The organism is Parafrankia sp. FMc2, assembly GCF_041008525.1.
Lineage (GTDB): Bacteria > Actinomycetota > Actinomycetes > Frankiales > Frankiaceae > Parafrankia.
Map to the genome: position 1 here is coordinate 1 of NZ_JBFLUG010000043.1, position 57,671 is coordinate 57,671.

The following is a 57,671-nucleotide window of genomic DNA, read 5'->3' on the forward strand; positions in this document are numbered from 1 at the left end:
GTCTGTGGGCTCGGAGGTGGGGGAAGGGGTAGAAATAAGAGACAGGGTCCGCACCGCCCGCCCGACCTGGGTGAGGATGTCGAACGAGAAGCCGTCCCCGGGATGGCGCAGCGAGCCGTAACGGGCCGGGTCGATGGTGACGAGCCCCCGGCCGGCGAGCGACGCCCCCTCCGTCACCGGAACGAGCACCGGACCACCCACGACGCCGATCCGCTGGGCGGACACACCGACCCAGGCATGGCCCTGGCGGATGATCTCCTCCCGGAGCGCGCCCCATTCGACGTCGGCGTCCACGCCGCCACTCACGTTGAGCCATTCGACGACCACGCTCCCGCTGAAGTCCGCGGCCTTCGCCGGGCGGCGGACGAGCACCCTGGTCCGGTAGGGCGCCGGTGAGCCCGGGGCGAACTCCCAGCGGCCGTCAGCTCCGAGTGCACCGGCGGCCTGATAGGACGTCGCCGTTCCGGCCGCGGCGAACTCCTGCTGGACGTAGCCGGCGGCAGCCAGGTCCGTCGGGGAGCCCGCCGCCGTGAACGGGCCGTTGCCACCGGTCAGCTCGGTGGACAGGTCGGCCGCCGGCCCGGGGGGCGGCGCCGGCCGGGCCGGACGGTCCACGCCCGGAGAGGGCGTCGCGCCTTCGGGGCGGCCCGCGTTCGTCCCGCCGTCGGAGCAGGAGACGCCCAGCACCAGCGCGGCACCGACGAGCAGCGCCACCGCCAGCCGCCACCACGTGACCGGGTGCGGACGTGCCGTCGTGCCGAGCCGCTCCACCGGTCGGTACCTCCGTCCGCAGTGGCGGTACGGCGAGGGTCGCACCTGCTGCCGCCACCTGAGTGAGCGTTCGGAGAACGCCCGGGATGTGATGGTGCGGCAGCATAACGCCCCCCGCCGGCAGGCGGCGGGCCCAAAAGTGCTACCAGGGCGGGGAAGCGGGGCCGCGGCGGGGCCGTGGCAGGGCCCTCCACAGGGGCGCTGCGGTGCCCACGGGCCAGCTCACGGCCGGCTGCGGGTGGGGGGTGGCCCGGACTGCGGGCCACCCCCCACCGTGGGCCCCTCCGCCGCGGGGCCTCAGCCCTTCACGCAGAGGACGGCGTGCAGCTCGGCGGCGACATCCACCAGGTCGTCCTGGTAGGCGATGACGGCCTCGATGTCCTTGTAGGCGGCCGGGATCTCGTCGAGCACGCCGGGGTCCTTGCGGCACTCGACCCCGATGGTCTGGGCGGCCAGGTCGTCGGTGGTGAACTCCTTGCGGGCGCGGGTCCGGCTCATCCGCCGTCCCGCGCCGTGGGACGCGGAGTGGAACGACTCGGGGTTGCCCAGGCCGCGCACGATGTAGGAGCGGGTGCCCATCGAGCCCGGGATGATGCCGTACTCGCCGGCCCGGGCGGAGATGGCGCCCTTGCGGGTGACGAGGACGTCCGCGCCGTAGTGGTGCTCCTCGGCCACGTAGTTGTGGTGGCAGTTGACAGCGGCGAACGCCGCGTCGCCGGCGTGCGGCCCGTCCGCCGGTGGTGTGGGGACCCGCAGCCGGGGCAGCTGCGTCCGCAGCGCCTCGACGTACAGCCCGAGCATGGTCTCGCGGTTGTACCGGGCGTAGGCCTGGGCCCAGTCGAGGTCGCGCCGGTACGCGGCCATCTCCGGCGTGCCGGCGAGGAACACCGCCAGGTCACGGTCGGGCAGGCCGGCGTTGTGCGGCAGCTTCTTCGCCGCGGCGATGTGGGCCTCCGCCAGGGTCTTGCCCACGTTGCGCGAGCCGGAGTGCAGCATCAGCCAGACCGCGTCCGTCGTGTCCAGGCACAGCTCGACGAAGTGGTTGCCCGAGCCGAGGCTGCCCATCTGCGCCATCACCCGGTCCAGGCCGCCACTGCGCCCGCTGACCGACGGGTGCAGGTCGTCGAAGCCCGCCCACAGGTCGTCGTAGCCGCGGACCCGGCGGGAGATCTCCGCGTGCCCGCGGTACCCGACGGGGATGGCCGCCTCGACCGCGGCGCGCAGCGGGCCGAGGTCGTCGGGCAGGTCGGCCGCGGTCAGGCTGGTGCGCACGGCCGCCATCCCGCAGCCGATGTCGACGCCGACCGCGGCGGGGGAGACGGCGTCGCGCAGCGCGATCACCGAGCCGACCGTCGCCCCCTTCCCGAGGTGGACGTCCGGCATGACGGCGACGTGGTGGTGGACGTAGGGCAGGTCGGCGATGGTGCGGAGCTGGTCGAGGGCGGCGCTCTCGACCTCGTGCGGACGGGTCCACATCCAGATCGGCGCCGCGGCGCCGGACAGCTCGTCCACGGGGGACACGGTGAGGTCACTCCTTGCGGGTGGTGGGGGTGGATCGGGCCCGATCCGCCGGGGTCCGGCCTGATTCACGATGGCGGCTTCCTTCGCCGTTGGCCAACGAATTGTTGCGGGGTGCGACGGCGCCGGTGCGGTGCCGCCGCCGACGCAGCCGACCTGGGCGTCTGTCGGCAGCGATGCACCTGTCGCCGCCGCCTGCAAGACTGCTGCCCCAGCGATCTGCCGGCGTAGCAGTCCGATGCCCGGCGATCTGCTGCCCCGGAGATCTGCTCCGACCCGGGTGGCGCCGCACGGCGCGGGCCCGGGACGTCACGCCGACAGTGGGAGGAGCCCATCATGTCCGCTGCCCAGGAACGGGTCGCGATCGTCACGGGGGCCGCGCGTGGTCTCGGTGCCGCCACCGCGCGCCGGCTCGCGGCCGACGGGCTGGCCGTCGCCGCCCTCGACCTGGAGGAGAGCGCCTCGAAGGAGACGGTCGACGCGATCGTCGCGGCCGGGGGGAAGGCGATCGCCGTCGGCGTGAACGTCAGCGACTCCGACCAGGTCAGCGCCGCGGTCGCCCGGGTCGCCGCCGAGCTCGGGCCGCCCACCGTGCTGGTGAACAACGCCGGCATCACCCGCGACAACCTGCTGTTCAAGATGGCCGAGGCCGAGTGGGACCTGGTCATGGAGGTGCACCTGCGCGGCACCTTCCTGATGACCCGCGCGGTGCAGAAGTACATGGTGGACGCCGGTTTCGGCCGGGTGGTGAACCTGTCGAGCACCTCGGCGCTCGGCAACCGCGGGCAGGCCAACTACTCGGCGGCGAAGGCCGGCCTGCAGGGCTTCACCAAGACCGTGGCGATCGAGCTCGGGAAGTTCGGCGTCACCTGCAACGCGGTGGCGCCCGGCCTGATCGAGACCGAGATGACGCGGGCGACCGCCGAGCGCCTCGGCCGGCCGTGGGACGAGTACGCGGCCGCCCGCGCGACCGACATCCCGGTGGGCCGGGTCGGTGTTCCCGACGACATCGCCCACACCGTGTCGTTCCTGGTCAGCGAGGGCGCCGGCTTCGTCTCCGGCCAGGTCGTCTACGTGGCCGGCGGCCCGAAGGCCTGAGCGGCGGCGGGCCGGTACGGCCGGGTCAGGCCTTGCGCCCCAGGCCGCCGGCGACCAGCCGCTCGGTCAGCGTCATGGTCTCGGTCAGCGGCTCCTCCGGGCGCCACAGCGGGTTGTAGACCACGCCGGGCTCCTGGAGGTCGAACCCGTCGAAGAAGGCGGTGATCTCGTCCAGCGTGCGGAACCGGCCCCGCCCGAGATCGGCCAGCATGACCTTCTCCAGCTCCCTGGTCTCCTCGCCATGGGTCACGAAGTGGCTCAGGAAGAGGTAGCTGCCGGAGGCCAGGCGCTCCCGGTAGGCGGCGAGGATCCCCGCCGGGTCCTCGTCGTCCTCAATGTGGTGGACGACGGCGAAGAGCAGCAGCCCGACGGGCTCGTCAAAGTTGATCAGGGCCGTCAGATCGGGGTGATCCAGCACGCTGCCGGGCTCGCGGAAGTCCGCGGTCACCACGGTCGTGTGCTCGTTCTCGGCCAGCAGCGCCCGGCCGTGGGCGAGCACGATCGGGTCAGAGATTCGCTGCGCACGTAGGGTGGCATACCTGTCGGGCCGTGCGGGCGCGGGCCGAAAGGCGTCTGCGGGCGCGCCTCGGGTGCTCACCAAAGCGGGCATTGGCAAGCGTGCCTGCATCCGGCCCCCGTCAACGCTGACGGCACATCAAGGGCCGCACCGGGCTGTCACGGCCCGAAAGCCGGAGAGGAGCTAAGGCGCGATCGTAGGACGTCGACGAACGCCTTGGCGAGTGGTGATGCCCGCGGGACGCGGGGGCGTATGACGGCGATGGATCGTGTGACGGCGGGGTCGCCGATCGGCACGACAGACATGCGGGCGAAGGCGATCAGGGGTAGTACGGCGCGGGTGACGGCGGAGACTCCGAAGCCGGCGGCGACGAGGCCACCGGCGGTGGCGACGGAGGTGGTCTCGATCCAATGCGTGGGAGCCGCCCCAGCACGGGTGAACGCGTCGTCGGCGAGGCGGCGCAGGCTGGTGCCGGGTTCGATCGCGATGAAGGGGTGCTGCCCGAGCTGCCTCCAGGTGGTGCGGCCGGCGCTGTCCAATTCGTGGCCGGGCGGCACGATGGCGACCATCTCGTCGTCGCCGATCGCTTGGACGTGCAGGCCGTCCACAGCGCCGGGGTCCTCGGTGAGCGCGAGGTCGGCGCGGCCGTCCTGGACCTGCCTGAGTACCTGGGAGGCGTTGCCTTCGAGTACTCGGACGCGCGCCAGAGGCCGGTCGGCGGCGAAGGCGGCGGCGATGTCGGGGAGCACGGTCGCGGCGAGCGAGGGCAGCGCGGTGACCCGCAGGACTCCGGCGTGGCCGTGGAGGTAGGAGGCGAACCGTCCGAGGCCGTCGTCGAAGCCGCCGACGATGTCGCGAGCGAGGGCGATGAACTCGCGTCCCTCGGCCGTCGAGGTCAGTGAACGCGTCGTCCGGTCGAAGAGGCGGACTCCGACGATGCGTTCGACTTCCTGCACGGTCCTGCTGAGGGCGGGTTGGCTGAGGCGCATTCGATTCGCGGCCGCGGTGAAGGACCCGGTCTCCGCGACGACGAGCACCGATCGAAGCTGCGTGATGGTCAGATCCATGTGTGCGATGCATAAAAGCATACGTTTTTGGCCTTTGTGCCGCATACGTGGGCCAGGTCAGGATCGACCGCGGAGGTGGTGCCGTGCGGATGATCCGGATCGGAGCGGGCGCAGGGTTCGCCGACGACCGGATAGAGCCGGCCGTCGACCTCGCGGAGCGCGGGGACCTGGACTACCTGGTCTTCGAGTGCCTCGCGGAGCGCAGCATCGCGCTGGCACAACTGGAGCGACGCCGTGATCCCGACGCGGGCTGGAACGAGTGGCTCGACGAGCGGATGGACGCGGTCCTCGAACCGGCGGTGCGCCATGGTACGACGATCATCACGAACATGGGTGCCGCGAACCCGTTCGGCGCGGCGCGTCAGGTCGCGCAGCGTGCGGCTGCCCTGGGACTGCGCGGTCTGCGGATCGCGGCGATCATCGGTGACGACGTCCTCGACCTCGTGCAGGGAACGGATCTGTCCCTGCTGGAGCGGTCGGGGACGCTGTCGTCCCTCGACGGGATCATCTCGGCCAACGCCTATCTGGGGATGGACGGGATCCTGGACGCCCTCGCCGCGGACGTCGACGTGATCGTCGCTGGTCGTGTCGCCGATCCGTCGTTGTTCCTCGCTCCGCTCGTGCACGAGTTCGGCTGGGCACGCGACGACTGGGCGCGGCTGGGGGCCGGGACCGCGGTCGGTCACCTGTTGGAATGCGCCGGCCAGGTAACGGGCGGGTACTACGCGGATCCCGGTGTCAAGGATGTTCCCGACCTTGCCCGCCTCGGGTTCCCGTTCGCCGAGGTGTGTGCGGACGGCTCGTTTGTGGTCACAAAGCTGCCAGGCACCGGCGGGCGGGTGACGGTCTCGACGGTCACCGAGCAGCTTCTCTACGAGGTGCACGATCCCGCGCGATACATCACCCCGGACGTCGTCGCGGATTTCTCCGCTGTCGAGCTTGCGCAGGTGGGCGAGGACCGGGTTGCCGTGTCGGGCGCCTCGGGCACGGCCCGGCCGGCCACCCTGAAGGTCTCGGTCGGCTATGTCGACAGCTTCGTGGGCGAGGGGCAGATCTCCTACGCCGGTCCGAACGCGGTGGCGCGCGGGCGGCTCGCTCTGACGGTCGTACGGGAGCGGCTGGCTCGCGGCGGCGTCCCGGTGCTGGACGCACGGTACGAGCTGATCGGGGTCGACTCCATCCATCCTGGCGGGGGCGGCGACGTCCCCCCTGGGCCGGGTGAGGTGCGGGCGCGCGTCGCCGTGCGGACCCCCGACCTGGCAAGTGCCCGCCGTGTGGGCCACGAGGTCGCGGCGTTGTGGCTGAACGGACCTGCCGGAGGTGGTGGCGTCTACCGCGCCGTGACCGAGGACGTCACGATCGTTTCCGTGTTCCTGCCGCGCGACGACGTGCTTGTTCGCACCTTCCTGATGGGAGACGTCGAGTGAAGCTGTACGACCTCGCCCACGCCCGCGCCGGCGACAAGGGGAACATCTGCGACATCTCCTTGATCGCCTACAGACCGGCGGACTTCGACCATCTCCGCCGGCAGGTGACCGCCGAGCGGGTACGCGGGCATTTCGTCGGGATCACGTGTGGCGACGTCGTGCGCTACGAGCTACCCCGGCTGGCGGCGCTGAAGTTCGTCCTACGAGACACGCTGAGCGGCGGGGTCACGCGGTCACTCGCCCTCGACAGCCACGGCAAGAGCCTCAGCTTCTGGCTGCTCGAACTCGACCTGCCCGAGCCCGCTCGAGTGACGACGTGACCGACGCCGTCACCTTCGACGCTCCCCCAGCCCGCCTACGGCCAGTGCGGATCAACGTCGCCGACTTACCCGATCTCCCAACGGACCTGGAGTACTCACGTGACGACCGATCCGGCCCCAGCCCCCGTCGTCCATACCTGCGGCGGAGACCTTCGGGGCATACCGGCCGACGGAGGGGGCGCAGTCTTCGCCGGGATCCCCTTCGCCGCCCCCCCTCTCGGCGACCGGCGTTTCCGTCCGCCCCTGCCGCTGGAACCCTGGACCGGGGTACGGGACGCGACGGTCTTCCGGGGCGGCCCGGCGCAGCGCAACCTGACGCCCGCGGTCAGGGCGTCCGCTCCGGGCACGGGGGACGGCTCCGGAACCGATGGGTACCGGCGGGAGAAGGACGTCCGAACTCTCGACCCGAGGCTCGCGGCCATGGCAGCGGTGTCTCGCCACCTGGACGAGACGTCGTCCGAGGACTGCCTGTACCTGAACGTCTGGTCGCCGTCCCTCAGCAAGCGGCACCCGGTGCTGGTATGGATCTTCGGGGGCGGGTTCGAGTCCGGCACCGCGTCTCCGCCCGCGTTCGACGGGGCCGCGCTGTCGCGGCTGACCGGTGCCGTCGTCGTCGCCGCGAACTACCGCGTCGGCGCGCTGGGCTGGCTGCTGCCCACCGGGCCAGGCAGGGAACGCTGGGCCGACAGCGCCAACCTCGGGCTGCAGGACCAGGCGGCCACGCTGCGCTGGGTCCACGACAACATCGCCGGTTTCGGAGGCGACGTGGACAACGTCACCCTCGCGGGCGCGTCGGCGGGGGCATTCATAGTCGGCGCGCTCCTGGCACTGCCCGCCGCCGCGGGTACGTTCCACAAAGCCATCCTGCACAGCGGCAGCACCGGCCGGATCTACCCGTCCGACACCGCCGCCGCCATCGCGGACGACCTAATGGCGGTGGTCGGAGCCAAGGACATGGACGCGCTGGCTGGTGTCCCGCTCGACCACATACTCGACGCGCAACGCACGGTGATCGACCGTGAGATGGGCAGGCGCAACCTACCGGGCGGGCGCGCCTGGGGCCTGGTATTGGACGGCACCGTGCTCACCGAGCACCCCCTGCACGCCGTCGCCGCGGGCGCGGCGACCGGCATCCCCCTCCTGGTCGGCGCGAACCGAGACGAGTTCCGCGGCTTCGCCGCCATCGGCGGCCACACATACCAGCCGCCCCACAGCGAACAGGAACTGCTCGCCGAGATGGCAAGCGCGGGAATCCGCGAGCCCACCGCGCTGCTGGCGGTCTACCGCGCCCGCCTGGCGAACACTCCCACCGAACGTGCCCAGGACCGCTCCGAACTCGGCGACCTGCGCACGCTATTCCTGACCGACGCCGTCTACCGCATCCCCGCGATCCGACTCGCCCGCGCCCAGACCGAGGCCGGCGGCACCGCACACGCCTATCTGTTCGCCGGCGAACCGAACGGTCCGCGTGGCGGATCGCACCACGGCGCCGAGGCCATGTACCTGTTCGACAAACTCGCCGCAGCGGGCATCGACACCCCCGAACACCGCACCATCCGCGACAGCCTGACCTGCGCCTGGGCCGACTTCATCGCCGATGGCAACCCCGGCTGGCCAACCTACAACCCGTTCAGCACGGACAACGCACGCCAATTCGGCGACGCCAGAGCAACCGTCACCGAGCCGCCACTCGACACCAGCCCATTCTGGAACGACGGAGCCTGATAGGACCTATACATCCTGCGCGCCGATCACTTCGGCCAGTCTCCCGGCGCACACCACCCGGCACTCACCGGCGACCGGCTCACGGCGTAGCAGCGACTCGACGGCCACCGGGACCGGCCTGCTCCCGGCCCACGCCGTGGCGGCGCCGTCGTCGTCAGGGCGGGTCGTCGGCCGCAGCGCGGGAAGTGGGCAACCACGTGATCTCACCGAACCTCATGACCCGATGCGCATGGGTCCGCGCCGAGTAAGCGTGGTTCAGACCCTTATGAGGCGTGTGTACAACCCGGCTTGTAACGGTCGTTGTCGACGTAGACCACCCGGGCGTCGGGCGAGACCGCCTGCGCCATCTGATGGGTGTTGCTGGCCGTCGGCAGGCCGGACCCGAGGTCGATGAACTGGCGGACACCCTGCTCCGCCATGAACCGCACCCCGCGCCCGAGCAGCGCCCGGTTGTACAGGGCGGACTGCCGGCCCCGGGGGGCGAGCTGCATCAGGTGCTCGGCGACGGCACGGTCGACCGGGAAGTTGTCCTTGCCGCCGAGGATCGCGTCGTAGACGCGGGCGATGCTGGGCACGGTGATGTCGATGCCCTGCGGGTTCCAGGCGGCCGGCGGCTCCTTGACCGCGCGTGCCAGCGGATGCTGGGCCACCTCGTCCTGGCTCATGGGACTCCCGTCGTCGGTACTGTTATCGGGCTGTCGTCACTGTCGCCGCCGCGGCCCACCGGGGGCCCCGGCCCGACGCGGATCATCCTAGAACCATTGAATGATTCGCAGTGACACGGGCATCGTCGGCGGGTGGCCGGCGGTGGTCAGGGACGCGCGGAGGCGTCGACCACCGGGTTGCGGACAGAGCCGACCCGCTCGACCCAGACGTCGACGACATCGCCGGGGCCCAGGTAACGCGGCGGGGTGCGGATGTACCCGACCCCGGCCGGAGTGCCAGTGATCAGGAGGTCACCCGGGTTCAGGGTGACGGTGCGGCTCACGAAGGACAGGATCCGGCCCACGGAGAAGATCATGTCGCTGGTGTCGCCGTCCTGCACGACCTCGCCGTTGACCCGGGTGACCAGCCGCAGCCCCGCGCCCGGGTCGCCGACCTGGTCGGCCGTGACCACGGAGCCCATCGGGCCGCTGCGGTCGGCGTTCTTGCCCAGCGTCCACTGCGCGGAGGCACCCTGGGCCCGGCGGGCGCTCAGATCGTTGAACGCCGCGTAGCCGAACACGCCGCGCAGCGCGGTGTCCTCATCGACGTCGGTCAGCCTGGTGCCGACGACCGCGGCGAGCTCACCCTCCCAGTCCAGGCCGCGCTCCCCGGGCGGCACGGGGACCGGTGTCCCGTCGACGACCAGCGAGGCCGTCCACCGCCCGAAGATCGGCGGGCGTTTCGGCAGGTCGAGGCCGGTCTCCGCGGCGTGCGCATGGTAGTTGAGGCCCATGCCGAGTACCCGGGCGCCGGCCGGTACGGGTGGCGCGAGCGTCAGGTCGTCGAGGTCATGCTCGCTGTCGGCGGCGGTGGCGGCACGGGCGACCTCCGCCCAGCGGGGGAGGTCGGCGTAGAAGTCATCCACCTCCGCGATCCGGGCCACCCGCAGGCGGCTCGGGGTGCTGCCGTCCGCCCCGGCGCCCCCTGCCCCCTCCGCTGGGGGCCCGCCGTCCGCCGCCTGGTCACCGGCGGGGGCGAACACCCGGCCGACCACCACACGTCGACCGTCCCGCACACCCACGAACCGCATCCGCCCGCCCTCTCCACCGACCGCCGGCCACGACGCCGCGGCCCGATACCGGCGCCGCCGTGCTGCCCGGCCCGCCCCATCCCCAGTCTGCCGCCTCGCCGCCACCCGAGCGTGCCGGTCCGGGTGCCACCACGGCTCGGGCGTCAGGTCCGGCGCCACGGTGCGGGCGCCGAGGTGCTGGCGGGTTATCGCACGCCGGCGTTGCGCAGAAGCTCGCGTGCGATGACGATCTGCTGGATCTGGCTGGTGCCCTCGTAGATCCGGAAGAGGCGGGCGTCGCGGTAGAACCGTTCGACGGGTACACCGCGCATGTAGCCGGCGCCGCCGTGGATCTGCACCGCCCGGTCGGCGATGCGGCCGACGGCCTCGGAGGCGAAGTACTTCGCGCAGGACGGCCCGAGCCGGGTGTCGCTGCCGTCGTCGTAGTGGGCCGCGACCTCGGTGACCAGTGCCCGCGCGGCGTACAGGTCGGTCGCGGAGTCCGCGAGCAGGCCCTGGACGAGCTGGTGTGTCCCGATCACGCCGCCGCCCTGGACCCGGCTCGCCGCGTAGCTGACGGACTCGTCGAGGAGGCGCTGGGACAGACCGACGCAGAGCGCGGCGATGTGGACCCGGCCGTGCGCCAGGCACCGCATCGCGGTCGCGTAGCCGCGGCCCACGCCCTCCGCGCCGCCGATCACGGTCGAGGCCGGGACCCGCACGTCGTCGAGGTGGACGTCGGCGGTCCAGGCGCCGGCCTGGCCCATCTTGTGGTCCTTCGGGCCGACGGTCAGGCCGGGGAGGCCGCGCTCGACCATGAACGCGGTGATGCCGCGGGCGCCGGCGGCGTCGGGGTCCGTCCGCGCGAACACCATGAAGACGTCGGCGAGGGGCGCATTGGTGATGAACCGCTTCGAGCCGCTGATCACCCAGCCGTCGCCGTCACGGCGTGCGGCGGTCGTGAGACCGGACGGGTCGGAACCGGCGTTCTCCTCCGTGAGAGCGAACGAGGCGGTCCACTCGCCGGAGGCGATCGGCGGCAGGTAGGCCTTCTTCTGTTCCTCGGTCGCGCCCTCCAGCAGGACATGACCGGCGATGCCGTTGTTGGTGCCGAACATCGACCGGAAGGCCGGGGTGGTGTAACCCAGTTCGAAGACGAGCCGGACCTCGGCGCTCATGTCGAGGCCGAGACCCCCGTACTCCTCCGGAACGGCGAATCCGAACAGCCCCATCTCGGCGGCCTCGCGGCGCAGGTCGGCGGGAATCGCGTCGGTGTCGTCGATGGCGGCTTCCGCCGGGACGACCCGTTCACGGACGAAACGCCGCGTCGCGGCGATGATCTGACGCACCTCGTCATCGAGCACGGGATCTCCCATCGGGCCCGGGCCCGCACGGCCCGCTGGACATGAGGACCAAGCGTGCCGCGCAACCGGGTACGGGTCCATCGATCGCCGGCACCAGCGCGGACAGGCACATCCGGGTCGCGACCCGGCGGGACCTCTGATAGGCAGGGTGGTGAGAGCGCGACGTTCGTGACCAACACGTGGGCAGGACGGCCGACATGGATCTTTCAGGTATCGGGGTGTGGAGCCATCAGCTGCGGTACGGCGATCCGGCCGTGGCGGCCGACGCGGCCGCGGAACTGGAGGCACTCGGCTTCCAGGCACTGTGGATACCCGACACGGGCGGCCCCGTCCTCGACGTGGTCGGCGCGCTGCTGGCCGCGACGAGCCGGGTGACCATCGCCACCGGCATCCTGAACCTCTGGATGCACGACCCGGCGCAGATCGCCGCGCGTACCGCCGACCTGGCCGCCGACCACCCGAACCGCTTCCTGATGGGCATCGGGGTCAGCCACGCACCCATCGTCGACGCCGCCGAAGCCGGCCGGTACCGGCGGCCGCTCGCGGCGATGACAGCCTTCCTGGACGGGCTGGACAAGGCCGACCCTCCGGTCCCGGTGGGGGACAGGGTGCTGGCCGCCCTCGGCCCGAAGATGCTCGACCTGGCCGCGAACCGGTCCCGCGGGATCCATCCCTACCTTGTGACACCGGAGCACACCCGGCAGGCACGGGAGCGGCTGGGCGAGGGCCCGCTGATCCTGCCCGAACAGACGGTCATCCTCACCACCGACGCCGACGAGGCACGGGCGATCGGCCGGCCGTGGCTCGCCGGCTACCTGGAGCTGCCGAACTACCAGAACAGCATGCGTCGGCTCGGCTTCACCGAGGACGACATCACCGGGGTGAGCGACCGGCTGTTCGACGCCATGATCGCCTGGGGGGACGAGGCCGCGATCGGCCGGCGCGTCGAGGAACACCGGGCCGCCGGCGCCGACCACGTGTGCCTGCAGGTACTTCTGGCCGACCAGCGGGCCGTCCCGCGTGCGCAGTGGCGCCGCCTGGCCGCCGCCCTGCTCTGAGCGGCCCGCGCCGCGCTGCCGCGCCGCGCTGCCGGCCGCGTCAGGCGAGGGTGTCGGCGGCCCAGGCCGAGAGCGCGGGGGCCAGCAGCGGCCAGCGGACGAACAGGCTCCCGGCCGTCGCCATCTCCGCCTGCCGTTCCAGGTACTCGCGGTCGCCCCAGGGCGGCTCGACCAGCCGGGCGCCCGGCAGCAGCGCGGCGAGCGCCTCGGATGTCGCCCGCGGGTGGAACGGGTCGCTCGCCCCGCTGCGGAACACCACGGCCGGCACCCGGATCGACCGTGCGCCCTCGTCGGAGAGCCCGGGGACGACCTCGCCGGGCCGCGGGCTGAACGCGGCCATCCACCGCTGCACGGTGGCGAGGAACTCGTCGCGGTCCTGGGCCAGCAGCCGCTGGCGGTTCTGCGGGTTGCGCTCGAGCGAGGGCGCCCATTCCGGCAGCGCCGCCACCGCCGCCATGTCGCGCGTCCAGGCGGTCGTGACGGTGGCGGAGTAGTAGGCGTTCGCCAGGATCATCAGGCCCGGGGCACCGCCGCTGACCCACCACAGCGCCAGCCCGGCGGCGACCTCGGGGTGGTGCGCGGCGGTGAGCAGCGAGACATGGGAACCCACGGTCCCGCCGGCGAGCACGGCCGGCCCGAGGCCGAGGGCGGTGAGCAGGCCGGCGAGAGCGTCCGCCTGCATCCGCGGCTCGCTCGGCCCGGCGAAGTGCAGGTCGGACTCGCCGCTGTTCGGCCTGTCCCACAGCAGTACCTGGTTGCCGGGCCCGGCGATGGCCCGCGCCAGGTCCGCGACCCCCGCCGTGTCCCTGGTGAACCGGCCGCCGAGGGTCAGGACCCAGGTGCGTTCGCCCTCGCCGACGAGGTCGTAACCGATGCGCAGCCCGTTGACGTTCGCGTATGCCATCCGACGCACAGTATCGGCAGCAGCGGGCCGGCGGCACCTGGTACCCCGCCCGGACAGCCGTCCCGCGGCGGCGGGGAATCGCGGAACGGGGCGTCGCGGCCCGAACCAACGGCCGGGCATCCGGGCTTCGTCGCTCCCGCGGAAAAGGGATGGGACGGGGCCGTGCCCGCTATTCCTGCACCGTGATTTCCGCAGGTCCCGCCCGTACAGTGCCCGAGCTGCATAATCCTGCTTACCGATCGAGCAGCCGCGTCGCGGCCCGGCGGCGAGTGCCATCACGGACGCGCTCTCGAGCGCCCGAGGTCAAAGGAACGTGCATCGATGAGGCGTCGTCGCACCCGCGGCTTTCGTTTATCGGGTCTCCTGGTTTTACTGTGCCTGGTGGTCGCGGCCTGTTCGAACTCCACCGGTGAGGAGCGCGGCACGAACGCACCTCCCGCGAGTACGCCGAACACGGGCAACCCCGGAGTCAGCGCCACCGAGATCCGGTTCTCGCTGCTGGCCACCAGGAGCAACAATCCCATCGGAACGTGCATCCTCGACTGCTTCAACGACGGTGTCGAGGCCTACTTCGCCTTCCGCAACAGCGAGGGCGGGGTGCATGGCCGCAGGCTGGTGGTCGCCGAGCAGATCGACGACGAGCTCGGCAGGAACAGGGAAGGCGCCCTGCAGATCATCACCGGGAACAACACGTTCGCGACGTTCGGCGCCGCGCAGCTCCCGCTCGGCTGGGCCGAACTGGCGAGGGCCGGCGTCCCCCAGTACGTCTGGGCCATTCAGCCCGCCGCCATGGTGAACCAGAAGTCGATCTTCGGTAACGCCGCTCCCGTCTGCCTCGACTGCACGCTGCGGACCTACCCGTACGTGGCCGGGCTGGCGAACGCGACGAAGATCGCGGCGCTCGGTTACGGAGTCTCGGACGTCTCCAAGGAGTGCACGTCGACGATCACCCGGACGATCGACCGTTACCACGGTGACACCGGGCAGGAGATCGTCTACAAGAACGACGGCCTCGGCTTCGGTCTGCCCAACGGCATCGGCCCCGATGTCTCGGAGATGAAGCGCGTCGGCACGCAGATGATCATGACCTGTATGGACCTCAACGGGATGAGGACCCTGGCCCAGGAGCTGGAGCGCCAGGGTATGCGGGACGTCGTGCTCTACCATTCGAACACCTACGACCAGGATTTCGTCGCCGCTGCCGGTGACCTGTTCGAGGGCGACTACGTCGGGGTGTCGTTCCGCCCGTTCGAGGCGGACCCGGCCGGGACCGGCCTCGCCGACTACTTCAGGTGGATGCGGGAGACCGGCGCCGGGATCACCGAGGCGGCCATGGCCGGCTGGATCAACGCGGACCTCGCCTATCAGGGGATCCTCGCCGGCGGGCCGAACTTCACCCGCGCCAGCGTCGTCGAGGCGACGAACAGGATGACGGACTACAGCGCGGACGGCCTCATCAACCCGATCGACTGGTCGCGCCAGCACGAGTACCCGACCGAGCAGGATCCGACCACGCACGGGTACAAAGAGGAGTGCCAGGCGCTGGTCCAGGTGAAGGGCGGGAAGTTCGAGGTCGTCGGCGGGACGAGGGCGGAGCCGTTCGTCTGCTGGTCGAACGAGAACCGAGACTGGTCCGAGCCGAGGCCGGCGGCGATCACCTGACCTGCCTGCGAGGGAAACCCGCACCGGCGGTGCGTTCGGTGGCCGCAGGGGGACCGGTGTGCGCGGAGAGGGGGCCCCGCAGCAAAAGTGGACGATATTCTTCCGCTTGCGAGGGGCAGTGATCGATGACAGAAGGGTGGGAAGTCGTGACGGCGTTACCCCCGGTCCGCCTCAGGGCCGACGCCCGGCGCAACCGTGACAAGATCGTGGCCGCCGCGGTGCACGCGTTCACGGAGGACGGCCCCTATCTGCCCATGGAGGAGATCGCCCGCCTCGCCGGGGTCGGAGTGGGGACGCTGTACCGGCACTTCCCCGACCGTGACGCACTGATCATCGCGGTCGTCCAGGGCAGTCTCGCGACCATGCTCGCGCGGGCGCGGGCCGCGATGGTCGACGAGCCCTGCGCGTGGGACGCGCTGATCCGCAGCATGAGCGGCTCGCCCGAGCTCCGCCTCGCGCTGCGCCTGCCGAACCTGTTCCAGCCCGCGACCACCGAGGTGATCCGCGCCGACCCGGAGATCCGCCGGATCCGCGGCGAGCTCATGGCCCAGATCGACACACTCGTGCAGGCCGCGCAGCAGGAGGGCACGCTGCGCGCGGATGTCGGGACGGGCGACGTCGTGCACCTGTTCTCGCTGCTCCTGCAGGGCATGCAGAAGATGCCGCGCGAGCTGGGGGAGGTTGTCTACGAGCGGTCGTGCGCCATCGTGCTCGACGGCCTGCGTACCCGCCGGGGGCCGCTGCTGCCCGGCGGCCCACTGACTCTCCGCGACATCACGGAGTAGTGCCTGCGGCGCTCACCCGGGGTGGGATGGCGCCTGACGCCACCCGCACCCGCCCCGCGAACGACACCCGCCCCGCGAACGACCGCGTACCGCCCGGGCGAGGCCCAGGGCGGCTGTGCGGACTGTTCGCGGGGCGACGCGGCGTGTGGGCAGGCGCCGCGCGGCGGTCAGAGCTCGGAGATGGCGCGCTCGGGGCAGTTGCTCACGGCCTCGTGCACGACCCGCTCGAACTCGGCGGGCACCTCGTCGACCGTCACGACGGCGAAGCCGTCGTCGGAGAGCGTGAACACCTCAGGGCACAGCGTGGCGCAGGTGGAGTGCCCGCAGCACCGGTCCTCATCGACGACGACCTTCATCAGATGGCCTTCGGCGCGACGGTGAACTCGAGGGAGAGGTGGGTCAGACCCCGCAGGATGAACGTCGGCAGGTAGCTGAAGCGGCGGTCGCCAGCCGGGCCGTGCACACTGTCGGCGATCCGGATCTCGGTGGTGCGCTCCAGGATCCGCTCGATGGCCGCGCGGGCCTCCGCGCGGGCGAGCGGCGCACCGGGGCAGGTGTGGATGCCACGCCCGAAGGCGAGGTGGTGACGGGCGTTCGGGCGAGCCACGTCGAACACGTTCGGGTTCTCGAAGCGCCGCGGGTCACGGTTCGCCGCGCCGTTGCTGACCATGACGGTCGTTCCGGCGGGCAGGTCGACCCCACCGACGGTCGTCGGTACCCGGGACAGCCGGAAGTCGCCCTTGACCGGGCTCTCCAGGCGCAGCGTCTCCTCGATGAAGTTGCCGACCCGGTCCGGCTCGCGGCGCAGCAGCGCCTGCAGCTCCTGGTCCTCCGCGAGGATCTTCAACGCCGTGCTGAGCAGTCGGACGGTCGTCTCCTGGCCGGCGGAGAACAGGTTCGCCGCGACCCGGACGACATCGATGACCTCCGGCGTCGACCCGTCCGGGAAGGTGGCCTTGGCCAGACCGGTCAGGACGTCGTCGCGTGGCGCGGCGCGGCGGTCCTCGATGTAGGCGCTGAAGCGGGTGTAGAGGAACTCCAGCGGGTTGTGCGCCAGGTGGTCGTCGTCGGTGCTGCCGATCCCGCCGCCCTGCGTCTCGGGGTGGCGCTGCAGCTTGTCGAGGAACTCCTCGCGGTCCTCCTCGGGAACGCCGAGCAGGTCGGCGATCACCATCAGAGTGAAGGGGCCGGCGAAGCCGGTGATGAACTCACCCTCGCCCTGAGCCAGGTACGGCTCGAGCATCTGGTCGACGAGGTTCCAGATCTGGGCCTCGTTCTCCTTCAGTCGCTTCGGGGTGATCAGGCGCATCAGCAGCGCGCGGTGCGCGGTGTGCGTCGGCGGGTCCAGCGTGGGCAGCTGGTCGCTCATCGGCAGCTCGTCCCGGTGCCGCTCGATCAGCTCGGTCACGTCGTCGCCCTCGAGCGGGACGGGAAAGCCCGGGAAAGGACCGGTCACCGAGATGCAGGAGGAAAAGGTGGCTGAGTCGTGAAAGACCTCGACGGCCTCCTCGTAACCTGTCACCATTACCACGTCGTGGTGCTTCTCGCGGAGTACGGGGCACTGCCCGCGCATCTCCTCGAGGAACGGGTACGGGTCAGCGACCAGCTTCTCGTCCCGGAAGTAGTCGGGCACCTCAAGGTCACTCACAGTTTGTGTTGCTCCTTCCATGGCCTCGCGGCCAGTCTCCCATCCGGGTCAGGGCGACACAAACGACGCGTCCCTGCAGGCGGCGTGACCGAGTGTGCCCTGCCGATCGGCTGGACGCCGACGGCCCGGCCGGGTGACAGCCAGCAGCGGCCGGGCGCAGTGGCCGGTGCCCTTTTCGGGTGCCGGTCAGGGCGTGCAGGTGCCGGTCAGGGCATGTGCCGCGCCCCTGCGGGGCGCGCGCGGCCCAGGTCAGCCGACCCGGATCGGAAGTGTCGCCAGCGCCCGGTGGATCAGGCTCGGAAGGTAGACCAGGTCGGCGTCGTCCACCGCGAGCTCAAGCGTTGAGGTCCCGTGGACCAGCGCACCGATCGCCGCCGCCGCCTCGATGCGGGCCAGCGGGGCACCGAGGCAGAAATGAATACCGACGCTGAAACCCAGGTGGCGGCGGGCCGGCCGCGGGCCGTGGTAGCGGGTGATGTCGAAGCGGTCCGGGTCCGGGTACGCCGCCGGATCGCGGCCGGCCGCCGCGCTGACCAGCAGCACACCGTCCCCACGCTCGAAGGTCCGCCCGGCCAGCTCCGTCCGCCGGCACGCCGTGCGCATCGTGAACTGTGTCGGCGGGTCGTAGCGCAGCACCTCCTCGACGGCGGAGTGCAGCAGCTCCGGCCGGGCGCGCAGCAGCGCCAGCTGGTCGGGGTGGCGCAGCAGGGTCAGCACCGACGACCCGATGTAGTTGATGGACGTCTCCATCCCGGCGACGACCATCAGCGACGAGACACCGAGCAGCTCGGTCTCGCTGAGCGCGTCGTCCCGGTCCCGGGCGGCCGCGAGCATGCTGACCAGGTCGTCGGTCGGCTGGGCCCGGCGCTGCGCGATGAGCTCGGTGAAGTAGCGCTGGAAGTCGAGGGTCGCCGTCCGGCGGGCCACCAGCTCGTCCTCGGTCAGCAGGTTGTCCGGGTCGGTGCCGCGGGCGATCGCGAGTGCCCAGCCGCGCAGCGACGCACCGACGTCGTCGGGCACACCCAGCAGTGTGCCGAGGGACGCGCTGGCGAGCAGGGCCGCGTAACCGTTGATCACCTCCAGCGTGCCGGCGGTGCGGGCCTCGGCGACCAGCCGCTCGGCGTGCGCCTGGATGCGCGGCGCCATCGCGTTCACGATGCGCGGCGTGAAGGCCTTGTTCACCAGCCCGCGCAGCCGGGTGTGATCCGGCGGGTCCATCCGCAGGAAGGAACGGGGCGCGCTGGCGTTGCCCTCGCGGAAGGGGCTGATGCCCGCGTCGTAGCCGTGCACCCAGTCGTCGCTCTGCAACACGGTCTCGAGGTCCGCGTACCGGGTGAGGACGGTGACCGGGACGTCGCCGAGCATGAACGGGCAGAGCGGCCGGGTCTCCCGCACCTGCTGGTAGTTGAGGTACGGGTTGGCCTTGTGCGCGGGGTGGAAGGCGGTGAACTCCACCGGGGCGGGTCCGGCAGCGGGCCGGGCGGTGGGTCCGGTCGAGATCTGCGCGGCGGTCTCTGCTGCGGCCATGGCGTCTCCCGGTCAGGTCGCTGCCGGGACGGCGTCCGTCCGCCCGGCTCGGGTGCACTCTGCGGGAGGCCGCCTGGCGGAGACAGCGAGAGCGGCACACTCCAATCGTGCGATTGGCCCGCGCCCACCCCTGCGGGCGGGCCCGGTGCATGGATCGATCAGAGATGCGAATGCATGTCGTCAGGGACGGACGGACGGGTCACGATGCAGCGCGACGCATCGCCTGCCGCCACCGACGCACGGGAGACCGCCGCCCATGGACCGCACCCTGGACCGGGACCGCGCCGCCGAGCCAGTCGTCACCGCCGAGCCAGTCGTCACCGCCGAGCCCCCCGAGCACCCCGAGCAGACCGAGCAGGCCGAGTGGACCGAGCAGGCCGAGCAGACCGAGAACCCCGGGCCGGCGGACGAGGCCGTCGAGACGGCGCAGGCGCGGCGGCTGCGCGAGCTCACCGACCTGGTCGCCCACGGCCTGACCGCCGGTATCGGCGTCGGCCACTCGCTCGGCGTGCTGCTGCGCGAGCTCGGTGACGGCCGGTCGGTGTGGACGCTCACCCCGTCCCCGGCCGCCGCCAACGCGATGTACACGGTGCACGGCGGAGTGATCAGCACGCTGATGGACACCGCGATGGGCAGCGCCGTCCACACCCGGCTGCCCGACGGCGTGCTCTACACCACCCTGGAACTGAAGGTGAACTTCATCCGAGCCGTCGCCCTCGACGACGCGGCGCTGACGTGTGTCGCCACCGCCGTCCACGTCGGGCGCCGCACGGCCACGGCCGAGGCCCGGGTGACCAGCCAGGCCGGCGCGCTGGTGGCGCACGGGACGTCCACCTGCCTGCTGCTCGAGGCCGCGGGCGGCCCGGCGTGACCACCGCCGGAACCGCCGGCGTGACCGGAGCCCCCGGCGCCGTCGACACCCACGGCGCCGGCGGTGGCGCGGAGGTCGGCCAGGCTGTGATCGACGCCTTCGACCCGGCCTGGCGACACGACCCCTACCAGGCCTACCGCACACTGCGCGAGGCCGGCCTGTTCGTCGACGGCCCGCTCGGGACGTCGCTCGTCCCCGGCTACGCGGAGTGCGCCGCGATCCTCGCCGACCCGGTGTGGAGCCACGCCGAGGAATCCGCGCTGCTCCACCCGGACAGCGACGTCGAACTGCCCGGGTCGTTCCTGTGGATGGAGCCGCCGGACCACACCCGGCTGCGCGGCCTGGTGAGCCGGGCCTTCACGCCGCGCACGATCGAGGCGACCCGCCCGACCGCGCGCCGCGTCGTCGACGGCCTGCTGGACGCCGCCCTGGCCGCCGGCGAGGTCGACCTGATCGAGGACTTCGCCTATCCGCTGCCCCTGACGATGATCTGCGACCTGCTGGGCGTGCCGGCATCCGAGCATGCCGCCGTGCGCAGGATGTCCGCCGGCATCGCGCGAGGCCTGGACCCCGACGCCCTGCTCTCCCCGGCGGAACTCGCCGCCCGCACCGCCGCCGTGCACGAGTTCCGGGAGTTCTTCGGCGGGCTCGTCGAGGCCCGCCGGGCCGACCCGCGCGACGACCTGATCTCCGCCCTCGGGCAGGTGTACGCCGAAGGCGACCGGCTCACCACCACCGAGCTGCTCGGCACGCTGCTCATCCTCGTGGTCGCCGGGCACGAGACGACCGTCAACCTGATCGGCAACGGTGTCCTCGCGCTGATGCGCGATCCCGGGCAGCTGGACGCGCTGCGCCGGGACCCCGAGCTGGCACTGCCAGCGGTCGAGGAGATGCTGCGGCTCGACCCGCCGGCGCAGGTCACGACCCGCACGGCCCGCGGCGAGGTCGCGGTCGCGGGCCGGACGTTCACCCCGGGCGAGGCGGTCATCGTGATGATCGGCTCGGCCAACCGCGATCCGCGGGCGTTCACCGAGCCCGACCGGCTGCGTATCGACCGCTACGCGGGCGGGGAGAAGGTGAACAGGCATCTCGCGCTGGGGATGGGCCTGCACTACTGCCTCGGAGCACCGTTGGTCCGCCTCGAGGTGGGCGAGGCGCTGCGCGGCATCGCCACCCGGCTGAGCAGCATCACCCCGCTGGCGGATCCGCCCCCGTACCGGCCGAACATCGTGGTGCGTGGGATGTCCGAGCTTCCGGTGCGGGTCACCGGCTGACCTGGGCTGTCGCCGGCATGGTGTCCCGGCTCCTGGTGTCCCGGCTCCCGTTTCAGGCTCCCGGCCGACCGCCGGCAGCAGCCTGACGGCGGTTCCCGTACGCCGCGGCGGGCAGAACCGTGCCGAATCCGAGGGGAAGAGGCGCGGAACACATTTCTCCGGCGGCGGGCGGCATGATTGCCGGGGCAACGCTCCACACGGTCATCCGAAGAATTACTCGGGCTAACTCCGACTTCATCGCCTGTTAGACGGCCGGACTACACTGGCGGGCGGGGGAATGAGGGAGGAAACTCGTGGAGTTCCGACATCTGGTCTCTTTTCTCGCCATCGCCGACGAGGTTCATTTCGGCCGGGCCGCGCGGCGGCTCAACCTGACCCAGCCCTCACTGAGCCAGCATCTGGCCCGCCTGGAAAGGGAGGTCGGTGTCCAGCTGGTCGCGAGAAACTCGCGTGAGGTTCGTCTCACGCCTGCCGGTCAGGCGTTCCGGGGTGAGGCGAAGAGAATTCTTGAACTGAAGCGCCGCACTCTCGAAATAACCCGCGACACCGCTGCCGGCCGGGCCGGACGGATCAACATCGGGTTCAACCTGCCGGCCGGGCACCGCATTCTTCCGCCGACGCTGGCACGGCTGCACGCGTCCCACCCCGGGGTCGAGCCCCGCCTGTGGGAGCGGCGGACCGGGCCCCAGATCAAGAGCCTGCTCAGCGGCGAGCTGGACGTCGGCTTCATCTTCGGCCTGCCGCCCACCTCCAGCCTGCAGTCACAGGAGGTGCTGCGGGTCCGTATCCACGCCGTCGTGGGGGAGCACCATGAATGGGCCGGCCGCGCCCAGGTGCCGTTCGGGGACCTGGAGCGGCAGCCCTGCCTGCTGTTTCACCGCACGCAGTGCCCCGCCTTCTACGACACGATGTCCCGCTCCGCCGACCGCGCCGGTATCAGGCTGCGGGTGGTGGCCGAGGTCGATGATCCCGGCGCCAGCGCATTGCTGGTCACCACCCGCCCGGTGGTCGGGTTCGCCTCCCGGGAACGGGCACTCGGTATCGCCGGCGCGTGTGCCGTTCCGCTCGTGGATCCGGTCCCGTCGGTACCCGTGCACGTCGTGTGGCGGCCGCCCCGCACCCGGCTGGTGGAAACACTGCTCGACAGCCTGGAGAACGCTGCCGCGGACCTGGCTCACGACCTTGCCGCCACCGCGGGGGAGAACGCCGATCGAGGCGCCGAAGAACATCGATCGGATGTTTCAATGACAGCGCGCTGACGGTTCTCCCCGGTGCATTCATCGTTACCGTGACAGGGCATATGCCGTGACCATGCGGAATTCCGCGGGAGGTCGCTCGTGTCCGTCTCCTTCTCCTCGTCTCCCGGAAGGTCTCCCGGCTCCTCGGCCGGGGTGGCCCTGCCCGCCGGGAAGGATCTGCCAGCCGGGAAGGATCTGCCAGCCGGGGCGGATCTGACGGTGGTGGTGCACGCCCGGCGGCGGGTGGCGCACGACGTCGTCTGCCTCGAGCTGGCCGACCCCACCGGGGAGCCGCTGCCGGCCTGGACACCGGGCGCCCACGTGGACATCACGGTCCGCCCGGGGATGATCCGCCAGTACTCGCTCTGCGGCGACCCCGCCGACCGCGGCAGCTGGCAGGTCGCGGTACTGCGCGAGGCCGCCGGCCGAGGTGGCTCGGCGCACCTGCACGACCGGGTCGCCCCCGGCACGCTGCTCACGGCGGGTCGCCCCCGCAACGCCTTCCCGCTCGTCGCCGCACCGAACTACCTGCTCATCGCCGGTGGTATCGGAATCACCCCGCTGCTGCCGATGGTCGCCGAGCTGGCCGCGCGCGGCGCGGACTGGCGCCTGCTCTACGGCGGCCGGCGGCGCGAGGCGATGGCGTTCGCCGACGACCTCGCCGGACGTCATGGCGAGCGGGTCGTTCTGCACCCGCAGGACACCCACGGGCTGCTCCCGATCGGCGCCGTCCTCGACGACCTGCGCCGCTCCGGGGCCGGCGAGCGGACCGTGGTCTACTGCTGCGGGCCGGAGGCCCTGCTCACCGCGGTGGAGCAGGCCTGCACCGACTGGCCGGCCGAAGCGCTGCACGTCGAGCGCTTCCGCCCGGCGCAGCCCGCCAACCGAGACACTGACCAGTCCTTCGAGCTGCGGTTGGCCCGCAGCGGGCGGATCCTCACCGTCCGGCCCGAGCAGAGCATCCTGGCCGCGCTGGAGGCGGCCGGTGCGGCGGTCGCCTCCTCCTGCCGGGACGGCACCTGCGGCAGCTGCGAGACCGCTGTCGTCGCCGGCGAGGTCGACCACCGGGACACCGTGCTGAGCGCGGCCGAACGGGCCAGCGGCCGGACGATGATGGTCTGTGTCTCCCGCAGCCACGGCGAACGTCTGGAACTGGACATCTGAAATACACCGGAAAGTACGCCCGCGCTATTCCCGGTGAATTCACCGTGGTCAGTTGATCCGGGCTGGCGATCGGTTCATCTGGATTCACAATCGGTCGCCCGGTGAATATCAGGGCTCCGTATTCTGCGTGTGCGCGTGCCGGGGCGGTTCCGGGGCGACGGGGCTGCCGGGACGGTCCCGGTGGCGCGCACCAGCAACGCCGGGGGAAACGCGCGGGGCACCGGACGTCGTGCGGCCCGCGCCCGGGGGAGGAGCCAGCACCGTGGGCCGGATCGAGCTTGACGGACTGACCAGGAAGTACGGCGACGTCGTCGCCGTCGACGGTATCGACCTCGACATCGCCGACGGAGAGTTCCTCGTGCTCCTCGGCCCCAGCGGCTGCGGCAAGTCCACCCTGCTGCGGCTCATCGCCGGCCTGATCCCGCCGACAGGCGGCCGGGTTCTCCTCGACGGCGAGGACATCACCCACGCCGCCCCCGCGCGCCGTGACCTCGCGATGGTCTTCCAGAGCTACGCCCTGTACCCGCACCTCACGGTCGCCCGCAACATCGGCTTCCCACTGCGCGCGGCCCGACTGCCCCGCGCGCAGGTCCGGCGCCGGGTGGCGGAGGTCGCCGACCTGCTCGAACTCGGCGCACTGCTGGACCGCCGGCCCCGGGAGCTGTCCGGCGGCCAGCGCCAGCGGGTCGCCGTCGGCCGCGCCATCATCCGCGACCCACGGGCCTTCCTGATGGACGAGCCGCTGTCGAACCTCGACGCCCGGTTGCGCCAGTCCACCCGCGCCCAGTTCCGGACCCTGCACGAACGGCTCGGCACCACCGTCCTCTACGTCACCCACGACCAGGTGGAGGCGCTCAGCCTGGCAACCAGGATCGCGATGCTCGACAACGGCCGGCTGGAACAGGTCGGCACCCCCACCGAGATCTTCGACCAGCCGGCCTCGGTGTTCGTTGCCGGCTTCCTCGGCTCACCGCCGATGAACCTGCTGCCCGCCCGGCTCGAGAACCTCGATGGTCGGGTGCGGGTGCGCGCCGACGGCGTCGAGGTCGACCTCCTGCTCGACGGCCCGGACGGTGCGGGCGGGCCGGGCGGCACGATCGAGGGCGTCGAAGCCCGGAACGTGGTGCTCGGGGTCCGGCCCGAACACCTGCGCCTGACCGACCGGCCGGGGCCGGCCGGAACCCCGCTGCTGCGGGGTGTGGTGCGCGCGGTGGAGAACCTCGGCGCCGAGGAGGTCGCGCAGTGCGCGGTCGGGGGCGAGGTTCTCCAGTTCCGCGGGGCCCGCCCGCTCGGCCTCGCCCCCGGCCAGCCCGTCCAGCTGACCTCCGCCCGCGACCACCTCCACCTGTTCGACCGGGAGAGCGGCCGCCGGCTCGTCTGGCGTGCGCGCCAGGACCAGCCGGTGAGCAGCGCACCGCGCGCCTGACCCCGCACACCCGGAACACCCCGCACACCCGGGACCCTGCTCCGTCGAACACCCGCACGGCGGACGTCCGACATCGGAATTCTTCAGAAGGAGCACGCTGTGATTCGACGGCGCTCTGCCCGCGGCGCGGCGGCCGCCTGCGCCCTCGCCCTCGCCCTCGGCCTCGCGGCCTGCGGATCCGGCAGCGGTGACGGCGACACCACGTCCACCACCAGCGCGAACGTGGTGCCCGAGCTCGGTCCCGACCAGAAGGTCTCGATCGTCTTCGAAAGCTACAACCTGGCCCAGGCCGGCCCGTGGACGGACACCTTCACCGCCCTGATCGACGACTTCGAGAAGACCCACCCGAACATCACGGTCACCGCGCAGAAGCCGCAGACCTCGACCCTCAAGGGCTACGGCTCGGCCGCGACCGCCAGTCTCCAGACGCAGCTCGCCACCGGCAACGCTCCCGACGTCGCCCAGCTCACCTTCGGTGATCTCGCCTACACGGTGGACGCGCTCGGCGCCCGGCCGCTCGACGACGTCGTCGGCCGCGACGCCGTCCAGGCCAACTTCGCCGGGGCGCACCCGTTCGCGGCGACCGCCCGTACCCTCGGCGACGTCGACGGGAAGACCTACGGCGTGCCGTTCGTCTTCTCGACGCCGGTGCTCTACTACAACGCCGACCTGTTCCGCCAGGCCGGCCTCGACCCGGAGAACCCGCCGTCGACCTGGGCGGAGTTCAGGACCGCCGCGCTCGCCATCAGGGAGAGGACCGGCAAGGACGGCAGCTACATCGACTGCCTCACGAAGGTCTCCGGCGACTGGTGCTACCAGGCACTGGTCGCCTCCAACGGCGGCTCGGTGATCTCCGAGGACGGGACGAGGCTCACCTTCGCCGACGCCCCCGCCGTCGCCGCCGTCGCCATGGCACAGGACCTGGTGAACTCCGGGGCCAGCCCGAAACTGTCGCAGGACCAGGCCTACCCCGCCTTCGCCCGCGGCGAGATCGGCATGATCGTCGAGAGCAGCTCCGCGCAGGGCGTCTTCCTCCGGGGCGCGGCGGGTGCAAAGCCGCCGTGGACGCTGCGTGCCGCCGTGATGCCGAGTTTCGATGACAGGCCCGTCGTCCCGACGAACTCCGGCGCCGCCCTGTTCCTGTTCGGCCAGGACCCGGCGAAGCAGCGCGCCGCCTGGGAACTGATCGAGTACCTGACCAGCGACGCCGCCTACACCCAGATCACCAGCCGGATCGGCTACCTGCCGCTGCGCACCGGCCTGCTCGACGACCCGAACGGCCTGAAGACCTGGGCCGCCGAGAACCCGCTGGTCAAGCCCAACCTCGACCAGCTCGCCCGGCTGAGGCCGTGGGTGTCGTTCCCGGGCAAGGACTACGTCCAGATCCGCACGACGATGCTCGAGGCGGTCGAGAACGTCGTCTACAACGGCGCCGATCCGCGCAGGACGCTCACCGAGGCCCAGGAACAGGCCGCGAAGCTGCTGCCCAGGTCCTGAGCAGGCGACCGACCGATGACCGGAACCTTCGTCGAGGTGGCCGCGGTGCCGCGGCCGCGTGCCGTGGTCACGGCGCGGCGGCCACCCCTGGCCCGGCGCGCCGCGCGGGCGCTGCCGCCGTACCTGTTCCTGCTGCCAGCCGTCGGCTGCCTGGTGGTGTGGACGTACCGGCCGCTCGGCGCGGCCCTGAACCTGTCGTTCTTCTCGTGGAACCTGCTGCCCACCACCCCGAAGGAGTACGTCGGGCTGGCCAACTACCAGCGCCTGCTGGATCTGCCCGACCTGCGGAACGCGCTGTGGCTCACCGTCGCCATGACCGGCGCGCTGCTGCTGTTCACCGTCGTGCTGCCCGCCATCGTCGCACTCTGGACGTCCGCGATCGGCAGCCGTGGCCGGGCGGTCTACAGCGCGCTGATCTTCGCCCCGGTGCTGGTCCCGCCGGTGGCGGGCGCGGCGCTGTGGCAGTGGATGCTCGACCCGCGCAGCGGCGCCGTCGACCGGGTGATCGGACACCCGATCAACTGGATCCACGAGGTGCGGCCCGCGCAGATCGCCATCGTCGTGATCACCGGCTGGCATCTGCTCGGCTTCGCCGTCCTCGTCGTGGCCGCCGGGCTCAGCGGGATCGACGACGAGTACCGGAACGCCGCCCTGCTCGACCGGGCGTCCCGCTGGCAGACCACCCGTTGGATCGTCCTGCCGCTGCTTTCCCCGACGCTGGTGTTCCTGGGGCTGATGACCATTCTGATGTCCGGCCAGCTGACGTTCCCGCTCATCGACACCCTCACCCAGGGCGGGCCTGACTCGCAGACCACCAACGTCTACTACCTGCTCTGGGAGTACGGCTTCCAGAACTTCGACACCGGTTTCGCCGCGGCGGCGGGCCTGCTGTTCTTCGTCGGGTTCGGCCTGGTCGCCCTCGCCCTGATCCGCCTCTCCGACCGTCTCACCTTCCACGATTCCTGACCGCGCTGGGAGCCGGTCGCCGGCGGGCCGTGATCCGGTCCGCCGGCGGCCTCCGCCTCCGCCTCCGCCTCCGCGTCCGTATCCACATCCCGAAGGAGCCCCACCATGGCAACGGCCCACGCGACCGACCTCGGCGCCGTCGGCGAGACCGGCTGGCGGGACCGGGTTCGCGGCGGGGTCGGGCACGGGCTGCTCGCCGCGCTGAGCCTGTTCTGCGTCTTCCCGATCTACTGGATGTACGCGACGTCCCTGCGCCGGCCGGACGAGGTCTACAGCGTCTCCCTGTTCCCCTGGCCGCTCTCCGTCGGCAACTACCTTCACGTGGCGGACGTCCTGCCCATTGGCCGGCTGATCCTGAACACGTTCGTCGTGGCCGTGGTGATCGCCGCCGGCCAGCTTCTCGTCGGGCTGCTCGCCGCCTACGCCTTCACCGCCTGGCGGTTCCGCGGCCAGACCCTGCTGTACCTGGCGTTCGTCGGCACCTGGCTCGTCCCGTTCCAGGTCACGATGCTGCCGAACTACACACTGCTGTACCGCCTCGGTCTGCTGAACACGTTGCCCGGGGTGATCGTCCCGAATCTGGTGTCCGCGCTCGGCGTGCTCCTGCTGCGCCAGCACATGGCCAGCTTCCCCCGCGACCTGATCGACGCCGCGCGTATCGACGGCCGCTCCGCCTGGTCCATCCTGTGGACGGTCATCGTCCCGAACCTGCGTGCTCCGCTCGCCGCGCTCGCGATCGTGCTGTTCATCAACGCCTGGAACGACTACTTCTGGCCGGCGCTGGTCCTCCAGCGCGCCGACTCCGTCGTCCAGCTCGGCCTGCGCGGCCTGTTCGTCGGCGTCGAGGGCCCGGACTGGGGCGGGCTCATGGCCGGCTCGGGCCTGGCCTGCCTGCCCATCTTCGCGATCTACCTGCTCCTCCAGCGCCACGTCGTCAACGCCTTCGTCCGCTCCGGACTCAAATGATCTTCTGTGGGTTCGGGGCTGAGGAACCAGACCGGCCAGGCGGATCGCTGTAGTCTCGGCGTGGCTTTGTGACCGTTCGGTTGCGCTGCCGACTGGTGAGACGGCGCCCCACCGCTCCTCTCCGGGTTCGCGGGCCGGCGTCGTCGACGGAACGGCGGACGGGGTCTGGGGACATGGGAACCACCTCATCGTGGGAGAGCTGGATCGCCGAGGAGGAGGTCTTCTCCGCGCAGAACTACAAAGGTTCCAGCGCGCTGGACTCCGTGCTGGTCAGAGAGGGAAGCCGCGCCGATCTCGTCCTCACCGCACCACACGCGGTGGCGCAGATGCGGGCCGGCAGGAGAAAACTCGCCGAGCGTGGCACCGGCGGTCTGGCGATGGCTCTCGCCACGGCGAGCGACGTCCGGGCGGTGTGCGCTGTGGGCCGCCAGAGCGGGGATCCTGCCTGGGACGCCCGGAACGGTTTCAAGAACGCCCTGGCGGATCTCGACCCCACGCCGCGGTACCTGATCGACCTGCACGGCATGCGCGACAGCTACGGGCTTGACATCGACCTGGGCCTGGGAGGGGCTCCGGACAGCCGGATGACCTCGCTGTGTGAGGGCCTGTCGGAGGCACTGCGCGCCCAGGGACTGCGGACCGGAGTCAACAGCGTCTTCAAGGGCGATCGTGTCGAGACCCTGACCAGCTGGGCGCAGCGGCGAAGCATGTCCGCGATCCAGATCGAGATCGCGGCCCGCCTGCGCCCGCCGACCGGGGCGCGGGAACCGTCCATGCGGATGTTCCGAACTCTTCGGGATTTCCTGTCCATGGAGATGTGGCTCGGTTGACCTCGCCGCCCTCCGGTCAGCACCTGCCCAGGAAAGCGGAACCGGCCGTGGTTCGAGCGTCCGCGAGCACATAAGCTCCCCCCGGCCGACGATGCCGCTCAGCGGGCCGGATACGCATTCCAGCTGATCAGTTTCCGATATCCGAGTCCACCTAAAGGGAAGTGGCCGTTTTGGTAGCCAGGTGGCTTGATGCCGACGAGCCGTTCTTTCGGGAGTACAAGGAACACTCGGGGGCGCGGCGTCGTAGCCTGGTTCGGGCCGCGCGACTCCGGGACCTGTGGGATCTGCGGGCCGACCGGCTGCCGCCCGTGCTGACAGTGGTCGGAAGCAAGGGGAAGGGCACGGCCGCCACCTACGCGGCGGCGACCCTGACCGCGGCGGGCCTGCGCACCGGGCTGGTCACCAGCCCGCCGTTCCGCACCAACCGCGAGCGGGTGCGCGTCGACGGGGTGGCGGTGGACGACGTGGCCTACCGGCGGATGGCGGACGAGCTGGCCGAGGCCCTCGGTCAGCTGGGGCCGGTCCCGTCCGACGGTGGCTATCTGTCGCCGACCGGCTCGTTCACGATCAGCGGTGTGCGTCATCTCCTGCGCAGTCAGGTCGATGTGATCGTGCTGGAGGAGGGGCTCGGGGGAGCCAGCGACGAGGTCTCGCTGTTCTCGCCGCGGGTGGTCGCCGTCACCGCGGTCTTCGAGGAGCATCTCGGGGTCATCGGTGAGAACCTGCTGGAGATCGCGGCCGACCTCCTCGGCGTGGTCACTCCGGAGACGCGAACAGTCCTGTCGGTGCCGCAGGAGCCCGAGGTCTGGGCGGCCCTGGTCGCGCGGGCCAGCGATCTCGGTGCCGACGTCGGCCTGGTCGACGGCTCCGCGGAGCCGGGTTTCCCCACGCCCCCGGGCCTTTCGCGGATGAACGCCATGCTGGGAACCAGCGCGGGCCGCGCCCTGGCAACCCTGCGCGGAGCGCCCGCCGGACCGGACCACGACGACGACCCGGACCCGGACCCGGATCCGCGGGATGTCGTACCGCTACCGATCTCCCTTCCGGGCCGACTGTCCGTTCACCAGGACGGCCCGCGGACGTGGGTGGTCGATGCCCCGGTGAACGAGCGTGGTGTCGCGGCCGCGCTCGAGTGGTTTCTCCGCGTCCTGGGAACGCCGCAGGTCGTGCTGCTGTGCATGCCCGACGTCAAGGACGTCGAGGGAAGCCTGCGTGCGCTTGACGGTCACACGGTCGTGGCCGTGCGAGCCGGCGAGTCGTACCTGCACTTCTCCGGGAACCGCTGGCCCCTCCCGCTGCTGCCCGCAGCAGAGGCCTTCGACCTGGCTGATCAGGTGGAGGGCGGTGTTCTCGCCCTGGGCACCATGAGCTTCGTCGGGGAGGTCCTGGAGCATCTGGACGTCCCCTGCGACGTCCTCTACCCGGCTCCGCCGGACGGCGGGTACCGGGCGCGGCTTCCGCACCCGGGTGGCGCGGCCGGCTGAGACCGTCGAGCAGGGGCGAGCCCGCGGACGCGGAACCTGTGCGTGCGGGCCTGCCTCGATATCGTGCGGTCTGCCCGGGGCGAACGCGGGCGGCGGACCGACATCTCAGGGGACGGACACGATGCGCATCGGGACGATGATCGGCTCGGACCGGGACAGGCCCGCCCGGGACAGGGTGGCCAACCTGATCGCCGACGCGCGGGCGGCCGAGGAGCACGGCTTCACCTCGATGTGGGTCCCGCAGGTGCCCGGCTACTTCGACGCGCTCACCGCCGTCACGCTGATGGGGCAGGCGACCAGCCGCATCGAGCTGGGTACGGCCGTCGTGCCGGTCCAGACCCGGCACCCGCTCGCGATGGCGCAGCAGGTGCTCTCCACCCAGGCGGCCTGCGGGGGCCGGTTCGCCCTCGGGCTCGGCCCGTCCCACCACTGGATCGTGACCGAGCAGTTCGGCCTGCCCTACGAACGCCCGGCCCGCCTCATGCGTGACTACCTGCAGGTACTCAACGCCGCCTTCACCGGGCAGGGGCGGGTCGACGTCGAGAACGACACGTATCAGGTGCACAGCCCCCTCGATGTCACGGACCTCGCCGCCGTCGGCGCGCCCCCGGTCCTGCTGGCGGCGCTCGCGCCGGTGATGCTCGGCCTGGCCGGCGGGCAGGGCGCCGGGACGATCCTGTGGATGGCCGACGAGCGTGCCATCGCCGAGCACGTGGCGCCGCGGCTGGCGAAGGCGGCGGCCGGCGCCGGCCGGCCGGCGCCGCGGATCGTCGCCGGCGTGCCGGTGGCGCTGTGCGCACCGGGCGAGGTGGACGCGGCGCGCGAGTACGCCGAGCAGACCCTCGGGCACGCCGAGCTCTCCCCGAACTACCTGCGGCTGCTGGAACACGGCGACGCCCGGGGCATCGGCGACGTCATGGCCGCCGGCGACGAGAACGCCATCATCGACCGCCTGCGCCGCTACCGCGACGCCGGAGTGACCGATCTGGGCGCCCGCGTGATCCCGCTCGGCTCGGACATCACCGCCCGCGCCGAGTCCCGCCGCCGCACCACCGAGTTCCTCACCGACCTCTGCCCGAATCTCTGACCTCTGACCTCTGACCGTCGATCTCCTGGCCACTGACCCGTCCGCGGGCCGGTCATCCGTGGGCGCCCGGCCGTGGCCAGCCTCCGCCGGGTCCGACCCGGTCGGCCTCGCGGGCGGCACCGGACGCCGACGGCTGGCCGGCCCAGGTGCGGAAGACCGGCCAGCCGATCTCGGTGCGCCAGGCGGAGGTGTCCGGGGTGTCGCGTGGCCCGACGACGTAGATCTCGTGGACCGGTCCGCTGACAGTGATGGCCTGCTCGGCGATATAGGTGCCCAGCACCCCGTAGGTGACGTCGATGTCGTCATGCGGCCCGCGGTGCACCGTCACCGCCAGCTCGGCGGCCGGCAGGGTGACGGTACGCACCCGGCCGCCGGCCGGCGCAGGCACGTGCACCGGAATGTAGACGAGAGCGTGCCCGCGGCCGTCGGTGAACAGGGTGTCGTCGTAGAGACCGCCGTGCGGCCCGGACGGTTCGAGACCGGCGGCGGCCAGCGTCGCGTCCAGCTCGGTCATCGCCTCGTCGTACCAGGCCAGCACCTGGTCGCGGACGACCGTCGCACCGATGGCGACGGCTCTCGTCGGCGGGCGGGTCCGCAGGTCGACCTCGACGGGCGGGCCCGTCGGCACGAGCAGCCGCCGCAGGGTCGCGACCGCTGACCGGGTGCTCTCCAGCTGGTGCTCGACCCGCCGCAGATGCTCGGCGACGAGCAGCGCGCGCGCTTCGGGGTCAGGAGTAGAGAGGATCCTCCCGATCTCGCGGACGGGCATGCCGAGCTCGCGGAAACGGTGGATCACCTGGGCGGTCGGCACCTGCGCCGTCGTGTAGTAGCGGTAGCCGCTCGACGGGTCGACCTCGGCCGGCTCCAGCAGGCCCGCCTCGTGGTAGCGGCGCAGCATCTTCACGCTCAGGTGGGTGATGCGGGAGAAGTCGCCAATGGTGAGGCCCGTGCGCATGACAGCAACTCTGCGCCCTCCCCCGGGGGGAGAGTCGGCCCCTGTCCGCGCGCGTGTCCCGGTCGCCGGTCGCATCGCCGTTTGACCCTTCCCCCGGGGGAGACACCACCGTGGCGGGCAGGCCGGCCGGAGGCGCCGGCCGTGGCGTCCGCACCTGCCCGCCTGCGCGCGGGCCCGTACCGAGGAGTTCACGTGGCCACCCCTCCCGCCGTTCCCGCCGTCCTCACCGCTTCGGGCGTCCCCACCGACTCCCTCGCCGGGCGGCGTGCGCTGGTCACCGGCGGCAGCCGGGGGACCGGCGCCGCCATCGTGGCCCGACTGGCCGCGGCCGGGGCCACCGTGCTGACCACCGCCCGCGCCATGCCGGACGGCTATCCGGCGCCGGACCTGTTCGTCCCCGCCGACATCAGCACCGCCGAGGGTGTGCGCGTCGTCGTCGACCAGGTCCGCGAGCGTCTCGGCGCGGTGGACATCCTGGTCAACGCGCTCGGCGGCTCGCACGCGAACCCGGGCGGCTTCGCCGCGCTCACTGACGACGACTGGCGCGACGAACTGAACGTGAACCTTCTCGCCGCGGTCCGGCTCGACCGGGCGCTGCTGCCCGCGATGATCGAAGCCGGCCTCGGGGCGGTCGTGCACGTGTCCTCGATCCAACGGCGGATGCCGCTGTTCGAGGCGACCCTGGGCTACGCCGCGGCGAAGGCGGCGTTGACCACCTACAGCAAGGGTCTCGCGAACGAGGTGGGGCCCCGCGGTGTGCGGGTCAACGTCGTCACTCCCGGCTTCATCCAGACCGACAGCGCCGAGGCGCTCATCGACCGCCTCGCGCGCGGCGCGGGCACAGACCGGGACGCGGCACTCCGCCGGCTCATGGACTCCCTCGGCGGAATCCCGATCGGCCGGCCCGCGCGCCCGGCGGAGGTCGCCGAACTGGTCGCCTTCCTGGTGTCGGACCGCGCGCAGTCGATCACTGGCGCCGAGTACGTCATCGACGGCGGCACCCTCCCCACCACCTGAACCCGCCACTCCCGCCGCCAGTGTCGCCAGTGTCGCCAGATTGTCACCCAGAGCCGTTCATGTTCTGGCTACCAGCCGGTACGCCTGCAACGATTTGATGCTTGCTGCCCCCGATGTCCATCGATGGGCCTTGCTCGTGTCGATGGAGGTGGCGTGGCGAACGACAGCGCTCAGGGTGGCCCTGGCGTCAGGCTGGTCGGTGGCTTCGGCGGCGGGGCTGTGGGGTTCTGGCAGCCGCCGCGAGGCCGTGGGTGGGGCGTCATCGTGGTCGCGATCCTGGTCGCGGTGGCGCTGGTCGTGAGCCTGGCGAAGCCGGCCGAGGCCGCCGACGGTGACCAGGCGCCGACCGAGTTCACGGCGAGCTTCGCGATTCCGGAGAACGTCGACCTCCCCAAGCTACGGGGTGTGGTGGCGGAGCTCAACAGCCGTCATGCGCTGCTGAGCGACACGCTCTACGAGGAGCAGGACCGCTTCGCCCCGGTCGATCTCGAGCCCGATGTCGATACGTTCACCGTGCAGCATGACTTCGACGGTGCCTTCGCGGTGACGGGCTCCACGCTGTCCCTCACCGTCGATCCGACCGGCGCCGTCCAGATCACGGAACTGACCGGGTGGCAGTGGTTCCTGATATACATCGGCTCCTTCGCCGTGGCCCTGCTGGCGCGCATCCTCTGCGAGGGCTTCTTCGGTGTCGCCACCGCAGGGCCGGGCACCATCCTCGCCGCGGCGTTCTGCGCGGCCCTGGGGAACTTCATCTCCACCTTCATTCCCCAGGCCGTGCGAGTCGTCGACGAGGGACACCAGCATGACGGCGGCGCCTGGGGCTGGGCGGTGGGTATCGCGGCAGTCGCCTCCTTCTTCGGAGTCGTCTGGGAAGGGTGGGCGGCTGGATTCGCGCGTGGTGGCCTGATCACCGACCTGAGAAAGATGGGTCAGGCGCTGGCCAACTGGGGTCGAAGCCTCACGGGCTGGGCTTCGTCGGCCTCTCCCGCCGCCGTCGACACCGGAATCGCACTGGAGGAGAACGCCGGGGCGATCGGCGAGGGCGTCGCCAGCGCGCTGGAGGACAGTGCCAGCGAAACCGCGACGGAGCTGCGCGTGCTGCCCCTGGGCGACTCGATCACCTACGGGGTCGGGACGCCGGACAACTCCAGCTACCGGGCACGACTGGCGCAGCTGCTGGGCGGCGTGGGCGGTCCCGTGAACTTCGTCGGCTCCCAGCGGACCGGCCAGCTGGCGGACCAGGACAACGAGGGGCACCCGGGCTGGACGATCAGCCAGATCAACTCCATCGCGTCCTGCACGATGCGTGAGTACCGGCCGAACGTCGTCCTGCTGCACATCGGCACCAACGACATGGCGCGCAACGTCTCCGTCGCGAGCGCCCCCGAGCGGCTGCGCAGCCTCATCCGTCAGATCGTCAACACCGCTCCCGAGACGACCGTGCTGGTCTCCACGCTCATCCCCTCCACGACTCCGGCGACCATGAACCGCATCCAGCAGTACAACGCGGCCATTCCGGGCATCGTCGGGGACTTCCAGCGGGCGGGCCGGCCCGTGCGCCTGGTCGACATGGGCGCGGTGACGCCGGGAGACATGACCGACTCGCTGCATCCGAACGCGAACGGGTTCCGGAAGATGGCTGAGGCCTTCCACCGGACGATCGACGGCGTCGTCAGGCGCGACGTCTTCCTGCGGGCCCGCAACGGTGTCGCCGGCGCCTGCGGTGACCTGCCGACGGGAGGCGGCGGCACCACGGGAGCGGTCGACCCCTCGGGCACCGGCCAGGACGGCTGGAAGTGGGAGGGCACGATCGCCTCCGGGGTGGGTGCGACCCGCGAGGAGGTGCGGTTCGCCGACCTCAACGGTGACGGCCGCGACGACTACCTGGTGGTCAGCCCGCAGGGCCAGGTGCGTGCGTGGGTGAACAACCGCAGCTCGGGCAGCACGTCCTGGACGTCTCTGGGGACCGTCGCCGCCGGCTCCGCGCCGCGCGAGGAGGTGCGGTTCGCCGACCTCAACGGTGACGGCCGCGACGACTACCTGGCCGTCGGTGCCCAGGGGCAGGTGCGGGCCTGGTTCAACGCCGGCACCGGCAACAGCGTGTCCTGGGCGTCCCAGGGGGAGATCGCCGGCAGTGTCGGCACGACCCGCGAGGAGGTGCGGTTCGCCGACATCAACGGTGACGGCCGCGACGACTATCTGGCCGTCAACACCCAGGGCCAGGTGCGGGCCTGGATGAACGTCCGCGGCCCCGGCGGTACGGGGTGGAGCTACCAGGGCGTCGTCGCCTCGGGGGTCGGGGCGACCCGTGACGAGGTGCGGTTCACCGACCTCGACGGTGACAGCCGTGACGACTACCTGGTGGTCGGTGCCCAGGGGCAGGTGCGGGCCTGGCTCAACGCCATCGGTGCGACCGGCGCGGAGTCGTGGCTGGTCCAGGGCGAGATCGCCGCCGGTGTCGGGGTGTCCCGGGAGAACGTCGAGTTCGCCGACATCGACGGCGGGGGCAGCAGCGACTACCTGGCGGTGAACAGCACCGGGCAGGTCTCGGCCTGGCTGAACGAGCAGTTCGCCCAGAACGACCGGTGGGACCGCCAGGGTGTGGTCGCCTCCGGGACGGGCGTGCCGCCGGAGGAGCTGCGGTTCGCCGATCTCAACGGTGACCGCAAGGAGGACTACCTGGCCGTCAGCCCGCAGGGGGCGGTGAAGGCCTGGCTGCGGGTCTCCGGCGGCTGGAACTACGTGGGCCAGGTCGCCTCGGGGGCCGGGCCGCGCGAGGAGGTGCGGTTCGCCGACCTGAACGGGGATGGCCGGGACGACTACCTGCTGGTCGGCGCGCAGGGCCAGGTGAAGCTCTGGCTCAACGTCGCCGGTGGCAGTGCCGGTATCTCCTTCCAGTCGAAGGGCGATGTCGCCACGGGCTCGGGGGCGCGGGACACGATCCGGTTCGCCGACATCAACGGTGACGGCCGGGACGACTACCTCGTCGTCGGCGCGCAGGGCCAGGTGCAGGGCTGGCTCAACGTCGCCGGTGGCAGCAGCGGGGTGTCCTGGCAGTCCGCGGGCGAGGTCGCCGCGGGCATCGGCCTTCCCGGTTCGATGATCACTTTCGCGGACCTCGACGGTGACAGCCGGGACGACTACCTGTCGGTCAACGAGCACGGCCGGATCTGGGCCTGGCTGAACAACCGCGGCGGCGGTGGCTCGACCTGGCTTGCCCAGGGCGAGATCGCCACCGGCGTCGGGGCGACCCGCAACCAGGTCTCCCTCGCCGACCTCACCGGCGACCGCCGCTTCGACTACCTGGTCACCTCCGCCACCGGCGTGGTGACCGCCTGGACCAACAACGGGATCGTCCGCAAGGGCTAGTCCGCTTCACCATCATGGGCCGGCCGGCAGCCTCCAACGGCTCCGGCCGGCCCATGGTTCGTTGCCGGCCCCGGTCCGGGCCGCCAGAGCTGCCCGGGTCGTCAGGACCGCCTGGACCGTCAGGACCGCCTGGACCGTCAGGGCAGGAAGGGCTGCCCGACAGCGATCACCCGTCCGGTCGGGTCGAGCTGGAGCAGGACCATGATGGACGGCTGGCTCGTGATGAACTCCCGCAGCTTCGCGAGCCCGCCGGTGAGGTAGACCTCGGGCTGCTCCCAGTAGGTGAACCTGACCTCGGGCGCCACGACGAAGTCCCGCCGTTCTCCCTCGATGATCCTGGTGCGGTAGCCGTCGAGGCAGGGATCGGGATCGCCGGCCCGCAGTGGACAGGTGATGTACTCGAGCCGGTCCAGGCTCAGCACGGTGCCGGTGGCGGCATCGGAGATGGCGACCGCGCTGCCGAGCTCGTGCACCTCACCGAACCCGGACAGCGGCGGGTAGGCCGCCGAAGGCATCGGGGTCGGTGCTGCCGTGGGCGGCGGAATGTTCGTACCGGCACTCGCGGACGGGCTCGTGGACGGGCCGACGGCCGCGGTGGTGGTGATCGGGGGGGCGACCGGCGTGGCGCCGGTGCCCGTCTCGCTGCTGCACCCCGCGGCGGCGACGAGGGCCACAACCATGCCGGCGGCCACGGCCAGCGGACTGAGACGGACCGACAGACCAGAAACTCTACGATGACCCACGGTGAGCGACTGTAGCGTCCTGATCATGCCGTGCCTGTCGGAAGGAAGCCAGTTTCGGCTGAATCGACCTGGTCAGCCCGCTCGGCGTGGCCGTTCTCCGGCATTCCGCGAGGCAGGCCTGTCCGGGGCCGGGGCGGGGCAGGCCCGGCTTCACCCGAGGCGGCCGGCGTCGTGGGCGGCCGCCTCGGCGGCCTGCAGCTGGGCCTCCACCAGATCGAGGCCCGCCGACCAGAAACCCGGGTCGGTCAGGTCGATGCCGACGATGCGGCCCAGGTCCTCCGGGGACCGGGAGCCGCCGGCGGCGAGCATCTCCAGATAGTGCGGGACGAACGCGTCGCCCTCGTCCACGTAGCGCTGGTAGACCGACAGCGCCAGCAGTTGGCCGTAGGCGTAGGCGTACACGTACCCGGGCGTGCCGATGAAGTGCGGGACGTAGCTCCACCACGTCCGGTAGCCGTCGGTCAGCTCGACCGAGTCGCCGAGCAGGTCGCGCTGGGTGGACGCCCACGCCTCGTTGAACTGTTCGACGGACAGTTCGCCGTCGGTGCGCCGCGCGGTGTGGACGGCGTCCTCGAACTGGTTCATCGCGGTCTGCCGGAAGACGGTGGCGATCGCCCCCTCGACCGACTCGGCCAGCAGGGCGAGGCGCGAGTCGGGCTCGGACGTCCGCGCCAGCAGCTGGTTGAAGACGATCGTCTCGCCGAACACCGAGGCCGTCTCGGCGACCGTCAGCGGCGTGTGCTGCTGCAGGATGCCCTGCTTCGCCGCCAGGGCGAAGTGGACGCCATGGCCCAGCTCGTGCGCGAGCGTCAGCACGTCGCGGCGCTGCGAGGTGAAGTTGAGCATGACGTAGGGATGCACCGACGGGACGGCGGAGCTGGCGAACGCGCCGCCCCGCTTGCCCGGCCGCACCGGCGCGTCGATCCACTTCTCGTCGAAGAACCGGCGCGCGTGACGTTCCATCTCCGGCGAGAACGCGCCGAAGGAGGACAGCACCAGATCGCGCGACTCCTCCCAGCCGAAACGCTCGTCGGCGCTGGTCACGGTGGCCATCCGGTCGTAGTCGACGAGCTTCGGCAGGCCGAGGACCCGCGCCTTGAGTCGATACCACCGCTGCGGGATGTCGTAGCGCGCCCGGACGGCGTCGACGAGCGCCCGCACCGACTCGTCGGAGACCTCGTTCGCCAGGTTGCGGCTGGTCAGCCAGGTCGGATAGCCACGCAGGCGATCGGTGACCGCCTTGTCGTGCAGAAGCGTGTTGAAGATGTACGCCCGGGTGCGCAGCCCCGGCGCCAGCGCGGCGGTGACAGCCTGGGCCGTCGCCCGCCGAACCTCCCGGTCGCCGGAGGCCAGCCGGCTCAGCGCGACGTCGAGCGCCTCCCCGCCGGCCTGCCCACCGGCTCCGTTGCCGGCGGTGGCGGTGCCGGCGGGCCGGCGGACCTCGATGGAGGAGACCTGCTCGGAGAACAGCCGGCTCCACGCGACCGCCCCGGTGACCGACTTCTCGGTCAGCAGCTTCTCCTCCGGCTCGCTGAGCAGATGCGGCCGGTAGCGCCGCTCCAGCCGCAGGTAGTGGCGTGCCTGGTCAAGCCCGTCCGCCGCCAGCAGCCGCTCGGCGACCTCGTCGTCCAACGCCGCCCACTCGAGGCCGAAGAACAGCAGGGTGGTGCGGATCGCGGTGGAGCGCTCCCGCACCTTCTGCAGCAGCGCGCCCCGCGCCGGATCGGCGGTGTCGGTGGAGAAACGCAGTGACGCGTAGCTGCCGGCCCGGCCCACCAGCTCGTGGACCGCCGTCAGCTCGGCCATCGCGGCCACCAGCCCCGGCCCGTCCAGCGCGGCGACCTGGCCGGCATGGCTTTGCGCGAACTCCTCGGCCCGCCGCCGGGCCTCGGTGAGGAGATCCTCGATGCCCTCCTCGCCGCGGCCGTCGAGCAACGGGCCGAGGTCCCAGGCGACGACGTCGAGGGCCGGATCGGACTGCGTCTCGGTAGCCATTCCCGTACGCTACCGGCGCCCGGCCCGGCCCCCGTGCACGCGGCCGCAGCCCGGCGCCGGGACCGTACGAGAGGCCGGCGCCGGGCCGTGGCGCGCTACTTGCCGGCGACGTCCGGTTGCGTGTCGGGCCGTGGTGCCAGTCGCTTCTCCGGTCCGGTGGCTGCCGCCCGGCGGCGGCGCATCACCGCCCGGGTGACCGGCTCGACGAAGCGGGCCGCGATGGGGCCGATGACGGCCATCAGCAGGACATAGCTGGCGGCCAGCGGGCCCAGGCGGGGTTCGACCTCGGAGGCGACCGCGAGGCCGGCGATGACGATGGAGAACTCGCCGCGCGCGATCAGGGCGGTGCCGGCGCGGAACCGCCCCAGGGTGGCGATGCCGGCGCGCTTCGCCGCCCACCAGCCGGTGATCGTCTTCGTGGCGACTCCGGCGATGGCCAGCAGCGCCGCGGCCAGCAGCGCCGAGGGGATCTGTGTCGGGTCGGTCTGCAGGCCGAAGAACACGAAGAAGACCGCGGCGAACAGGTCACGCAGCGGGCTCAGCACCTCCCGCGCACCCTCGGCGACCGGGCCGGACAACGCGATACCCACCAGGAACGCGCCGACCGCGGCCGAGACCTGCACCTGCTGCGCGACGCCCGCGACGAGCAGCGCAAGGCCGAGCGCCCGCAGCAGCAGGATCTCGTCGTTGCGGTCGGACGCCGGATTGAACACCAGCCGTGTCACCTTCGCGCTGTGCCGCAGCGCGAGGAACAGGACGCCGACCATGGCGCCGAGCGCGATGGCGAGCGACAGCGCGCCGCGGGCGATCGTCTGGCCGGCCAGCAGCGCGGTCAGAACGGGCAGGTAGACCGCCATCGCGAGATCCTCGAGGACGAGCACCGACAGGACGACCGGTGTCTCCCGGTTGCCGAGCCGGCCCAGGTCGGCGAGAACCTTCGCGATGATGCCGGAGGACGAGATGGCCGTGACGCCGCCCAGCACGACCGCCGCGCGCCAGCCCCAGCCGAGCAGGAACGCGGCGGCCACCCCGGGCGCGGCGTTGAGAGTCAGGTCCAGGACGCCGGCCGGTGCGTTGCGGCGCAGGCCCACCAGCAGCTCGCCCGCGGTGTACTCCAGCCCGAGGGTGAGCAGCAGCAGAACGACGCCGATCTCGGCGCCGATCTCGATGAACTCCTCGCTCGCGCCGAGCGGGAGCAGGCCGCCGTGCCCGAAGGCGAGGCCGCAGATCAGATAGAAGGGGATGGGGGAGATACCGAATCGGGAGGCGGCGTGGCCGACGAGGCCGAGCAGAAAGAGAACCCCGCCCAGTTCCACCATGATTGACCCGAGGTCATGCATATGGTCGCGGCGCCCTTCAGCCGGAACGCAGCAGTTCGCCGACGGCGGCGGTGTTCTCCGGCGTCCCGACGACGACCACGACGTCCTCGGCCTGGAACCGGAAGTCCGGCCGCGGGGAGGCGAGGACCTGCCGGTCGCGGACCACCGCCACGATCGAGGCGCTGGTGCGCGTCCTGGCCTGGGTGTCACCCAGCCGGCGCCCGTCGTACGGCGAGCCGGGAAGAATCGTGATCTGCTCGCCGACCAGCCCGGCGAAGGCCCGGCTCAGATCGGCCAGCTTCTCGACGATGTGGGGTGCTCCGAGCAGCTCGGAAAGCACATCGCCCTCCTCGGCGGTCAGGGCTATCGACTCGGCGCAGGAATCCGGGTCGGTGGCGTCATAGACGACCAGGTCACGGCGGCCGCTGTGGTGCGAGACCACACCGATCCGCCGTCCGGTGCGGGTCGAGAAGTCGTGGCGCAGACCGATACCCGGGAGGGCGGTCTCATCGACGTTCATGCGAAACCTCGTCAGTGATGTCTGTGTCGAGTCAGGAGAAGGGGAACGGGCCGTCAGGAAGGGCATCACCGGCACTGCCGGGGCATCGGATTCCGGCACCGCCGGCGAAAGAGGCGGGAGCCCTCGGCAGGTGGGAGAAGGGACGCGGCAGCCCGCGCCCACCGCGCGCCGGGCCGCGCCGCGCCGGGCCGCGCCGGGCTGGGCTGGCGCCCTGGCACCCGAACTACCGGCGCCGGGACGCGGGAGACCGCTGCGCCCGCTCGGGCGTCACCCGAAGACGGGACCGCCGTAGGCCGGTGAGTTCCTGCCTGCGGGCTGGCGAGCAGCGGATCCGCGGGTTCCGGACGTGTGCCGGTGTCGTGTGCGCACGGGGTGCGAGAAGTGGTGCCCTGTCCGCGCGCTGTCGGGTGACGTCCGATGTCGTCGGACGTCGCCTCGGTCAGGCGTGGCTGTGACGAGGCGGAGCGCGTGCGCCGCAGTCGTCGATCGGACCGCGCAGGCGGGCCGACGGGAGTGCGGACCGCCGGCCCGCAAAGACGGCGCGGAGAAGGAACAGCGCGAGCGCGGCGACCGGGCCGACCTCGTCCGGGCCGTTCCACGAGGCGAACCAGCTCGCCAGGCGGGCCCCGCGGTCGATGCGGGGTACCGGCACGGCGCCGTGGACGGCGGCGGTGGCGGACAGCGCCGTGTCCCCGGCGGCGCGCATCCCCCCGTACTGGGGATCGCCCGACCGGGTGGCGGTGGCGGTGCCGACGCACAGCAGTGCCGCGAGGACGGTGACCGACATCCACGCTGCCAGGGCATGCAGGCGGCGAGGCGCTGGCACAGCGACAGGCTAGGGCAACCACGACGGTCGGCGCGTTCCGTCATGAACTTCGCCATAAGCGTCCGCCGGCCGCGCCCGGCGCGCGAGGTCAGCTGCGGGTGAGCCGCTCGCCGTGGTCGAGCTCGGACGACGTCAGGACATCCGAGCGGCTGGCACACAGCCGCCAGTGGGTGAGGGTCCCGTCCGGGCCGCGTAGCTGCCCCGTGGCCAGGGCCGCCTCGACGCGGCGGCGGACCGGATGTTCGTTGTCGGGGTCGGCGGCGAAGAGGATCCGCAGCCGTACGCCCTGCTCCGTCCGGACGGCGTCGGTGTGATGGGGGGCGGCCGAGCACGGCGAGGGATGATCCCAGTGCCCGCACAGCGCCACGGTGACCGCGGCGCCAGGGGCCCCGATGTCACCGTCATGCGCCATCTCGACGACTGCCTCGTGGACGAATGCCTGGCGCATGGCGTCAGTCTGGCACGAGTCAGGACATGAGGTTCTCGATCAGGACGGTGTCGTGCTCGGCGGCGACGAAGCGGGGATGGTCGAGGAGGCCGCGGAGGAACTCGGTGGTGGTGACGACCCCCGGGCCCTCGGCACGCAGCTCGTCGAGGGCGCGGCGCATCCGGGCCAGGGCGCGGGGCCGGTCCGGGGCCCAGACGACGACCTTCGCGAGCAGCGAGTCGTAGTAGGCGGGGATGCGGTAGCCGGGTGTGGCGTGGGTGTCGACCCGGACGAACGGTCCGGCCGGGACGGCGAAGTCGGTGAGGGTGCCGGGCGCGGGGGCGAAGTCGCGGCGCGGGTTCTCGGCGTTGATGCGGCATTCGATCGACACGCCGCGGGCGTCGACGTCCGCCTGGGTGAAACCGAGCGGCTCGCCGGCGGCGATCCGGATCTGCTCGGCGACCAGGTCGAGGCCGGTCACCATCTCGGTGACGGGGTGCTCTACCTGGAGACGGCAGTTGACCTCCATGAAGTAGTAGCGGCCCTGCGGATCGACGAGGAACTCGAAGGTCCCGGCGCCGACGTACCCGCTGGCCAGGGTGCCGCGCACCGCGGCGGCGCACAGCGGCTCGACGATCTCGGGTGGCAGGCCGGGGGCGGGCGTCTCCTCGACCAGCTTCTGGTGGCGCCGCTGCAGGGAGCAGTCGCGGGCGCCGAGGTGGACGGCGGTGCCGTGCGCGTCGGCCAGCACCTGGACCTCCACGTGGCGCGCGGAGGCGAGGTATCTCTCGACGTAGAGACGGCCGTCGCCGAACACCGCCTGGGCGGTCGCGCGGGTGTGCCGGTAGGCACGGTCGAAGCCGTCGGGGTCGTGCACGACGCTCATGCCGCGCCCGCCGCCGCCGGCCGCGGCCTTGATGATGACCGGATAACCGATCTCGGCCGCGGTCACGGCCGCCGCCTCGGGCTGGTCGGCGGTGCCGCGGCTGCCGGGCAGCAGCGGCAGCCCGGCCTCGGCCATGATCCGGCGGGCGACGGCCTTGTCGCCGAGGCGGGCCATGACGTCCGGCGGCGGGCCGATGAACGTGAGGTCCTCCGCCGCGCAGATCTCGGCGAAGTCGGGGTTCTCGGACAGGAACCCGTACCCGGGGTGGATGGCGTCGGCCCCGCGGATGCGCGCGGCCTCGATCACCGCCGGCATGTTCAGATAGCTCTCCCGCGACGGTCCCGGGCCGATCTGAACGGACTCGTCGGCGAACGCGACGACGGCGCTGTCACGGTCGGCCGTGGAGTACGCGGCCACGGTGGCGATGCCCAGCTCGCGGCAGCTGCGGGCGATCCGCAGCGCGATCTCGCCGCGGTTGGCGATCAGAACCTTCTTGATCATCGGCTGTCGCCGTGGGGCACGTCGACGTCCAGGGTGAGCAGGGGCTGGCCGTACTCCACCGGGGTGGCGTCGGCGACGAGGATCTCGCGGACCCGGCCGCCGCGCTCCGCCTCGACCGGGATCATCAGCTTCATCGCCTCGATGATCCCGACCTGCTGGCCGGGGACGACGGTGTCACCGGCCCGGACGAACGGGTCCGCGCCCGGCTCGGGGGCGTGGTAGAAGACGCCGACGGTGTGCGCCGGGACGACGAACGCGAGCGCGTCGTCGGAGCCGTTCTGCGCCGCCGACCCCGCCGACCCCGCCGACCCCGTCGGTCCCGCGGTACCGGGCCCGGCGGGCAGCGAGGCCGGTGCCGACGGGAACGCCGCGGACGGGCGCGCGGCGCCGTGCGGGGAAACGTCGCGGCGGTCGGCCGCGGCCGGTGCGTGCGCGGACCCGCCTGGCCCGGCGGATCCGTCCGGCGTGGTCCAGTCGATCTCCACGGCGAGGTCGCCGGCGGACACCCGGACCCGGCTGACGGGTCGTGCCCCGCCGGCGCCCGCCTCCTGCGCGGCGAGGCGCAGGACGGCCAGCACCTCGCCGAGTCCGCTCTGCCCGTGCTCGCCGTCCTGGCCGGCAGGTGCGGGCCTGGGTGCGGTGGGTGAGGCGGGTGCGGTGGGTGAGGTGGGTGCGGGGGCCGGTGTCGTGGAGGTGCCGTTGGCGGTGGTGATGGTCAAGAGGATCGCCTCGCCTCGTCGAGATCGGCGGTGGAGCGGTGTCCACCCGTCGGCGGGCGTGCCGCCGGGACGGTGGGGGTCGGGGTGCCGAAGCGGCGGAAGCGGGCCCGGCGGCCCGAGACGAGCGTCGGCGGGTCGAGCGGGATGAGCTCCGCGAGCGTGCTGGTGAGCGCGGCCCGCAGCACGTCGGCGGCGCCGAGCGGGTCGACGTCCGCGCCGCCGTCGGGCTCGGGGATGACCCCGTCGACGATGCCGGCCGTCAGCAGGGCGCGGGCGTCGACCCGCAGTGCGGCGGCGGCGTCGGGGCCGGCCGCCGGGTCCTTCCACAGGATGGCGGCGCAGCCCTCGGGGCTGATCACCGAGTAGATCGCGTTCGCGCACATCAGTACCCGGTCGGCGACCGCGAGGGCGAGCGCGCCGCCGCTGCCGCCCTCGCCGGTGACCACCGCGACGACGGGCACCGGCAGCCCGGCCATCAGGCGCAGGTTCTGCGCGATGGCGACGGCCTGGCCGTTCTCCTCGGCCTCGATGCCGGGATGGGCCCCGGCGGTGTCGATCAGGGTGATGACCGGCAGGCCCAGCTTCGCGGCCAGCCGCATCACCCGGGCGGCCTTGCGGTAGCCGCTGGGAGAGGGCATGCCGTAGGAACGGGCGGACAGCTCGGCCGCGGTGTGACCCTTCTGCGTTCCGATGACGACGACCGGTGTCCCGTCGAGGCGGCCGAGGCCGGCGACCATGGCCGGGCAGTCGGCGGCGGCCCGGTCGCCGTGCAGCTCGGTCCAGTCCTCGACCAGCGCCCCGATGTAGTCCAGCGCGCTGGGGCGGCCGAGCCGGCGGGCGAGCCGCACCGCCTCCCAGGGGTGCCGCTGCACCAGCAGCTCGGGCTCCCGCACGACAGCCCGGCCGGGCGCGGCGGGTGCCCCGGCCGCGGCGGCGGGCACCGCGGGCTCGACGGTGGACGCCGGGCGGCGGGTGGCGACGCCGAGCAGGCGCGCGAGCGTCGGGCGCAGCGCCGGCCGCGGGCTGATCAGGTCGACGACACCGTGCTCGAGCAGGAACTCGGCGGTCTGGAAGCCGGGCGGGAGGGTCTCGCGGATGGTCTGCTCGATCACCCGGGCGCCGGCGAAGCCGAGCCGGGCGCCGGGCTCGGCGATGATGACGTCGGTCAGCGTCGCGAACGAGGCGGCGACCCCGCCGAACGTCGGGTCGGTGATCAGTGAGACGGTGAGGATGCCGGCCTCGTCGAGCTGGCCGATGGCCTGCGCGGTCTTGGCCATCTGCATCAGTGAGAGGGCGCCCTCCTGCATCCGCGCGCCGCCGGAGGCGGTCACCAGCAGCAGCGGGGTGCGCTCCCGCAGGGCGATCTCGCACGCGCCGGTGATGGCCTCGCCGACGGCGGCGCCGAGGCTGCCGCCGAGGAAGCGGAAGTCCATCACCGCGGTCACGACACCGCAGCCCTCGATGGTGCCGCGGGCGACCAGGACCGCCTCGGGCATGCCGGTCGAGGCGCGGGCGGCGCGCAGCCGGTCGGCGTAGGGCCGGGTGTCGACGAAGCCCAGCGGGTCGGCCGCGGTGACCGGGGTGGCGACGATCTCGGCGGAGCCCTCGTCGAGCAGCAGGCCGACCCGCTGCGCGGCGGTCAGCCGGGCGTGCCAGCCGCATTCGGGGCAGACGTGCCCGCCGCGGGCGAAACGCCGCCCGTAGATCATCCGTCGGCAGCCGTCGCAGACGAGCCAGGCGGGTGTCCCGCCGTCGTCCACCTCGGGCTGGTGCTGGAGTACGGGTGCAGTCATGTCCGTCGTCCCTGTTCTGCGGAGCCGGAGCCGTGGTGGCCGGAACCGGTGTCGGGGGCATGGCCCGGTCGGGGGTGGGCGCGCGGCAGGTAGGTGGTGGCCGTGGCGGGCAGCCGGACGCCGGCCTGCGCGAGCACCGCCACCCGGGAGGTGAACGCGGCGCCGTGCATCAGCTCGGCGGCGATCGCGGCGGCGTGCCGGTTCTCCAGCGGTTCGAGTGCGCTGGCGCGCACCCAGGAGTTGAACGCCCCCATCGCCGGCCCGCACCAGACCTGGTAGTCGGCGACACGGTCCGGGGTGCCGGTGATGCTCCACCCCGACGACAGGCCGAGGTACCAGCGGAACACCAGCGCCATCCGCCGCTTCGGGTCGTCCCGTGCCCGTTCGATCTGGTCGGGGTCGCGGGACGTGAAGTAGGCGACGGTGTCCGCCCAGACGTCGTCGAGCGGCCGGTGGAAGATCCGCCGTTCGAGCGCGGCGCGCTCCTCGGCGGGGATGTCGTCGAGGCCCGCGTGCCGGTGGTAGAGGTCGTAGAGCCGGCGGGCCTTCGAGGCGAACATGGTGCCGCGGCTCAGGACCTGAACCTCCGCGCCGATCTCGAACATGTCCGCGGACGGGGCCTGGGCACAGTCGGTGACCCCGGCGGCGGCCAGCAGGCGCTTGGTGGCCGGCGACTGCGCCGCCTCGACCGCCGCCTGGTTGACCGAGCCGGTCACCACGTAGTCCGCGCCGAGGGCGAAGGCGGCGGCGACGGCCCGGGGGGTGCCCAGCCCGCCGGCGGCCCCGACCCGGACGGCCCACCCGCCGGTCTCGGCGCGCCGGGCGTCCCGCAGCGCGAGCAGCTCGGGGAGCAGGACGGGCAGTGGCCGGCGGTCGGTGTGGCCGCCGGAGTCCGCCTCGGCGGTCACGTCGTCCGCGAGCGGCACCGCGGCGGCGAGCGCGGCCTGCTCGGCGCTGACCAGCCCCTGCTCGACCAGCCCCCGGACCAGCGCGGCCGGCGCCGGCCGCAGGAACAGGTCGGCGACCTCCGTCCGCGACACCTTGGCGACGACGCGGTTGTCCGCGACGACCCGCCCGTCCGGACCCCGGCGCAGGCCGGCGAGCCGGTAGCGCACCACCTGCGGGGTCAGGTCCAGGAAGGCGGAGGCCTCGACGCAGCGCACCTGGTGGCGCAGGCAGGCGTCGACGACGTCCCGCTCCATCGCGGCCTCGTTCGGGCTGTGGATCAGGTTGCAGGCGAACCGACGTCCGCCGACCCGCCGCCGGATGTCGGCGAGCGCCTCGTCCACCCGCGCGGCGACGACACCGGCCGCGCCGAAGGAGGCGAGGTAGCCCGCCTGGGCCAGGTTGACGACCAGGTCGGCCGAGGCGATGCCGTTCGCCATCGAGCCGGCCATGTACGCCTGGTCCACACCGTGGTCGCGCCGGAAGGCGGGGGAGCCCAGCCGCCGCGGCGGCAGCGGGCCGGCGGCGGCCAGCACCTGCCCCGCCGCGGCGGCGGCCCGCTCGTCGCCGGTGACCGCGATCCCGGCCGCGTCACGCACGACGTAGACGGGCCGGTCCAGGTCGGCGAGCACCTGGTGGACGTCCCGCGGCGCACGCGCGAGCACCGGGGCCGGCAGCCGTGCCGGCAGCACGGTCGCGCTCACCGTGCTCACCACGACGGCGCACCCTCGTCGCGCAGCTCGATGGCGATGTCGGTCAGCTCGTAGATGCGCATCGTCGGCTTCCACAGGCTCGCGTCGGCGGTGACGCGGACCCGGCCGGGCCGGCGGCTGACATCGGAAATGTGCACCTCCAGGGTGAACGTCCCGTCCGTGGGGAGCAGCTGGCCGCGGTACTTCCAGTGCAGAGTCACGCCGACGGGCAGGACGAACCCGGGCCGCGCCATCCCGTCCGCGTGCCCGGCGTCGACGGCCCACTCCTGCAGGGCCTGGAGCACCGCCTCCACCCCGAGCGAGCCGGGGATCACCGGGTCCAGGTGGAAGTGCCGGGCGAAGAACCAGTCCCCGGGGTCGATCGGCCGCTGCGCACGCAGGTAGCCGTGCCCGTGCCGGCCGCCGCCGTCGACCACCTCGACGTCGTCGAGCAGCGCCAGCTGGCCCCGCGCGCACAGCGGCGCGGCCGGGTCCGCGCGCCGCGCGGCCACGTCGATCGTGCGGATCGCCGGCCGTTCCCGCTCGTCGAGGGCGTCCAGCCAGGTCGGGACGAGCCGGCCGCCGTCCAGTCCGGTCTGGCGGGCCAGCGCCGGGGCGTTGAAGTACCCGAACATCGACTCGCCGCGGTAGAACGGCTCGCCGTCGACCGCCATCTCGTAGGAGAAGTCCTGCAGCGCCGTCCCGGGCATCGGGTTCGTCGACAGCAGCGTCGAGTGCTGGCGGATGGTCGCGGCGCGCAGCTCCACCTCGCGCAGCACCGTGGCGCTGCCGCCGAGGTTGCGCAGGCTGTAGTCCTCGGCCGGCTCGGCCACGGTGGCCCCGAGATAGTAGCCGAGCAGCAGCGCCGACTGCAGGGACGTCTCCATGTACACGCAGTTGGGCATGGAGGCGTTCGCCGTGTCGGCGAAGTACCAGGAGTCCGCCGCCGCGTCGTACTCGGTGATGTGGGTGGCCCCGCCGCGCAGGTCGCCGCGGCGGGAGTCCGTTGCCATGATCCGGTCGACGAGCCGCAGCCCGCCGCCGGGCAGCCGGGTGGCGCGGCGGCCGCGGTAGCCGCCGAACTCCGGGCCGAGCCCGATGCCCTGGTCCCCGCGGGCGCAGTGCGCCATGTGGAACTCGCTGAGCAGCGCCCGTTCCCCGGCGGCGTTACGCCGACCGAGGTCGGCGGTCACCGCACCGCCGTGCTCGGGCCCGACCGGCGCGCCGGGCCGTTCCCGGACGGTGACGGCGACGTCGTCGAGCTCGGCGACGAGCCGCCCGCCCGCGTGCACCAGCACGCGCGCGGCGAGCCACGGCCGCGGCAGGAGATCGATCGTGTCGACCTCGAGCTGGATCTCCCCGTCTGCGCCGTCCCAGTCCCGCCCCGCCTCGGTGAGGTGCACCGACGCGGCGGGGTGTGCCGGGCCGGTGCGCGGGCGGCCGTCCGGATCCTCGGCGGGTGCCTCGGGGACGAAACGCGCGTCCGCCAGGCACAGGTGCAGCCCGGCGTACAGCGCGAACACCCGCACCGCCTGCCCCGCCGCCGCCAGCAGCCCGCGGGCCAACCCGTCACCCAGCGGCAGTCTCCCGTCCCCCAGGGGCAACAGCCCGGCGCGCAGGGAGCCGGCGCTCCGGGTACCGCCCCGCAGGCGCAGGTCCGCGACCCAGCCGAGGAGCGTCGGTGCTCCGGGCTCCGTCAGGGTGACGTCCGGGTTGACGCCGTGCTGCTCGTAGGGCGCCCCGAAGACGGCCGCCACCTCGCCGCGGCTCAGCGCGGCCAGGTCGGCCGCGTCCAGCGCGTCACGCGACGTGCGTGCCAGCGGCTTGAAGGACGCCTCCGTGATCCGAGGGCTGGTCTCCTGCGGAGCCGCCGCCGGTCCTGCCGGTCCTGCCGGCCCCGCGGCCAGTGCCGGCGGTGCCGACGGACGTCGCTCAGGCACCGGGAGCTGCTCAGGCACCGGGAACGCAGCCCCGAGGGAACGGGACGGACCGGCGAGGGTGAGCCGGCTCAGCGCGAGCTGCGCGACCAGTGCGGAGTCGTGCCCCGCGGCCATGACCGCGCCCACCTCCCTGACCAGGGCGGCGATCTGCACGGCGGACCGGCTCCCGCCGGACGGGCCGGGGCTCGGGACCGCGGGCGGCACCGTCCCGCCGGTGGGCGCCGGACCCGCGCCCACCGCCGCGCTGCTGTCGGCCGCTGTCAGACGGAGGGGGTCGAACGGCTCGCCGTCGAACTCGAGGGTCTCGTCGAACCGGAAGGTCTCGTCGAAGCGGAGGGCGTCGTCGGCCAGCGTCATGAGGTCCCCTCCTGCTGCCAGCGGGCGGCGCCCTCGGCGAACTTCGCGGCCATGTCGGGTGTGCCGACCATGGCCACGTCGTGCAGGCGGACGAGGATCCGCCCGTCGCGGCCGACGGCGGTGACCCGGCTGACGACGCCGGTGTCGCTGACCTTCGCCTCGTCGACCACCACCGCGAACGGTTCGCCCGCGGGCAGCGGCGCCCGGTAGTCGATCCGTCCGACGGCCAGCGGCAGGCAGGCCTGCCCCGTCAGCCAGCGGCCGAGCACGGACGGGCCGTGCAGCAGCAGGTCGGCGAGTGCCGGGTCGTGGGCGGCGCCGGCGAACGCGCCGTGCGCGACCGGCGCGGCGGACAGCTGGCACTCGAGGATCACGCTGTCCGCGCCGCGGTCGAGGATCCGCCGGATCCCGCGGAGCAGCGGCCCGTGGAAGAGTGTCCCGCCGGTGTAGATCTCCAGTCCGTCCTCGCCCGGCGCGGACCAGGCGGCATCGAGCCGTGGCCAGTCCTCCACCTGGGCGGGTGCCGGCAGCTTCGGCGCGAGTACCAGCGTGGCCGCGTACCGGGAGAGCCCGACCGGGAGTGCCCCCGGGCTGCGCACACTCGCCCGCACGACAAGCCGGTCACCGTCACCGTCACCGGACGGGTTCGGATCCGGGTCCGGCTCGGCCGCCGCCGCGTGCAGGCGCAGGGTCAGCTCCCCGGTCCCGTCGAACACGACGCCCTTGTGGACGTCGAAGTCGCGGACCTCGACGACGACGCGTCCCGGATGGGTCCGCTCGGCGGCGTTGACGAGCCAGCCGATCGCGAACGTCGCCGGCAGGACGGGGAACCCGCCGACCTGGTGATGCAGGATCACCGGGTCGGTGGCCAGCTCCGTCAGGTCGCGTCGGGTCACCAGCGCCGGGGCGGGGCGGCTGCCCGCCGCGCCGGTCAGCGCCTCGGCGGAGCCGATGAGAACGCGGACGTCCCCGTCGTGCGGCGGGGTGAACTGGTCGGCGAAGGCCTGCGCGCCGGCGGCCCGGTCGATCAGGGCGACACCCCGGGAGCGGAACAGCTCCCGCAGGTCGGCGTCGACCATGCCGCCGTCCCAGGCGCCCCAGTCGATCGCGGTGACGTGCCGCGCCGGCTCGGTCTGCTTCCAGCCGGCGGCGAGGCGGCCGAGGGCCTCGTTCGCCGCCGCGTAGTCGGCCTGGCCCGGGTTGCCCATCAGACCCGCCACCGAGGTGAACAGGACGAGGTGGCGCAGCGGCGAACCGGGCCCGTCCCCGAGAGCGCCGAGGACGTTGCGCAGCCCCGTCAGCTTCGGTGTGAGGACGCGGCGGACGGCGTCCGGCGTCTTCGCCGTGAGCGCGCTGTCCGCGAGCGCCCCGGCGCCGTGCACCAGCGCGCTGGCCACACCCCGGTAGGGCGCCAGCGCGGCGGTGACCGCCGCCCGGTCGGCGATGTCGACGCTGAGGTAGGTCGCGCTGGCACCGACGGCCTCCAGTGCCGCCAGGGTGTCGCGGATCTCGCGCCGGGCCAGGACGTCGCGCCGGGCGGCTTCCGCCTGGCGGGGAGTCGGCCGCGCTCCGCCCGTGCCGGCGCGGGCCGCGAGGTCCGCGGCGGCGGCGGCGAGCAGGCCGGCGTCGGGGATCCCGTCCGCCCAGCCCGGATCGGCGTCGGCCGCGGTCCGCCCGAGCAGCACGAAGTGCGCCGGGACCCGCGTCGCGAGTGCCCTGACGCAGTCCGCGGTCACCCCGCGGCCCCCGCCGGTGACGATCACGGTCTCGTCCCGACCGAGCACGGGAGCGGTGGCGGGCTCGGTCGCATCCACCTCCGCATCCGCGGCCGGCCCGGCCCCGGGGCGTGCCCCGGCGCCGAACGGGCCGGGTCGCACCGTCCAGCGGGTTCCGTCCGCGTCGACACCGACCTCGAGCAGGTCGGTTGCCGCGTCCCACAGCTCGGTCAGTGCCAGCTGTGCCAGCGCTGCCGGCGTATGGACGGGATCGATGTCGAGAGCGCGGCAGAACAGGGCCGGTTCCTCGCGGGCCAGTGTCTTGACGACACCGGCGGCACCGCCGAGGAGGCCCTGCGCCGCGGGTGCCGTGCCGCGCAGCCCCAGTCCGCCGTCAAGCCGGGTGATCGTGGCGAACGCGGCCCGGCCACCGCGGGCCGTGGCGCGGGCGAGTGGGCCGGCGGCGTGCTTGGCGACCAGGACGGCCTCGGCGAGCCGGCGAATCCCCGGAGCCCAGGCATCGGTGTCGGATCTGGCGGCGGCGTCGGCTTCTCCCCGGGGGGCGGCGAGAAGCAGGAGGCACAGGTCGACGGTCCCGTCGCCGCCCAGCGTGTCGTCGAGAGCCTGCTCGACCGCTGCCGCGTCCCAGCCTGCGAACGGGTCGGCCAGGTCAGTCGCCTCCGACCCGGTGTCGGTGGCTGAGGGCGCGCTGCCGGGGAGGAACAGGGTGCGGATGGTGAAGCCGCGCTCGATGAGCCCCTCACGCAGGGCGGTCAGGGTCTCGTCGTTGCCAGCCGTACCCCCGGCGTCGACGAGAACCGCGACCGGACCCGACCCGTAGGGGCTCGCGTCCAGGACGTCGACGGCCGAGGTCGCGACCAGTTCGACGCGCTGACGGGCCAGCGGGGCCTCGTCCGGCCGGTCGGTGCCGGCGGGGGCGCCGATCGCCGTCGCCGTCGCGTCCGCGGTCTCCGCGGGAGTGCTGGTGGCGAGTGAGGTGAGGACGTGGTGGGTGATGTGGTCGAGGGTGCGCATGTCGGCGAGGCGTTCGGGGCCGACGGCGGGGAGGGTGGGGAAGTGTTCCTGGAGGGCGCCGAGGATCTGGACTCGTTTGATGGAGTCGACGCCGAGGTCGGCTTCGAGGTCCATGGTGGTGTCGATCATTTCGGCGGGGTAGCCGGTCCGGTCGGCGACGACGCTCAGCAGCGCGGCGCGCACCGCGTCCTGCCCAGGTCCCGCGGGAGCCGTCGCCCCGTTCACGCTGGACGCGCCGTCGACGCCTGCCGCGCCGTTCGTGCTCACAGCGCCGTTCGCGGCGGCCGCGCCGGTGACATCGCCGGTGGGTGCCGCGGGAGCGGCATCGGTCGACCTGGCGACAGGACCGCTGCCGGCCTCGCCGTGGGCCCCGGACACCGGCGAGGCCGCCTCGGGCCGGTACCCGTTGCCGTTTCGGTTGGTCTGCGCCGGCACCAGCGGCACGAACGGAACGGCCGGGCCTGGCAGCGGGATCTCGGTACGGCCAGGTGGCGTACCGCCGCCGGTGGGGAGTACCTCCGGCCCGGCCGGCAGCCGCAGGCCCGCGAGCGCGGCGAGGACCTCGTTGGCACGGGTGTGGGTGCGGCCGGTGGCGAGGCTCTGCTCCTTCACGTGCTCGACCGCCGCCGGCACCCAGCCCGGCAGTGCCGCCTCGGTGCCTGAACGCAGCAGGGCGACCAGTTCGCCGGCGATCTGGAGCTGCCCGTCCAGGTAACGGTCGTGCAGGTCCAGGTGCCGGTTGACCGCCTCGGTGACCGCCGCCGGATCGAGCAGCGGCTCACTGACCGTCTCCACCGGCGCGACCGCGTGGGACCCGTTACCGGCCCACGACCCGTCCACGGCCTGCGCCGCGGCGACGGCCGGCTCGGCGACGGCTGGTTCCGCGGGCGCGGGCTGCGGGGCGGCGGTGAGCGGAGCCGCGGACGGTGCGATCGCGACGGACGCCGGTGCAGCCAGCGCACTGACCCGGAAACCGTCGGTCAGGCCGGCCGCGTACAGCGCGCGTCGGGAGTCGGGGATGTACTCCGCGCCCGTCAGCGTGATGGTCATGCCCCTGCGGGCAGGCACCTCGTCGGCGTCACCGGAGTGGGACGCGGGGTCGTACCGGTTGATGTCGGCCAGGGGGAGACCGAGCACCGCGAGCTGCACCGCGGCCTGCTTGAGCGCCACGTCGCCGTCGCGCAGCGGGCCGCCGTCGGTGGAGACGACCACGACCGGCTGGCCGTCGAGGATGCGGCGGGCGAGCTGGGCGAGGACCTGCTTCGGCCCGAACTCGACGAAGACGTTGCACCCGTCGGCGCGCATCGCCTCGACACCGGCGACGAAGTCGACGGGGGCCAGCAGCTGGCCGGCGAGCACGTCCCGGTTCGCCGCCGGATCCGCACCGTAGCCTGCGCCGGCCGTGTTGGCGTACACCGGCGTGGCGGGGACCCCGACGCCGACGGCGTCCAGCTCCTGGGAGAAGCGGTCGACCGCGTGGCCGACGTGGCGGGTGTGGAACGCGGCCGAGACCGGCAGCAGCCGGCCGGTCATGCCGCGCCGCGCCAGCTCCTCGAGCACCTCGGCGACGGCCTGCGTGCCGCCGCCGACGACGACCTGGTCGGGCGCGTTGTGGTTGCAGACGACCACGTCGGGAAACGCGCCGAGGATCTCCTCGATCTGCTCCCGGCCGGCCTGGACGGCCGCCATCGTCCCCGGGTCAGCGGCCTCGGTGCCGGTGCCGGTGCCGGTGCCGGTGTCGGTGTCGCTGTCGGCCGTGTCGGTGGGAGGTGCCATCGCGGCGCCGCGGGCGCGGGCGAGGCGGAAGAAGGCGGTGTCGTCCAGCGCCCCGGCGGCCCACAGCGCGGTCAGCTCGCCGAAGCTGTGGCCGAGGTGGCCGGCGCAGCGCAGGCCGAGCTCGGTGAGGTACCGGTACTGGCCGGCGGACAGCGCGCCGATCGCCGGCTGGGCGTACCGGGTGGCGCGCAGCCGGGACTCCTGCTCCTGGCGCAGCTCCGGGTCGAACACGGGCGGCGGGTACATGACCGCGGCGAGAGGGGTCGTGCCGTCGGTGAACGCGGCGTTCGCGTCGTCGACGGCCTGCGCGACGGTCGGCACGCCGAGGACGGTGTCCAGGCCCATCTCCAGGTACTGGCTGCCCTGGCCGGCGTACAGCGCCCCGACCCGCGCGTCGGGCAGGGCCCGGCGGCGGTAGTACACCCCGGCCGGGTGGGTCCACTCGTCGGCGTCGGGTGCGGCGGTGAGCTGCGCGAGCGCGATCCGGAGCAGGTCCGCGCCGTCGGTGTCGCCGGGCGCGGTGACGAAGCCGATCCGGGCGTGGTCCGCGGGGATCGGGTCGGCGGGGTCGGCGCCGTCCACCGGCGGGGCGCCGGACTCGAGGGCGGCGCGCAGCGCGGCCGGGTCCTCGGCGTGCCAGAGCCACGCGCGGGCGGTGCGGTGCACCATCCCGGCGGCCGGCCGCAGCGCGCTGTGCTCCTCCAGGACGACGTGGAAGTTCGTCCCACCGAAGCCCATCGCGGACGCCGCCGCGCGCCGGACCGGCCGGCGCGGGTCCCGGATCCACGGCCGGGTGCGGGTGTTCACGTACAGCGGGGTCGCGTCCTCGGCGAGCGGGCCGGCCGGCCGTTCGACGTTGATCGTCGGCGGCAGCGTCTTCTGGTAGAGGCTGAGCGCCAGCTTCATCAGGCTGGCCGTGCCCGCCGCGCCCTTGGTGTGCCCGATCTGCGACTTGACGCTGCCGATCGCGGCGAAGTGCGTCTGTCCGCCGGCCGCGGCGCGCAGGACACCGTCCAGCGCGGTGAGCTCGGTGCGGTCGCCGACCGCGGTGCCGGTGGCGTGCGCCTCGAACAGCTCGACGGACGACGGGGAGCAGTCGGCGTCGGCGTAGGCGCGGCGCAGGGCGCGTTCCTGGCCCTCCGCCCGCGGGGCGTAGATGCTCTTCGAACGGCCGTCGCTGGACGAGCCGAGCCCGCGGATGACCGCGTAGATCCGGTTGCCGTCCCGCTCGGCGTCGGCGAGGCGGCGCAGGGCGAGCATGCCGATGCCCTCGCCGATGAGGGTGCCGTCGGCGCCCTCGTCGAACGGGCTGATGCGGTCGGACTTCGACAGTGCCTGCGTCTTGCTGAAGCACATGTAGCCGAAGATCGAGTTCTCGGTGTCGGCGCCACCGGCGATCATCATGTCGGCGCGGCCGTCGACCAGTTCGGCGATCGCCATCCGCACCGCGGACAGCGACGCCGCGCAGGCCGCGTCAACCGTGCTGTTCATCCCGCCGAGGCCCAGGCGGTTCGCGACCCGCCCGGCGGTGACGTTCGCCAGCAGGCCGGGGAAGGAGTTCTCCTCCCAGGGCGCGAACGCCTCCGCGTAGCGGGTGGCGATCGCCGCCGCGTCGTCCTCGGTCAGCCCGCAGGCGCGCACCACCTCGCGCAGCACCGGCGTCGTGAGCCGCGCGGCCAGCGGGTGCATCAGCGGGACGGGCCCGGTGACCCCCAGCACGACCCCGGTCGACTCCGCGTCGTACCAGGCGGAGCTCGGTGCGCCGGCGTCGCGCAGCAGATCCCGCGCCACGACCAGGCTGAGGGTCTGCAGGGTGCTGGTGACCTCCAGCTGGTTCGGCGGGAGACCGAACTCCAGCGGGTCGAAGTCGACGTCCGGGACGAAGCCGCCGCGGCGCGAGTAGGTGTGGTCCGGCCTGGTCGGGTCGGCGTCGTAGTAGTCGTCGATGTTCCAGCGGCTGGCCGGGACGTCGGTGATGCAGTCGCGGGCGTCGACGATGTTCTGCCAGAACTCACGGGCGTCACGGGCATGCGGGAAGAGACCCGCCATCCCGACAATGGCTATGGGTGTGTCGGCGAGTCGCCGGGGCGGTTCGCTCTCGCGCACGATGGCCCTTTCCTCAACAGGTGGGACGGGACGTCAGGAGGGCAGGCGTCAGTAGGACAGGAGCCCGACCCCGGCGCCGACACCCGCGGGCTCACGGCCGACCGGGGTCATGCCGGTGCGGCGG

General features: G+C 72.8%; 45 protein-coding genes and 1 pseudogene (1 of these 46 running past the window's edge). 20 read left to right on the plus strand and 26 right to left on the minus strand.

The annotated features are described in order from the left end of the window. On the minus strand, nt 1-771 hold a 771-nt coding region (locus tag AB1460_RS16810; RefSeq protein ID WP_420497291.1), incomplete at its 3' end, for an alpha/beta hydrolase domain-containing protein. 297 nt (nt 772-1,068) lie between these two features. Next, the gene (locus AB1460_RS16815; RefSeq protein ID WP_368962367.1) at nt 1,069-2,292 is read right to left on the minus strand and encodes an RtcB family protein; all 1,224 of its coding nucleotides are present in this window, start codon (nt 2,290-2,292) and stop codon (nt 1,069-1,071) included. A 333-nt stretch (nt 2,293-2,625) separates the two neighbouring features. On the opposite strand from AB1460_RS16815, the gene AB1460_RS16820 reads away from it, so the two are divergent. After that, on the plus strand, nt 2,626-3,387 hold the full coding sequence (locus AB1460_RS16820) for an SDR family oxidoreductase (protein WP_368962368.1): 762 nt from the start codon (nt 2,626-2,628) through the stop codon (nt 3,385-3,387). A gap of 25 nt (nt 3,388-3,412) precedes the next feature. On the opposite strand, the gene AB1460_RS16825 is transcribed toward AB1460_RS16820, so the two are convergent. Continuing rightward, the gene (locus AB1460_RS16825; protein WP_368962370.1) at nt 3,413-3,886 is read right to left on the minus strand and encodes an SAM-dependent methyltransferase; all 474 of its coding nucleotides are present in this window, start codon (nt 3,884-3,886) and stop codon (nt 3,413-3,415) included. A 176-nt stretch (nt 3,887-4,062) separates the two neighbouring features. Beyond that, complete coding sequence (locus AB1460_RS16830) at nt 4,063-4,971, minus strand: LysR family transcriptional regulator (RefSeq protein ID WP_368962371.1); 909 nt, start codon at nt 4,969-4,971, stop codon at nt 4,063-4,065. Between the two features lie 89 nt (nt 4,972-5,060). Between AB1460_RS16830 and AB1460_RS16835 the strand changes: the two genes are divergently transcribed. The 3 genes from AB1460_RS16835 to AB1460_RS16845 all read left to right on the plus strand — a co-directional run bounded on the left by AB1460_RS16835 (nt 5,061) and on the right by AB1460_RS16845 (nt 8,443). Further along, nucleotides 5,061-6,398: an acyclic terpene utilization AtuA family protein gene (locus AB1460_RS16835; protein ID WP_368962373.1), complete on the plus strand. Its 1,338-nt coding sequence runs from the start codon at nt 5,061-5,063 to the stop codon at nt 6,396-6,398. Continuing rightward, entirely contained in the window at nt 6,395-6,718 is a 324-nt protein-coding gene (locus AB1460_RS16840; protein WP_368962374.1) for a hypothetical protein, read from the plus strand. The genes AB1460_RS16835 and AB1460_RS16840 overlap by 4 nt, the downstream gene beginning before the upstream one ends. Before the next feature lie 99 nt (nt 6,719-6,817). Further along, a complete protein-coding gene (locus AB1460_RS16845; protein ID WP_368962376.1) occupies nt 6,818-8,443 on the plus strand; it encodes a carboxylesterase/lipase family protein in 1,626 nt (541 codons plus the stop codon). Between the two features lie 6 nt (nt 8,444-8,449). Here AB1460_RS16845 and AB1460_RS16850 read toward each other — a convergent pair whose 3' ends face one another. The 4 genes and pseudogenes from AB1460_RS16850 to AB1460_RS16865 all read right to left on the minus strand — a co-directional run bounded on the left by AB1460_RS16850 (nt 8,450) and on the right by AB1460_RS16865 (nt 11,533). After that, nucleotides 8,450-8,650: a hypothetical protein gene (locus AB1460_RS16850; protein WP_368962377.1), complete on the minus strand. Its 201-nt coding sequence runs from the start codon at nt 8,648-8,650 to the stop codon at nt 8,450-8,452. Nucleotides 8,651-8,739: 89 nt separating this feature from the next. Beyond that, nucleotides 8,740-9,108 (minus strand): annotated as a pseudogene (locus AB1460_RS16855) (SAM-dependent methyltransferase); the annotation flags it as partial. 146 nt (nt 9,109-9,254) lie between these two features. Continuing rightward, nucleotides 9,255-10,178: a fumarylacetoacetate hydrolase family protein gene (locus tag AB1460_RS16860; protein WP_368962378.1), complete on the minus strand. Its 924-nt coding sequence runs from the start codon at nt 10,176-10,178 to the stop codon at nt 9,255-9,257. A gap of 185 nt (nt 10,179-10,363) precedes the next feature. Next, nucleotides 10,364-11,533 (minus strand): acyl-CoA dehydrogenase family protein, encoded by a 1,170-nt coding sequence (locus AB1460_RS16865; protein ID WP_420497292.1) that lies wholly within the window; start codon nt 11,531-11,533, stop codon nt 10,364-10,366. 185 nt (nt 11,534-11,718) lie between these two features. On the opposite strand from AB1460_RS16865, the gene AB1460_RS16870 reads away from it, so the two are divergent. Beyond that, nucleotides 11,719-12,579, plus strand: coding sequence for an LLM class F420-dependent oxidoreductase (locus AB1460_RS16870; RefSeq protein ID WP_368962381.1), 861 nt, complete (start codon nt 11,719-11,721; stop codon nt 12,577-12,579). Nucleotides 12,580-12,619: 40 nt separating this feature from the next. Here the strand turns inward: AB1460_RS16870 and AB1460_RS16875 are convergent, their stop codons facing one another. Then, on the minus strand, nt 12,620-13,483 hold the full coding sequence (locus tag AB1460_RS16875) for an alpha/beta fold hydrolase (RefSeq protein WP_368962383.1): 864 nt from the start codon (nt 13,481-13,483) through the stop codon (nt 12,620-12,622). Between the two features lie 321 nt (nt 13,484-13,804). On the opposite strand from AB1460_RS16875, the gene AB1460_RS16880 reads away from it, so the two are divergent. Continuing rightward, entirely contained in the window at nt 13,805-15,145 is a 1,341-nt protein-coding gene (locus AB1460_RS16880) for an ABC transporter substrate-binding protein (protein WP_368962384.1), read from the plus strand. Nucleotides 15,146-15,291: 146 nt separating this feature from the next. Continuing rightward, a complete protein-coding gene (locus AB1460_RS16885) occupies nt 15,292-15,930 on the plus strand; it encodes a TetR/AcrR family transcriptional regulator (RefSeq protein WP_368962386.1) in 639 nt (212 codons plus the stop codon). Between the two features lie 167 nt (nt 15,931-16,097). On the opposite strand, the gene AB1460_RS16890 is transcribed toward AB1460_RS16885, so the two are convergent. From AB1460_RS16890 to AB1460_RS16900, 3 genes are all read right to left on the minus strand, one after another. Further along, the gene (locus AB1460_RS16890) at nt 16,098-16,286 is read right to left on the minus strand and encodes a ferredoxin (protein WP_368962387.1); all 189 of its coding nucleotides are present in this window, start codon (nt 16,284-16,286) and stop codon (nt 16,098-16,100) included. Continuing rightward, on the minus strand, nt 16,286-17,578 hold the full coding sequence (locus AB1460_RS16895) for a cytochrome P450 (RefSeq protein WP_368962388.1): 1,293 nt from the start codon (nt 17,576-17,578) through the stop codon (nt 16,286-16,288). Before AB1460_RS16895 ends, AB1460_RS16890 begins: the two co-directional genes overlap by 1 nt. A 249-nt stretch (nt 17,579-17,827) precedes the next feature. After that, on the minus strand, nt 17,828-19,105 hold the full coding sequence (locus tag AB1460_RS16900; RefSeq protein ID WP_368962389.1) for a cytochrome P450: 1,278 nt from the start codon (nt 19,103-19,105) through the stop codon (nt 17,828-17,830). 256 nt (nt 19,106-19,361) lie between these two features. Between AB1460_RS16900 and AB1460_RS16905 the strand changes: the two genes are divergently transcribed. From AB1460_RS16905 to AB1460_RS16955, 11 genes are all read left to right on the plus strand, one after another. Beyond that, nucleotides 19,362-19,976, plus strand: a complete 615-nt coding sequence (locus tag AB1460_RS16905) for a PaaI family thioesterase (protein ID WP_368962391.1) — start codon at nt 19,362-19,364, stop codon at nt 19,974-19,976. Continuing rightward, complete coding sequence (locus AB1460_RS16910) at nt 19,973-21,250, plus strand: cytochrome P450 (RefSeq protein WP_420497293.1); 1,278 nt, start codon at nt 19,973-19,975, stop codon at nt 21,248-21,250. Before AB1460_RS16905 ends, AB1460_RS16910 begins: the two co-directional genes overlap by 4 nt. A gap of 293 nt (nt 21,251-21,543) precedes the next feature. Next, on the plus strand, nt 21,544-22,509 hold the full coding sequence (locus AB1460_RS16915) for a LysR family transcriptional regulator (protein ID WP_368962392.1): 966 nt from the start codon (nt 21,544-21,546) through the stop codon (nt 22,507-22,509). 138 nt (nt 22,510-22,647) lie between these two features. Then, on the plus strand, nt 22,648-23,652 hold the full coding sequence (locus AB1460_RS16920) for a PDR/VanB family oxidoreductase (protein ID WP_420497294.1): 1,005 nt from the start codon (nt 22,648-22,650) through the stop codon (nt 23,650-23,652). A 262-nt stretch (nt 23,653-23,914) separates the two neighbouring features. Beyond that, nucleotides 23,915-25,078 (plus strand): ABC transporter ATP-binding protein, encoded by a 1,164-nt coding sequence (locus AB1460_RS16925; protein ID WP_368962394.1) that lies wholly within the window; start codon nt 23,915-23,917, stop codon nt 25,076-25,078. A gap of 99 nt (nt 25,079-25,177) precedes the next feature. Beyond that, entirely contained in the window at nt 25,178-26,575 is a 1,398-nt protein-coding gene (locus tag AB1460_RS16930; protein ID WP_368962396.1) for an ABC transporter substrate-binding protein, read from the plus strand. Nucleotides 26,576-26,590: 15 nt separating this feature from the next. Further along, nucleotides 26,591-27,541 carry a carbohydrate ABC transporter permease gene (locus AB1460_RS16935; protein WP_368962398.1) on the plus strand — a complete coding sequence of 317 codons (951 nt, stop codon included), beginning with the start codon at nt 26,591-26,593 and terminating at the stop codon, nt 27,539-27,541. Between the two features lie 105 nt (nt 27,542-27,646). After that, nucleotides 27,647-28,507, plus strand: coding sequence for a carbohydrate ABC transporter permease (locus AB1460_RS16940; RefSeq protein ID WP_368962399.1), 861 nt, complete (start codon nt 27,647-27,649; stop codon nt 28,505-28,507). Between the two features lie 173 nt (nt 28,508-28,680). Next, nucleotides 28,681-29,337, plus strand: a complete 657-nt coding sequence (locus AB1460_RS16945) for an N-formylglutamate amidohydrolase (protein ID WP_368962401.1) — start codon at nt 28,681-28,683, stop codon at nt 29,335-29,337. Nucleotides 29,338-29,507: 170 nt separating this feature from the next. Beyond that, nucleotides 29,508-30,821: a hypothetical protein gene (locus AB1460_RS16950; RefSeq protein WP_368962403.1), complete on the plus strand. Its 1,314-nt coding sequence runs from the start codon at nt 29,508-29,510 to the stop codon at nt 30,819-30,821. A 121-nt stretch (nt 30,822-30,942) separates the two neighbouring features. Next, nucleotides 30,943-31,908 carry a TIGR03564 family F420-dependent LLM class oxidoreductase gene (locus AB1460_RS16955; RefSeq protein ID WP_368962404.1) on the plus strand — a complete coding sequence of 322 codons (966 nt, stop codon included), beginning with the start codon at nt 30,943-30,945 and terminating at the stop codon, nt 31,906-31,908. 52 nt (nt 31,909-31,960) lie between these two features. Here the strand turns inward: AB1460_RS16955 and AB1460_RS16960 are convergent, their stop codons facing one another. Beyond that, nucleotides 31,961-32,863, minus strand: coding sequence for a MerR family transcriptional regulator (locus tag AB1460_RS16960; RefSeq protein WP_368962405.1), 903 nt, complete (start codon nt 32,861-32,863; stop codon nt 31,961-31,963). 192 nt (nt 32,864-33,055) lie between these two features. On the opposite strand from AB1460_RS16960, the gene AB1460_RS16965 reads away from it, so the two are divergent. Beyond that, nucleotides 33,056-33,880: an SDR family oxidoreductase gene (locus tag AB1460_RS16965; protein ID WP_368962406.1), complete on the plus strand. Its 825-nt coding sequence runs from the start codon at nt 33,056-33,058 to the stop codon at nt 33,878-33,880. A 153-nt stretch (nt 33,881-34,033) separates the two neighbouring features. Continuing rightward, the gene (locus tag AB1460_RS16970) at nt 34,034-37,252 is read left to right on the plus strand and encodes an FG-GAP-like repeat-containing protein (protein ID WP_368962407.1); all 3,219 of its coding nucleotides are present in this window, start codon (nt 34,034-34,036) and stop codon (nt 37,250-37,252) included. A 137-nt stretch (nt 37,253-37,389) separates the two neighbouring features. On the opposite strand, the gene AB1460_RS16975 is transcribed toward AB1460_RS16970, so the two are convergent. The 13 genes from AB1460_RS16975 to AB1460_RS17035 all read right to left on the minus strand — a co-directional run. Then, the gene (locus AB1460_RS16975) at nt 37,390-37,932 is read right to left on the minus strand and encodes a hypothetical protein (protein WP_368962409.1); all 543 of its coding nucleotides are present in this window, start codon (nt 37,930-37,932) and stop codon (nt 37,390-37,392) included. A gap of 213 nt (nt 37,933-38,145) precedes the next feature. Next, nucleotides 38,146-39,990, minus strand: a complete 1,845-nt coding sequence (locus AB1460_RS16980) for a M3 family oligoendopeptidase (protein ID WP_368962410.1) — start codon at nt 39,988-39,990, stop codon at nt 38,146-38,148. A gap of 95 nt (nt 39,991-40,085) precedes the next feature. Continuing rightward, a complete protein-coding gene (locus AB1460_RS16985; RefSeq protein WP_368962412.1) occupies nt 40,086-41,330 on the minus strand; it encodes a cation:proton antiporter in 1,245 nt (414 codons plus the stop codon). A gap of 16 nt (nt 41,331-41,346) precedes the next feature. Next, nucleotides 41,347-41,829, minus strand: a complete 483-nt coding sequence (locus AB1460_RS16990; RefSeq protein ID WP_368962414.1) for a cation:proton antiporter regulatory subunit — start codon at nt 41,827-41,829, stop codon at nt 41,347-41,349. A 439-nt stretch (nt 41,830-42,268) separates the two neighbouring features. After that, complete coding sequence (locus AB1460_RS16995) at nt 42,269-42,616, minus strand: hypothetical protein (RefSeq protein WP_368962415.1); 348 nt, start codon at nt 42,614-42,616, stop codon at nt 42,269-42,271. A gap of 127 nt (nt 42,617-42,743) precedes the next feature. After that, on the minus strand, nt 42,744-43,103 hold the full coding sequence (locus tag AB1460_RS17000) for a hypothetical protein (protein ID WP_368962416.1): 360 nt from the start codon (nt 43,101-43,103) through the stop codon (nt 42,744-42,746). A 19-nt stretch (nt 43,104-43,122) separates the two neighbouring features. After that, nucleotides 43,123-44,469, minus strand: a complete 1,347-nt coding sequence (locus AB1460_RS17005; RefSeq protein ID WP_368962417.1) for an acetyl-CoA carboxylase biotin carboxylase subunit — start codon at nt 44,467-44,469, stop codon at nt 43,123-43,125. Then, nucleotides 44,466-45,188, minus strand: a complete 723-nt coding sequence (locus tag AB1460_RS17010) for an acetyl-CoA carboxylase biotin carboxyl carrier protein (RefSeq protein WP_368962419.1) — start codon at nt 45,186-45,188, stop codon at nt 44,466-44,468. The genes AB1460_RS17005 and AB1460_RS17010 overlap by 4 nt, the downstream gene beginning before the upstream one ends. Next, a complete protein-coding gene (gene accA / locus AB1460_RS17015; protein WP_368962421.1) occupies nt 45,185-46,981 on the minus strand; it encodes an acetyl-CoA carboxylase carboxyl transferase subunit alpha in 1,797 nt (598 codons plus the stop codon). Before accA ends, AB1460_RS17010 begins: the two co-directional genes overlap by 4 nt. Continuing rightward, the gene (locus tag AB1460_RS17020) at nt 46,978-48,630 is read right to left on the minus strand and encodes a PfaD family polyunsaturated fatty acid/polyketide biosynthesis protein (protein WP_368962422.1); all 1,653 of its coding nucleotides are present in this window, start codon (nt 48,628-48,630) and stop codon (nt 46,978-46,980) included. The genes accA and AB1460_RS17020 overlap by 4 nt, the downstream gene beginning before the upstream one ends. A 5-nt stretch (nt 48,631-48,635) precedes the next feature. Continuing rightward, on the minus strand, nt 48,636-50,915 hold the full coding sequence (locus tag AB1460_RS17025; protein WP_368962423.1) for a beta-ketoacyl synthase: 2,280 nt from the start codon (nt 50,913-50,915) through the stop codon (nt 48,636-48,638). Then, nucleotides 50,912-57,547, minus strand: coding sequence for a beta-ketoacyl synthase N-terminal-like domain-containing protein (locus tag AB1460_RS17030; protein ID WP_368962424.1), 6,636 nt, complete (start codon nt 57,545-57,547; stop codon nt 50,912-50,914). Before AB1460_RS17030 ends, AB1460_RS17025 begins: the two co-directional genes overlap by 4 nt. A 48-nt stretch (nt 57,548-57,595) precedes the next feature. Further along, nucleotides 57,596-57,671: the final stretch of an SGNH/GDSL hydrolase family protein gene (locus AB1460_RS17035; protein ID WP_368962425.1), read on the minus strand. 575 nt of this gene lie beyond the right edge of the window; only the last 76 of its 651 coding nucleotides appear in the window; the start codon falls outside the window, past its right edge; the stop codon is at nt 57,596-57,598.

Bases quoted from the DNA above. Each gene is read 5' to 3' on its own strand.
- AB1460_RS16820 (WP_368962368.1), top strand. From the start codon at position 2,626: ATGTCCGCTGCCCAGGAACGGGTCGCGATCGTCACGGGGGCCGCGCGT.
- AB1460_RS16830 (WP_368962371.1), bottom strand. From the start codon at position 4,971: ATGGATCTGACCATCACGCAGCTTCGATCGGTGCTCGTCGTCGCGGAG.
- AB1460_RS16835 (WP_368962373.1), top strand. From the start codon at position 5,061: ATGATCCGGATCGGAGCGGGCGCAGGGTTCGCCGACGACCGGATAGAG.
- AB1460_RS16860 (WP_368962378.1), bottom strand. From the start codon at position 10,178: ATGCGGTTCGTGGGTGTGCGGGACGGTCGACGTGTGGTGGTCGGCCGG.
- AB1460_RS16865 (WP_420497292.1), bottom strand. From the start codon at position 11,533: ATGGGAGATCCCGTGCTCGATGACGAGGTGCGTCAGATCATCGCCGCG.
- AB1460_RS16870 (WP_368962381.1), top strand. From the start codon at position 11,719: ATGGATCTTTCAGGTATCGGGGTGTGGAGCCATCAGCTGCGGTACGGC.
- AB1460_RS16875 (WP_368962383.1), bottom strand. From the start codon at position 13,483: ATGGCATACGCGAACGTCAACGGGCTGCGCATCGGTTACGACCTCGTC.
- AB1460_RS16880 (WP_368962384.1), top strand. From the start codon at position 13,805: ATGAGGCGTCGTCGCACCCGCGGCTTTCGTTTATCGGGTCTCCTGGTT.
- AB1460_RS16890 (WP_368962387.1), bottom strand. From the start codon at position 16,286: ATGAAGGTCGTCGTCGATGAGGACCGGTGCTGCGGGCACTCCACCTGC.
- AB1460_RS16900 (WP_368962389.1), bottom strand. From the start codon at position 19,105: ATGGCCGCAGCAGAGACCGCCGCGCAGATCTCGACCGGACCCACCGCC.
- AB1460_RS16905 (WP_368962391.1), top strand. From the start codon at position 19,362: ATGGACCGCACCCTGGACCGGGACCGCGCCGCCGAGCCAGTCGTCACC.
- AB1460_RS16935 (WP_368962398.1), top strand. From the start codon at position 26,591: ATGACCGGAACCTTCGTCGAGGTGGCCGCGGTGCCGCGGCCGCGTGCC.
- AB1460_RS16940 (WP_368962399.1), top strand. From the start codon at position 27,647: ATGGCAACGGCCCACGCGACCGACCTCGGCGCCGTCGGCGAGACCGGC.
- AB1460_RS16945 (WP_368962401.1), top strand. From the start codon at position 28,681: ATGGGAACCACCTCATCGTGGGAGAGCTGGATCGCCGAGGAGGAGGTC.
- AB1460_RS16955 (WP_368962404.1), top strand. From the start codon at position 30,943: ATGCGCATCGGGACGATGATCGGCTCGGACCGGGACAGGCCCGCCCGG.
- AB1460_RS16960 (WP_368962405.1), bottom strand. From the start codon at position 32,863: ATGCGCACGGGCCTCACCATTGGCGACTTCTCCCGCATCACCCACCTG.
- AB1460_RS16975 (WP_368962409.1), bottom strand. From the start codon at position 37,932: ATGGTTGTGGCCCTCGTCGCCGCCGCGGGGTGCAGCAGCGAGACGGGC.
- AB1460_RS16980 (WP_368962410.1), bottom strand. From the start codon at position 39,990: ATGGCTACCGAGACGCAGTCCGATCCGGCCCTCGACGTCGTCGCCTGG.
- AB1460_RS16985 (WP_368962412.1), bottom strand. From the start codon at position 41,330: ATGCATGACCTCGGGTCAATCATGGTGGAACTGGGCGGGGTTCTCTTT.
- AB1460_RS16990 (WP_368962414.1), bottom strand. From the start codon at position 41,829: ATGAACGTCGATGAGACCGCCCTCCCGGGTATCGGTCTGCGCCACGAC.
- AB1460_RS16995 (WP_368962415.1), bottom strand. From the start codon at position 42,616: ATGTCGGTCACCGTCCTCGCGGCACTGCTGTGCGTCGGCACCGCCACC.
- AB1460_RS17000 (WP_368962416.1), bottom strand. From the start codon at position 43,103: ATGCGCCAGGCATTCGTCCACGAGGCAGTCGTCGAGATGGCGCATGAC.
- AB1460_RS17005 (WP_368962417.1), bottom strand. From the start codon at position 44,469: ATGATCAAGAAGGTTCTGATCGCCAACCGCGGCGAGATCGCGCTGCGG.
- accA (WP_368962421.1), bottom strand. From the start codon at position 46,981: ATGACTGCACCCGTACTCCAGCACCAGCCCGAGGTGGACGACGGCGGG.
- AB1460_RS17025 (WP_368962423.1), bottom strand. From the start codon at position 50,915: ATGACGCTGGCCGACGACGCCCTCCGCTTCGACGAGACCTTCCGGTTC.